General features: G+C 54.8%; 56 protein-coding genes (2 of these 56 running past the window's edge). 31 read left to right on the top strand and 25 right to left on the bottom strand.

Going from position 1 to position 57671, the window contains the following annotated elements; all coding sequences use genetic code 11:
- On the bottom strand, positions 1 to 181 hold the 5' end (the start) of the coding sequence (locus ED901_RS02140; protein ID WP_122094509.1) for an ABC transporter substrate-binding protein. 893 nt of this gene lie to the left of the window's left edge; 181 of the gene's 1074 nt are visible here — the first part of the coding sequence; it begins with the start codon at positions 179 to 181; the stop codon falls past the left edge of the window.
- Between the two features lie 211 nt (positions 182 to 392).
- On the opposite strand from ED901_RS02140, the gene ugpB reads away from it, so the two are divergent.
- From ugpB to ED901_RS02120, 4 genes are all read left to right on the top strand, one after another.
- On the top strand, positions 393 to 1718 hold the full coding sequence (ugpB, locus tag ED901_RS02135) for a sn-glycerol-3-phosphate ABC transporter substrate-binding protein UgpB (RefSeq protein ID WP_122094507.1): 1326 nt from the start codon (positions 393 to 395) through the stop codon (positions 1716 to 1718).
- A gap of 32 nt (positions 1719 to 1750) precedes the next feature.
- On the top strand, positions 1751 to 2584 hold the full coding sequence (locus ED901_RS02130; RefSeq protein ID WP_122094505.1) for a glycerophosphodiester phosphodiesterase family protein: 834 nt from the start codon (positions 1751 to 1753) through the stop codon (positions 2582 to 2584).
- Complete coding sequence (locus ED901_RS02125) at positions 2581 to 3378, top strand: inositol monophosphatase family protein (RefSeq protein WP_122094503.1); 798 nt, start codon at positions 2581 to 2583, stop codon at positions 3376 to 3378. Before ED901_RS02130 ends, ED901_RS02125 begins: the two co-directional genes overlap by 4 nt.
- A gap of 235 nt (positions 3379 to 3613) precedes the next feature.
- On the top strand, positions 3614 to 5176 hold the full coding sequence (locus tag ED901_RS02120) for a methyl-accepting chemotaxis protein (RefSeq protein WP_122094501.1): 1563 nt from the start codon (positions 3614 to 3616) through the stop codon (positions 5174 to 5176).
- A gap of 12 nt (positions 5177 to 5188) precedes the next feature.
- On the opposite strand, the gene ED901_RS02115 is transcribed toward ED901_RS02120, so the two are convergent.
- On the bottom strand, positions 5189 to 7282 hold the full coding sequence (locus ED901_RS02115) for a bifunctional diguanylate cyclase/phosphodiesterase (RefSeq protein ID WP_122094499.1): 2094 nt from the start codon (positions 7280 to 7282) through the stop codon (positions 5189 to 5191).
- 269 nt (positions 7283 to 7551) lie between these two features.
- On the opposite strand from ED901_RS02115, the gene ED901_RS02110 reads away from it, so the two are divergent.
- The gene (locus ED901_RS02110) at positions 7552 to 8220 is read left to right on the top strand and encodes a glutathione S-transferase (RefSeq protein WP_122094497.1); all 669 of its coding nucleotides are present in this window, start codon (positions 7552 to 7554) and stop codon (positions 8218 to 8220) included.
- Between the two features lie 382 nt (positions 8221 to 8602).
- On the opposite strand, the gene ED901_RS25015 is transcribed toward ED901_RS02110, so the two are convergent.
- Positions 8603 to 8752, bottom strand: coding sequence for a hypothetical protein (locus tag ED901_RS25015; RefSeq protein WP_162997802.1), 150 nt, complete (start codon positions 8750 to 8752; stop codon positions 8603 to 8605).
- Between the two features lie 14 nt (positions 8753 to 8766).
- Here ED901_RS25015 and ED901_RS02105 point away from each other — a divergent pair, with 14 nt between their 5' ends.
- Both ED901_RS02105 and ED901_RS02100 read left to right on the top strand, forming a co-directional pair.
- The gene (locus ED901_RS02105; RefSeq protein WP_056776138.1) at positions 8767 to 10134 is read left to right on the top strand and encodes an NCS2 family permease; all 1368 of its coding nucleotides are present in this window, start codon (positions 8767 to 8769) and stop codon (positions 10132 to 10134) included.
- A 313-nt stretch (positions 10135 to 10447) separates the two neighbouring features.
- Positions 10448 to 12097, top strand: coding sequence for a Na+/H+ antiporter (locus ED901_RS02100; protein ID WP_056776139.1), 1650 nt, complete (start codon positions 10448 to 10450; stop codon positions 12095 to 12097).
- Between the two features lie 72 nt (positions 12098 to 12169).
- Here the strand turns inward: ED901_RS02100 and ED901_RS02095 are convergent, their stop codons facing one another.
- Positions 12170 to 13048 (bottom strand): LysR family transcriptional regulator, encoded by an 879-nt coding sequence (locus ED901_RS02095; RefSeq protein ID WP_122094612.1) that lies wholly within the window; start codon positions 13046 to 13048, stop codon positions 12170 to 12172.
- A gap of 113 nt (positions 13049 to 13161) precedes the next feature.
- Between ED901_RS02095 and ED901_RS02090 the strand changes: the two genes are divergently transcribed.
- Both ED901_RS02090 and ED901_RS02085 read left to right on the top strand, forming a co-directional pair.
- Positions 13162 to 13584 (top strand): CidA/LrgA family protein, encoded by a 423-nt coding sequence (locus ED901_RS02090; protein WP_056777182.1) that lies wholly within the window; start codon positions 13162 to 13164, stop codon positions 13582 to 13584.
- Entirely contained in the window at positions 13577 to 14266 is a 690-nt protein-coding gene (locus ED901_RS02085; protein ID WP_122094496.1) for an LrgB family protein, read from the top strand. Before ED901_RS02090 ends, ED901_RS02085 begins: the two co-directional genes overlap by 8 nt.
- Positions 14267 to 14997: 731 nt before the next feature.
- On the opposite strand, the gene ED901_RS02080 is transcribed toward ED901_RS02085, so the two are convergent.
- The 17 genes from ED901_RS02080 to msrP all read right to left on the bottom strand — a co-directional run bounded on the left by ED901_RS02080 (position 14998) and on the right by msrP (position 30447).
- Positions 14998 to 15759 carry an amino acid ABC transporter ATP-binding protein gene (locus tag ED901_RS02080; protein WP_056776143.1) on the bottom strand — a complete coding sequence of 254 codons (762 nt, stop codon included), beginning with the start codon at positions 15757 to 15759 and terminating at the stop codon, positions 14998 to 15000.
- A gap of 8 nt (positions 15760 to 15767) precedes the next feature.
- Positions 15768 to 16877, bottom strand: a complete 1110-nt coding sequence (locus ED901_RS02075; RefSeq protein ID WP_371414273.1) for an amino acid ABC transporter permease — start codon at positions 16875 to 16877, stop codon at positions 15768 to 15770.
- 9 nt (positions 16878 to 16886) lie between these two features.
- Complete coding sequence (locus ED901_RS02070; RefSeq protein WP_056776147.1) at positions 16887 to 18065, bottom strand: amino acid ABC transporter permease; 1179 nt, start codon at positions 18063 to 18065, stop codon at positions 16887 to 16889.
- A 110-nt stretch (positions 18066 to 18175) separates the two neighbouring features.
- On the bottom strand, positions 18176 to 19201 hold the full coding sequence (locus ED901_RS02065) for an amino acid ABC transporter substrate-binding protein (RefSeq protein WP_056776148.1): 1026 nt from the start codon (positions 19199 to 19201) through the stop codon (positions 18176 to 18178).
- A gap of 443 nt (positions 19202 to 19644) precedes the next feature.
- Positions 19645 to 19830 carry a hypothetical protein gene (locus ED901_RS02060; protein WP_056776150.1) on the bottom strand — a complete coding sequence of 62 codons (186 nt, stop codon included), beginning with the start codon at positions 19828 to 19830 and terminating at the stop codon, positions 19645 to 19647.
- Positions 19831 to 19921: 91 nt separating this feature from the next.
- Positions 19922 to 20842, bottom strand: a complete 921-nt coding sequence (lpxP, locus tag ED901_RS02055; protein WP_056776152.1) for a kdo(2)-lipid IV(A) palmitoleoyltransferase — start codon at positions 20840 to 20842, stop codon at positions 19922 to 19924.
- A 425-nt stretch (positions 20843 to 21267) separates the two neighbouring features.
- Entirely contained in the window at positions 21268 to 21696 is a 429-nt protein-coding gene (locus ED901_RS02050) for a DoxX family protein (RefSeq protein WP_056776155.1), read from the bottom strand.
- Positions 21697 to 21899: 203 nt separating this feature from the next.
- Entirely contained in the window at positions 21900 to 22196 is a 297-nt protein-coding gene (gene fis, locus ED901_RS02045; protein WP_004097144.1) for a DNA-binding transcriptional regulator Fis, read from the bottom strand.
- 21 nt (positions 22197 to 22217) lie between these two features.
- Positions 22218 to 23183 (bottom strand): tRNA dihydrouridine synthase DusB, encoded by a 966-nt coding sequence (gene dusB, locus ED901_RS02040; RefSeq protein WP_112168396.1) that lies wholly within the window; start codon positions 23181 to 23183, stop codon positions 22218 to 22220.
- Positions 23184 to 23585: 402 nt separating this feature from the next.
- Positions 23586 to 24470, bottom strand: coding sequence for a 50S ribosomal protein L11 methyltransferase (prmA, locus tag ED901_RS02035; protein ID WP_122094494.1), 885 nt, complete (start codon positions 24468 to 24470; stop codon positions 23586 to 23588).
- A 43-nt stretch (positions 24471 to 24513) separates the two neighbouring features.
- Positions 24514 to 25959 carry a sodium/pantothenate symporter gene (gene panF / locus ED901_RS02030; RefSeq protein WP_056776162.1) on the bottom strand — a complete coding sequence of 482 codons (1446 nt, stop codon included), beginning with the start codon at positions 25957 to 25959 and terminating at the stop codon, positions 24514 to 24516.
- The gene (locus ED901_RS02025; protein ID WP_122094492.1) at positions 25949 to 26197 is read right to left on the bottom strand and encodes a YhdT family protein; all 249 of its coding nucleotides are present in this window, start codon (positions 26195 to 26197) and stop codon (positions 25949 to 25951) included. The genes panF and ED901_RS02025 overlap by 11 nt, the downstream gene beginning before the upstream one ends.
- 75 nt (positions 26198 to 26272) lie before the next feature.
- Positions 26273 to 27622: an acetyl-CoA carboxylase biotin carboxylase subunit gene (gene accC, locus ED901_RS02020; RefSeq protein WP_056776169.1), complete on the bottom strand. Its 1350-nt coding sequence runs from the start codon at positions 27620 to 27622 to the stop codon at positions 26273 to 26275.
- A gap of 11 nt (positions 27623 to 27633) precedes the next feature.
- A complete protein-coding gene (gene accB / locus ED901_RS02015; protein ID WP_056776171.1) occupies positions 27634 to 28098 on the bottom strand; it encodes an acetyl-CoA carboxylase biotin carboxyl carrier protein in 465 nt (154 codons plus the stop codon).
- A gap of 32 nt (positions 28099 to 28130) precedes the next feature.
- A complete protein-coding gene (gene aroQ, locus ED901_RS02010) occupies positions 28131 to 28583 on the bottom strand; it encodes a type II 3-dehydroquinate dehydratase (RefSeq protein ID WP_122094490.1) in 453 nt (150 codons plus the stop codon).
- 241 nt (positions 28584 to 28824) lie between these two features.
- Complete coding sequence (msrQ, locus tag ED901_RS02005) at positions 28825 to 29427, bottom strand: protein-methionine-sulfoxide reductase heme-binding subunit MsrQ (protein ID WP_122094488.1); 603 nt, start codon at positions 29425 to 29427, stop codon at positions 28825 to 28827.
- An 18-nt stretch (positions 29428 to 29445) separates the two neighbouring features.
- The gene (gene msrP, locus ED901_RS02000; RefSeq protein WP_122094486.1) at positions 29446 to 30447 is read right to left on the bottom strand and encodes a protein-methionine-sulfoxide reductase catalytic subunit MsrP; all 1002 of its coding nucleotides are present in this window, start codon (positions 30445 to 30447) and stop codon (positions 29446 to 29448) included.
- A gap of 283 nt (positions 30448 to 30730) precedes the next feature.
- On the opposite strand from msrP, the gene csrD reads away from it, so the two are divergent.
- From csrD to tldD, 8 genes are all read left to right on the top strand, one after another.
- Positions 30731 to 32665 (top strand): RNase E specificity factor CsrD, encoded by a 1935-nt coding sequence (csrD, locus tag ED901_RS01995; RefSeq protein WP_122094484.1) that lies wholly within the window; start codon positions 30731 to 30733, stop codon positions 32663 to 32665.
- Positions 32666 to 33020: 355 nt separating this feature from the next.
- Entirely contained in the window at positions 33021 to 34064 is a 1044-nt protein-coding gene (gene mreB / locus ED901_RS01990) for a rod shape-determining protein MreB (protein WP_013577291.1), read from the top strand.
- 268 nt (positions 34065 to 34332) lie between these two features.
- The gene (gene mreC, locus ED901_RS01985) at positions 34333 to 35340 is read left to right on the top strand and encodes a rod shape-determining protein MreC (protein ID WP_122094482.1); all 1008 of its coding nucleotides are present in this window, start codon (positions 34333 to 34335) and stop codon (positions 35338 to 35340) included.
- A complete protein-coding gene (gene mreD, locus ED901_RS01980) occupies positions 35337 to 35825 on the top strand; it encodes a rod shape-determining protein MreD (protein ID WP_056776185.1) in 489 nt (162 codons plus the stop codon). Before mreC ends, mreD begins: the two co-directional genes overlap by 4 nt.
- A 7-nt stretch (positions 35826 to 35832) precedes the next feature.
- Positions 35833 to 36426: a nucleoside triphosphate pyrophosphatase gene (locus tag ED901_RS01975; protein ID WP_122094480.1), complete on the top strand. Its 594-nt coding sequence runs from the start codon at positions 35833 to 35835 to the stop codon at positions 36424 to 36426.
- Positions 36416 to 37885 (top strand): ribonuclease G, encoded by a 1470-nt coding sequence (gene rng, locus ED901_RS01970; protein WP_056776189.1) that lies wholly within the window; start codon positions 36416 to 36418, stop codon positions 37883 to 37885. Before ED901_RS01975 ends, rng begins: the two co-directional genes overlap by 11 nt.
- Positions 37886 to 37982: 97 nt before the next feature.
- Positions 37983 to 41813 carry an AsmA2 domain-containing protein YhdP gene (yhdP, locus tag ED901_RS01965; RefSeq protein WP_122094478.1) on the top strand — a complete coding sequence of 1277 codons (3831 nt, stop codon included), beginning with the start codon at positions 37983 to 37985 and terminating at the stop codon, positions 41811 to 41813.
- A 142-nt stretch (positions 41814 to 41955) separates the two neighbouring features.
- A complete protein-coding gene (tldD, locus tag ED901_RS01960; protein ID WP_056776193.1) occupies positions 41956 to 43401 on the top strand; it encodes a metalloprotease TldD in 1446 nt (481 codons plus the stop codon).
- 33 nt (positions 43402 to 43434) lie between these two features.
- Here tldD and aaeR read toward each other — a convergent pair whose 3' ends face one another.
- A complete protein-coding gene (aaeR, locus tag ED901_RS01955) occupies positions 43435 to 44373 on the bottom strand; it encodes an HTH-type transcriptional activator AaeR (protein ID WP_056776195.1) in 939 nt (312 codons plus the stop codon).
- A 282-nt stretch (positions 44374 to 44655) separates the two neighbouring features.
- Between aaeR and aaeX the strand changes: the two genes are divergently transcribed.
- From aaeX to aaeB, 3 genes are read left to right on the top strand one after another with little or no spacing between them, the layout of a single operon-like run.
- Complete coding sequence (aaeX, locus tag ED901_RS01950; protein WP_015698919.1) at positions 44656 to 44859, top strand: p-hydroxybenzoic acid efflux pump operon protein AaeX; 204 nt, start codon at positions 44656 to 44658, stop codon at positions 44857 to 44859.
- A 7-nt stretch (positions 44860 to 44866) separates the two neighbouring features.
- Entirely contained in the window at positions 44867 to 45802 is a 936-nt protein-coding gene (gene aaeA, locus ED901_RS01945; RefSeq protein WP_122094476.1) for a p-hydroxybenzoic acid efflux pump subunit AaeA, read from the top strand.
- 9 nt (positions 45803 to 45811) lie between these two features.
- The gene (aaeB, locus tag ED901_RS01940) at positions 45812 to 47770 is read left to right on the top strand and encodes a p-hydroxybenzoic acid efflux pump subunit AaeB (RefSeq protein ID WP_122094474.1); all 1959 of its coding nucleotides are present in this window, start codon (positions 45812 to 45814) and stop codon (positions 47768 to 47770) included.
- 60 nt (positions 47771 to 47830) lie between these two features.
- On the opposite strand, the gene ED901_RS01935 is transcribed toward aaeB, so the two are convergent.
- A complete protein-coding gene (locus ED901_RS01935; RefSeq protein WP_122094472.1) occupies positions 47831 to 48424 on the bottom strand; it encodes a sugar O-acetyltransferase in 594 nt (197 codons plus the stop codon).
- A 184-nt stretch (positions 48425 to 48608) separates the two neighbouring features.
- Between ED901_RS01935 and ED901_RS01930 the strand changes: the two genes are divergently transcribed.
- The 3 genes from ED901_RS01930 (at position 48609) to ED901_RS01920 (ending at position 50912) form a co-directional block, all read left to right on the top strand.
- Positions 48609 to 50069: an NAD-dependent succinate-semialdehyde dehydrogenase gene (locus tag ED901_RS01930; protein WP_056776205.1), complete on the top strand. Its 1461-nt coding sequence runs from the start codon at positions 48609 to 48611 to the stop codon at positions 50067 to 50069.
- Between the two features lie 94 nt (positions 50070 to 50163).
- A complete protein-coding gene (locus ED901_RS01925) occupies positions 50164 to 50613 on the top strand; it encodes a ribonuclease domain-containing protein (protein WP_122094470.1) in 450 nt (149 codons plus the stop codon).
- Between the two features lie 5 nt (positions 50614 to 50618).
- Positions 50619 to 50912, top strand: coding sequence for a barstar family protein (locus ED901_RS01920; RefSeq protein WP_056776209.1), 294 nt, complete (start codon positions 50619 to 50621; stop codon positions 50910 to 50912).
- A 36-nt stretch (positions 50913 to 50948) separates the two neighbouring features.
- Here ED901_RS01920 and yjgA read toward each other — a convergent pair whose 3' ends face one another.
- Complete coding sequence (gene yjgA, locus ED901_RS01915; protein ID WP_056776213.1) at positions 50949 to 51500, bottom strand: ribosome biogenesis factor YjgA; 552 nt, start codon at positions 51498 to 51500, stop codon at positions 50949 to 50951.
- Positions 51501 to 51717: 217 nt separating this feature from the next.
- Here yjgA and pmbA point away from each other — a divergent pair, with 217 nt between their 5' ends.
- Positions 51718 to 53058, top strand: a complete 1341-nt coding sequence (pmbA, locus tag ED901_RS01910; RefSeq protein ID WP_122094468.1) for a metalloprotease PmbA — start codon at positions 51718 to 51720, stop codon at positions 53056 to 53058.
- 147 nt (positions 53059 to 53205) lie between these two features.
- Complete coding sequence (gene cybC / locus ED901_RS01905; RefSeq protein ID WP_056776218.1) at positions 53206 to 53592, top strand: cytochrome b562; 387 nt, start codon at positions 53206 to 53208, stop codon at positions 53590 to 53592.
- 628 nt (positions 53593 to 54220) lie between these two features.
- On the opposite strand, the gene rnk is transcribed toward cybC, so the two are convergent.
- Positions 54221 to 54631 (bottom strand): nucleoside diphosphate kinase regulator, encoded by a 411-nt coding sequence (rnk, locus tag ED901_RS01900; RefSeq protein WP_056776220.1) that lies wholly within the window; start codon positions 54629 to 54631, stop codon positions 54221 to 54223.
- A 398-nt stretch (positions 54632 to 55029) separates the two neighbouring features.
- Here rnk and ED901_RS01895 point away from each other — a divergent pair, with 398 nt between their 5' ends.
- From ED901_RS01895 to ED901_RS01870, 6 genes are all read left to right on the top strand, one after another.
- Complete coding sequence (locus ED901_RS01895; protein ID WP_122094466.1) at positions 55030 to 55380, top strand: PRD domain-containing protein; 351 nt, start codon at positions 55030 to 55032, stop codon at positions 55378 to 55380.
- Positions 55381 to 55428: 48 nt separating this feature from the next.
- The gene (locus tag ED901_RS01890; RefSeq protein WP_122094464.1) at positions 55429 to 55794 is read left to right on the top strand and encodes an SFCGS family glycine-rich protein; all 366 of its coding nucleotides are present in this window, start codon (positions 55429 to 55431) and stop codon (positions 55792 to 55794) included.
- A complete protein-coding gene (locus tag ED901_RS01885; protein ID WP_047605601.1) occupies positions 55794 to 56093 on the top strand; it encodes a DUF4312 family protein in 300 nt (99 codons plus the stop codon). Before ED901_RS01890 ends, ED901_RS01885 begins: the two co-directional genes overlap by 1 nt.
- Before the next feature lie 32 nt (positions 56094 to 56125).
- The gene (locus ED901_RS01880) at positions 56126 to 56902 is read left to right on the top strand and encodes a DUF4311 domain-containing protein (RefSeq protein WP_056776226.1); all 777 of its coding nucleotides are present in this window, start codon (positions 56126 to 56128) and stop codon (positions 56900 to 56902) included.
- Between the two features lie 12 nt (positions 56903 to 56914).
- On the top strand, positions 56915 to 57562 hold the full coding sequence (locus tag ED901_RS01875; RefSeq protein ID WP_056776229.1) for a DUF4310 family protein: 648 nt from the start codon (positions 56915 to 56917) through the stop codon (positions 57560 to 57562).
- Between the two features lie 80 nt (positions 57563 to 57642).
- Positions 57643 to 57671, top strand: the start of a protein-coding gene (locus ED901_RS01870; RefSeq protein ID WP_122094462.1) for an amidohydrolase/deacetylase family metallohydrolase. It continues 1105 nt past the right edge of the window; 29 of the gene's 1134 nt are visible here — the first part of the coding sequence; its start codon is at positions 57643 to 57645; its stop codon lies beyond the right edge, outside the window.

Raw genomic sequence — 57671 nt, 5'->3', positions numbered from 1 at the left:
TGGCGTCGAGCTGTACCAGCAGATTCAGGGTCTGATGTTGCAGCACCACCACGCGATCAACCTTGTCAGGCAGGGTCACCTGCCGGCCCAGCTGGTCGGTTATCAGGCGGGAAGCAAAAGCGGAAGGGACGGAAAAGCTCAGAACAAGTCCGAGAAGGACGGTGGATGAACATGAACGCACGGCGGGATCCTCTGATTTCGTTATGCATAGGATTATATAGCGTTAAGGGCGAGATGAATATGACCGGCGACAATCCCGCGTCGGGCAACGGTTTTTGGCTGAGCTCATGCGGGGCATGTCACCGTTTGTTCATGATTTCCTCCCTGAATTGTCATACACGCGTGCCAAGGTTACCGCCGGATAATTGTTAAGCTTTTCAACCGGAGCGATCATGAAAAACCCTGTAATGCGCGCCACGCTGATGAGTGCGCTGGCGGTAATGGCCTTTGGCGCACAGGCGCAAACGACGCTGACTTTCTGGCATTCCATGGACGGTGATTTAGGTAAAGAGGTCAGCGCGCTGGCTGACCGTTTTAACCAAACTCATCCGCAATACCGCGTGGTGCCGGTCTACAAAGGCAATTATGAGCTGGGGCTGGCCGCAGGCGTCTCGGCGTACCGCAACGGTAACGCGCCGGATATTTTGCAGGTGTATGAAGTGGGCACGCCGAACATGATGGCCAGCAACGCCGTGGTGCCTGTGGCGCAGGTGTTTAAGGATGCGGGCATCCCTAACGACGAAAGCGCCTTTGTGCCTTCCGTGGCGGCCTATTACAGCGACAGCAAAACCGGGCATCTGATCTCGCAGCCGTTCAACAGCTCGACGCCGGTGCTGTATTACAACAAAGACGCGTTTAAAAAAGCCGGGCTGGATCCCGACGAGCCGCCAAAAACCTGGAATGCGCTGGCGGCGGACGCCGCGGCACTGCGCGCGGCGGGCATGACATGTGGTTACACCAATGCCGGTCAGCAGGGTTGGATCCAGATCGAAGGCTTCAGCGCATGGAACGGTTTACCGGTGGCGACGCGCAACAACGGCTTCGACGGTACCGATGCCGTGCTCAACTTTAACGGCCCGTTGCAGACGGCACACATTACGCAGCTCAATGAGATGCACAAGAAAGGGGATTTCTCGTTCTATGGCCGTAACGACGATGCCACCACCAAATTCTACAGCGGTGATTGCGGCATCCTGACCACCTCGTCGGGCTCGCTGAACAGGATCCGTCAGTACGCAAAATTCGATGTGGGCGTCGGCATGATGCCTTATCAGGATGGCGCGCCGGGCGCACCGCAAAATGCCTTTATCGGCGGCGCGAGTCTGTGGGTATTCAAAGGCAAAACGCCGGAAACCTACAAGGGCGTGGCTGAGTTCCTGCACTTCCTGGTTGAGCCGGACATCGCCGCCGAATGGCATCAGAAAACCGGTTATCTGCCGATCACCAACGCAGCCTACACGCTGACCCGCGAACAAGGTTTTTATCAGACCCATCCGGGGGCCGATATCGCGATGAAACAGATGATCAACAAGCCGCCGCTGCCGTTCACCAAAGGGCTGCGGCTGGGCAATATGTCTCAGGTGCGCACCATCATGGACGAGGAGCTGGAGAAAGTCTGGAACGGTCAGGAAACCTCTAAAGCCTCGCTCGATAACATGGTGACCCGCGGAAATCTGCTGCTGCGCCGGTTCGAAACGTCGATTGCAGCCAAACAATAGCCGGTGATTTTTTCCCGATGTCAGGAGTGATGATGAAAGCGTTAACCCGATCTTTGATTTCTCCGGAGAACCCGGATGTACTGGTTATTGCCCACCGTGGCGTATGGCAAACTACCCCCGAAAATTCACTTGCTGCGCTGCATGAGGCGATTCATCAGGGCGCAGATATTATCGAGATTGACGCGCAAACCACCGCCGATTCGCAGGTGGTGGTGATCCACGATGCGCATCTTGACCGTACCTGTGATTATCAGGGCGAGGTGGCGACCATGTCGCTGGCAGCCGTTCGCCGCGCGAGGCTGAAGGCCGCTGACGGACGCGAAGGCATGGTGCTCACCAGCGAACGCGTTCCTTTGCTGGAAGAGTTACTCGAAGAAGCCCGCGGGCGCATCGTGGTGAATGTGGACATCAAGTATGCGCGGGATTTCGACCGCATCGTGGCGCTGATCCTCAGCATGAACATGGCCGACGGCGTGCTGCTTAAAAGCAAAATCGATCTGAAAACCCAGCGTTTTCCGCTGAAAGTGACCGATGCGCGTATCCCTTATATGCCGATCATGCACGCCCGTCCGGGCAAGTTTTCGGACGATTTGCGCAAAATCGCGCAGTTCGGTGCGCAGATGATTGAACTGAACTTTACCGATCTGGCCGACGTGATCGCCGCCCGTGAGCAACTTAAACGCCTCGGCGTCCGGTTGTGGGTCAATACGCTGGATGTCTCCCATTCGCTGGATTACTGTGACAGCCGCGCTGCGGTGGATCCCGACGGTGTATGGGGTGTGCTGGTGGATGCCGGCGTCCGGGCGTTTCAGACCGACCATGTCGGGCAACTGGTGCGCTGGCTTAAAAACAGAGGTAACCAATGACGATCACGCTTTCCGCCAAACTGGCGATTGCCAGCTCTATTGCCGCTCAGGCTGCCGAACTGGCGCTGGGTTTTTTCAACCGTCGCGACAGCATTGAAGTCAGCAGCAAGCGCCCGCAGGATTTCGTTTCAGAAGCCGATGTGGCAGTGGAGCAGTTTATCCGTGCGCAGCTGGCACAGCATTTTCCGCAGGATGCGATCATCGGTGAAGAGATGGGTGGCGTGCTGACGGACGCCGCCTGCTGGGTGATTGACCCTATCGACGGCACGTCGAATTTCCTGCGCGGTTCGCCGCTGTGGGGCGTCTCGCTCGGGCTGGTGGAAAACAAAAAACCGACCCTCGGCGTGATTGCGCTGCCGGTGCTCAACGATCTGTTTGCCGCAGAATCGGGTAAAGGTCTGTTCCTTAACGGCAAGCGCTTTCAACGTGACGACCGCTTTGGGGATGTGCAGATTGTGTCGCTCGGCGACAGCTCCGATGACAAGCTGGATGAAGCCTCGGCGTTTTATCGCGGCCTGCGGGCCGCTGAGTGGTCAGTACATTGTTACCGCTGTACCACGATCGGCATGGTGTTCGCCGCCAAAGGCATTATCGACGGGCACCTGCAACGTCGCACCACGCTGTGGGATATCGCGGGAGGCGTTGTGCTGTGTCAGGAAGCCGGGCTGGATACCGTTGTCCATTTCGCCGGTACGGCCGGAAATGAAAACTACCGGCACATGTCGGTCGCCACCGGCACGCCGTCACTGATGGCCGCCGTTGAGCCGCTGTGGCCGGATTTTGCGCCACGTTAACGCCTCCTTGCCCACCAACTCGCTGCTCCCGGCCATTTCGGGAGCCTGGCGGGAAATGCGGGCGGCATCCTGTTTTTTCCTGCCTGAAGTAACATCCTGAATTCTTCAGGTAACCCTCTGATTACACGATAAAGAACAGCATTTAACAAAATGAAATATTGTTTCATTTCACCATAAAGTTCCTCAGGGTTATGCCGTTATCTCTGACTCCTGTCACTCACTTTGCTGTGTCCTGATGAATAAATTAACCCAACTTTCCGTGCTTGCCCGCCTGATGGGGGCGTTTGCCCTTGTTCTTTCCCTGATGCTGATTTTGGCCGCGACCTCTGCCTGGCAGCTGAAAAATATTAATCAGCAGATTGAAGATTACCGTGCGTACCGGCTGCCGGGCGTTCAGTACCCGCTGGTGATGCGCGGCACGCTGGCCGAGCTGCGTCTGCAACAAGTGCAATACATCGCTTCACCGCAGGGCGCGCCGCGCGACGGTCACCGGGTGGAAATCATGCAGGCGGTGGCTAACTTTAAAGCCGCGGAACATGCCTATCAGAATCTGAACAGCGGCGGCAGCCAGTCGGCGCTGTTTAAGCAAATCGTCGATAACTTTCAGCGCTTTTCGCTGGCGAACGATCAGGTCATTGAAGCGATGGATCGCAATGATGTGGCGCAGGCCACGCAAATCAGCGGCGATAACTCACGAAAATACCGCACACAGCTGATGGCCGATCTCGCCACGCTGGTTAAAGACGAAGTCAGCAACAGTGAGCACGCGGCGGCACAGGCGCGCAGCCATTACCACTCTGCCAGCGTGCTGTTCCTGGTGCTGGTGGTGTTTGCGCTGCTGCTGTCCGTGGCGATGGCGCTCTTGCTGGCGCGAAATCTCAACCGGCAGCTGGGCGGCGAACCGGCGTACGCGGCGGCGATCATGCAGGAGATTGCGGCGGGAAATCTGTCGACGGAGATCGTCCTGCGGCCCGGCGACAGCGGCAGTTTACTGGCGTCGCTGAGCCGCATGAATCAGCAACTGAACCAGACAATCCATCAGATCATGAACGGCAGCGAGTCCATCAATCATGCCGCCAGCGAGATTGCGCAGGGCAACATTGATTTATCGCAGCGAACCGAAGAGCAGGCGGCCTCACTGGTGCAGACCAGCGCCAACATGCAAAACCTGACCACCACCGTCAGCCAGAATGCGGAGAACGCCCGCGAGGCCAGCCAGCTGGCACACGCGACGTCAGAAACCGCCTCGCAGGGCGGGTCGATCGTCAGCGGCATGCAACTGCACATGCGGGATGTTTCCGGCAGTTCAAAAGAAATCATCAATATTATCAGCGTGATAGAAGGTATTGCCTTCCAGACCAATCTCCTCGCGCTGAATGCGGCGGTAGAAGCGGCACGCGCCGGCACACAGGGCAAAGGTTTTGCGGTGGTGGCCAGCGAAGTGCGCGTTCTGGCGCAGAAAAGCGGGCAGGCGGCGAAAGAAATTAAAAATCTGATCCACGGCACCGTCTCTAAAATTGCCGAAGGTTCGCAGCAGGCTGACCGCGCGAGTCAGGCGATGAACGACATCGTGAATTCAGTGAATAAGGTGGCGGGAATTGTCAGTGAAATTTCGACTGCCAGCACCGAGCAGCATACCGGCATTCATGAGGTGGGCATTGCGGTGGATCAGATGGACCGGGTGACGCAGCAAAACGCCGCGCTGGTGGAGCAGGCCGCCGCGGCGGCGCAATCGCTGACGGAGCAGAGTGTCGAGTTGCGCAATGCCGTGCGGTTCTTCCGCACGGCTGCGGTCTGATGTCAGCCGCTGTCAGGGCTGTTGCGTGATGGTGAGCTGAGGTTCCCAGGCCGAATCCGGGTGCCGGGCGATTTGCTCCGGGGTCATTGGCCGCCCGAGCAGATAGCCCTGCAAGGTGTCACACCCCAGCTGGGTGAGGAAATCCTGTTGCTGGGTGGTTTCCACGCCTTCGGCCACCACCTTCAGATTCAGCGTCTGGCCGAGGGCAATAATGGCAGACACGATGCTGGCATCTTCGCTTCCGGCGATCAGATCGTTGATAAATGCGCCGTCGATTTTCAGCTCGCTGGCGGGTAAACGCTTGAGATAGAGCAGGCTGGAGTAGCCGGTGCCGAAATCATCAATCGAGGCTTTGACACCGTATTTTGTCAGACGCTCGAGTATCGCCACGCTGACGTCCGGGTTGCGCATCGCGGTGGTTTCGGTGACTTCCAGCGTCAGCATTTCCGGCGGAATGTGGTGGCGTTCAACGGTATCGATGACCATTTCCACCAGATTCGCCTGCTCGAATTGCAGCGCGGAAAGGTTTACCGCCACCGTCCAGGTGGTGTGCCCGGCGATGTGCCATTCACGTAACTGGCGGCAGGCTTCATTCAACACCCATTCGCCGATAGGAATGATCAGACCGGTTTTCTCCGCCAGTGGCAGGAACACGTCCGGGCTGAGGGTTTTACCTTCGCGCTCCCAGCGCAGCAGGGCTTCAAAGCCGCTGACCGGCCCGTAAGGCGCGATAAATTTCGGCTGATAATGCAGACGTAATTCGTGATGCTCGATCGCCAGACGCAAATCGTTAAGCATCTGCAACTGATTTTGCGCATTGGCGTTCATTGAAGGCTGGAAGAAACTGTGGCCGTTGCGGCCGGAGTTTTTGGTGTGATACATCGCCGCATCGGCGTTAAGCATCAGTTCGCGTTCGTTCTCGCCGTCGCCAGGATACACGGCAATACCAATACTGGCGGATACCAGCAGTTCGTAACGCGAAACGTGGAACGGGCGGGCAATCAGGTGCACCAGTTTATCCGCCAGCTGTGAGGCATCGGTCGGCTCGGTGATTTCTGTCAGCAGGACAAACTCATCGCCGCCCAGCCGTGCCAGCGTATCCGACGCGCGTAAATGCGACAGCAGCCGCTCGGTCACCGACACCAGCAGCTGATCGCCAATGTGATGGCCAAAAGCGTCATTGACCGCCTTGAACCCGTCGAGATCGATAAACAACACCGCAAATTCGGATTCTCCCCGCGTGGCTTTCTGCACGGCCTGACCGAGACGATCTTCCAGCAGCAGACGGTTGGGCAACTTGGTCAGGTTGTCATGCAGGGCTAACTGGGTCAGCTCGCGATTGGCCTGCGCCAGGGAAGACGCGAGCACCGACGTGCGCGCCTGCATACGGCCATCGAGCACCGAGATAATCAGCGTAATCGCCAGGATCGCCAGCGTCACCACAATGACCAGCAGCGCCAGCCAGTTGTTATCCACGCCGCTGTTAGCGGCCATGCTGTGGCTCATCGGCGGGAACGTGGCGGCGGCCATGCCGGTGTAATGCATGCCGACAATGGCGGTGCCCATGATCACGGCGGCGCTGATGCGCAACAGACGCACGTTAGGCGACTGCTGACGTAAATGGAAGGCCATCCACAGCGCCGCACCCGACGCCACCACGGCCACCAGTACGGACACCATCACCCACGGCACGCTGTAGATAACAGGCGGCATCATGCGCATCGCGGCCATGCCGGTGTAATGCATCGCGGCAATCCCGCCGCCCATCAGCAGTGAACCGGCCAATAAACGCATCATCGGTAACTGCGGCAGGCACACCAGCCACAGCGCAAAGGCGGAGGAAATAATGGCGATAAGCATGGAGAGTAAGGTGATCAGCGGGTCATAACCCATTGATACCGTTGAGTTGAATGCCAGCATTCCGATGAAATGCATCGACCAGACGCCGATCCCCATGGCGATTGCGCCACCGGTTAACCAGAGACGGGAGGCCTTTCCCTGAGTGGTCGCGACCCGCCCGGCCATATCCAGCGCGGTATAAGAGGCAAGCATTGCAACAATGAATGAAAACATCACCAGCACATTGTTGTAATTACTGGAAAACATGTAAGGCTCCACACAAGCAGGGGTCAATGAGACGGGCTGTTTTTATATTCGGCGTTAATCGCATCACGAGTTATTAAAGGCGAATGAAGTCACGAAAATCTGTTTTCGCGTAATTAAGATTAATCTGTAAGTGGTTTTAATCAAATAAAAAAAACGCATGCAAAATTACACCTGATGAATGCAAGGTTTTTTTAAAGCGTGATAAACAGAGAACCAAAGTCTTGTCTATAGTTAACAAATAATTAAACGTCACGGGATGGAACAGATTCATGATTAAAGTACATCATTTAGATAATTCACGTTCACAGCGAATTTTGTGGATGCTTGAAGAAGTGAGCGTCCCTTATGAAATTCAGCGTTATCAGCGGGATAAATCGACCATGCTGGCGCCCGCGTCTTTGAAGAAAGTGCATCCTTTGGGAAAAGCGCCGGTGCTGGAAGATAACGGGCTGATCCTTGCCGAGTCCGGCGCCATCATTGAATACTTACAGGAAACCTATGACGCCGAAGGGGTGCTGAAGCCATCGGCTCTGGCCGAGCGTCAGCAGTACCGTTACTGGATGCATTACGCCGAAGGATCACTGATGCCGCTGCTGGTCATGAAACTGATTTTCGGGCGCTTAGGCAAACCGCCGATGCCGTGGTTGATCCGTCCGATTGCCGGTGCCATCGGGCAGGGCGTGCAGAAAAATTACATCGATAAACAGCTGACCACCCACATGGATTTCCTCGAGCAGCATCTGGCCGTCCACCCTTATTTCGCCGGTTATCAGTTCAGCGCGGCTGACATCCAGATGAGTTTCCCGGTAGAAGCCATTAATGCGCGCGCAGGGTTGGGAAAATATCCCCGTCTTAATGCCTGGTTATCCAATGTCACGGCGCGACCGGCTTATCAGAAAGCCCTGGAAAATGGAGGGCCATTCACCATAATGCGTTAAGTTTATTTCAGGCTGAGGTGTCTTTGTGCCGCGTTGTTTTTATTTTCCGGGCGTTCGTGCGTGACATATTTATGTGATGAACGCCTTTAAATAAATAACCCTTAATAACTGTCATGATATTTTATTTTCAACGTTTGCCCGCCCGTTCCTGATTTATCTCCTGTGTTTCAGTGCTGATTTTTATTTCTGACGCCGCCACGTTTTTCACCCGCCGTCCCCGCCTTTTTTGCGTTGCTGTCATCGCGTGCGCAACCGATATCGTTCAGCAAACCGCCATCGGGACAAATTTGCAGCAAATTCGCGTTTTTCTTGACCGGACAACGGTAAATTGTCGGCAAACAGAGTTGAAAAGAGGGTATAAGAGGCCGGATAATCGTTTGCGCTAAATTTTAGTCCCGCCATACGCGATGTGAGTTAAACGTTTGCCCTGCACACGTGACGCCGGTTTTGCCGGTATTTCGTGCATCAGGTAAGGAAGCGAACGTGAAGAAACGGTTTCATAATGACCACGCAGGCTAATCAGTAAAGACATCCAGAGGATTTTCCATGTCGAGTCAACAACCTCAAACGGGCCGCGCTGTTGCGCCAAAGGGCCCGCTTGATGCTTATTTCAAAATCAGTGCGCGTGGCAGCCATGTGCGTCAGGAAGTGATCGCCGGGTTAACGACGTTCCTGGCGATGGTGTATTCGGTGATTGTGGTGCCGTCAATGCTCGGCAAAGCGGGCTTCTCTCCGAGCGCGGTGTTTGTCGCGACCTGTCTGGTGGCCGGTTTCGGTTCCCTGCTGATGGGGCTGTGGGCAAATCTGCCGCTGGCGATTGGTTGCGCCATTTCTCTGACGGCGTTTACCGCGTTCAGTCTGGTACTTGGTCAGCATATCAGCGTACCGGTTGCGCTGGGTGCGGTGTTCCTGATGGGCGTGTTGTTCACGATTATCTCGGTCACCGGGATCCGTTCGTGGATTTTGCGCAACCTGCCCATGGGCGTTGCGCACGGTACCGGCATCGGCATTGGTTTATTCCTGCTGCTGATTGCGGCTAACGGTGTCGGTCTGGTGGTCAAAAACCCGCTGGACGGTTTGCCTGTTGCGCTCGGCGCGTTCACGTCGTTCCCGGTGGTGATGACGTTGCTCGGTCTGGCGGTGATTTTTGGTCTGGAGAAGCTGCGCGTTCCGGGCGGTATTCTTCTGGTGATTATCCTGATTTCCGTTATCGGTCTGATTTTCGATCCGGCAGTGAAATATCAGGGGCTGTTCGCGATGCCTTCTCTGGCGGGCGCGGATGGCAAATCTGTCATTTTCGATCTCGACATTATGGGCGCACTGAAAGCGGCGGTATTGCCAAGCGTTCTGGCGCTGGTGATGACGGCGGTGTTTGACGCCACCGGTACCATCCGTGCGGTGGCCGGTCAGGCGAATCTGCTGGATGAAAAAGGCCAGATCATCAGCGGCGGTAAAGCCCTGACGGCTGACTCCGTGAGCAGTATTTTTGCCTCGCTGGTCGGTGCATCGCCTGCGGCGGTGTATATCGAATCAGCAGCGGGTACGGCGGCAGGCGGTAAAACCGGCCTGACGGCCACGGTCGTCGGCGTGCTCTTCCTGCTGATGTTGTTCCTGTCTCCGCTTTCTTATCTGGTGCCGGCTTACGCCACCGCCCCTGCGCTGATGTATGTCGGTCTGCTGATGCTGAGCAACGTAAACAAACTGGATTTCAACGACTTCGTTGATGCCATGGCGGGGCTGCTGTGTGCGGTGTTTATCGTGCTGACCTGCAACATCGTCACCGGCATCATGCTCGGTTTCAGCTCGCTGGTGATTGGCCGTATTTTCTCCGGCGAATGGCGCAAACTGAACGCGGGCACGGTGATTATCGCCGTGGCGCTGGTGGTGTTTTATGCGGGCGGATGGGCGATTTGATGCCAGGCCGACCGGAAAATTTCGGTTTCTCACGTGCGGTAATCGCTTAACGCGCTGCGCCGAAACCGCCCAAAGGAGGAAAGTGCTTTTCCTCCTTTGGATCCCTCCTCGCTTTTTCAACAAGCGCTCCGCTCGCTGGATCTTAAATTCAGGGGCCGATTGTCTTTTATCTTTCCCGCGACCACGACCTGGGTTTAAAAACGGGTTTAAGCACGCTCTGATTTAAAAATACGTTTTTTTTGATCTACTATTCCCCCTGTATGTGTCAGACCCCGTCTGATTGAAATCATAAAAACAAGAGTCTAAGGAAAGCATGGAAATATTCTTTACCATTCTGATTTTGATTCTGGTGGTGTCGCTCTCCGGTGTCGTTACCAGAATGTTGCCGTTTCAGGTTCCTCTTCCATTAATGCAGATTGCCGTCGGTGCCTTGCTGGCCTGGCCGAATTTTGGTTTGCACGTGGATTTCGACCCCGAGCTGTTTCTCGTCCTCTTTATTCCACCCCTGCTTTTTGCCGATGGCTGGAAAACCCCGACCCGTGAATTCCTCCACCACGGGCGCGAAATACTTGGGCTGGCGCTGGTGCTGGTGTTACTCACCGTCGTCGGCATTGGCTACCTGATTTATATGATGGTGCCGGATATCCCGCTGGTCGCGGCGTTTGCGCTGGCTGCGGTGCTTTCCCCGACCGATGCCGTGGCGTTGGGCGGTATCGTCGGCAAGGGCCGTATTCCGAAGTCGATCATGAGCGTGCTGGAAGGTGAGGCGCTGATGAATGATGCGTCCGGTCTGGTGTCGTTGAAGTTCGCTATCGCCGTGGCGATGGGCACGATGATCTTTACCGTCGGCGGTGCCAGCGTTGAGTTCCTGAAAGTCGCCATTGGCGGCCTGATGGCCGGTGTCGCGGTCACCTGGCTGTACAGTAAATCACTGCGCATCATGAGCCGCTGGAGTGGTGATGATCCGGCGACGCAAATCGTTTTCCTGCTGTTGCTGCCGTTCGCCTCGTATCTGATCGCAGAACACATTGGTGTGTCAGGCATTCTGGCCGCCGTCGCCGCCGGTATGACCATCAGCCAGTCCGGGATTATCCGTAATGCGCCGCTGGCGATGCGTCTGCGCGCCAACAGCGTCTGGGCGATGCTTGAGTTTGTGTTCAACGGCATGGTGTTCATCATGCTGGGCCTGCAATTACCGGGCATTCTGGAAAATTCTATCGATCAGGCGACGCACGATCCGTCCATCGTGACCTGGCATCTGTTTGCTGACGTTGGGATTATCTATTTTGCGCTGCTGATCCTGCGTTTCGTCTGGCTGTGGGTGATGAAGAATTTCAGCAACCGTTTCCTGAAAAAGAAACCGCTGCTGTTTGGCAGCTACAGTACGCGTGAGCTGTGGGTGGCGTCGTTTGCCGGTGTGCGCGGGGCGATTACGCTGGCCGGTGTGCTGTCAATTCCGCTGTTCCTGGCCGATGGCTCGGCGTTCCCGTCGCGTTATCAGCTGGTGTTCCTGGCGACCGGCGTCATTCTGTTCTCGCTGATTGCGGGCGTGATTGCGTTGCCGTTCCTGCTGAAAGGCGTCGTGGTGGCCGATGGCTCGACCTACCGTGAAGAAGAGCGCATGGCGAAATCCATCGCAGCGGAAGTGGCGATCGAAAGTCTGCACAAGATGGAAGAACGTCTGGCGGCGGATACCGAAGAGAACATCGATGAACAGACGCTGAAGGAAATCAGTTCGCGGGTGATCGGGACATTGCGGCGAAGAACGGCCAACCGTGATGATATGGAAACCGCGCTGAAGCTGGAAAACCTTGAGCGTCGCTTCCGTCTGACCGCGCTGCGTGCTGAACGCGGTGAGCTTTATCATCTGCGCGCCACGCAGAAAATCAGTAATGAGACGCTGCAAAAACTGCTGCATGATCTCGATTTACTTGAGGCGCTTCTGGTCGAAAAAGAGGTGTAGTTTCGGTCAGAAATGAAAAAAACCGCGTGCGCTGAAAGGGGCACGCGGTTTTTTATTGCCTGCTATTTCCCGCTATTTCCAGTGATCGCGGCACAGCGTGATCCACGCCTGCGCGCTGTGAGAAAGATAGCTGCCGTCATGCCAGATGAGCCCCAGTTGCCACGGCATCAGGGGCGCCAGCGGCAGCCATATCAGCGCGTTTTTATCCAGCCGCTGGCAGATGGGTTCCGGCAGGATCGCCACGCCCATGCCGGTTTGTACCATTGCGGCCAGGAAATCCCATTGTCCGCTGCGGGCAGCAATTTTCGGGATGAAACCCTGCGCGGTGAAGGCGTCCATCAGCTGGCGGTACAGGGCAAAATCTTCGTTGTAAATCAGGATGCTTTCATCTGCCAGCTCACTGAGGGCAATATGGGTACGGTTCTCCCAGTGCGCCGTGCGCGGCACCACCACGCAGAGCGGATGGCTGAACAGCAGCAGTGAAGCGATGGAGGGCACGGCGTCGGCGGGCAGGGCGGTGAGCGCCAGATCCAGCTCACCGGAGATCACCGCCTGTTGCACCGTCAGGCCGCCGAACTCGGAGATGATCAGTTCAATGCCCGGATACTGCTGGCGGAAGGTGCCGATCAGCGGGGCGATTTGTGTGCCGACCATGGGCGGAATGCCCAGGCGCAAATGGCCGGATTTCAGCGAGTTAATGTCTTCGAGTTCCGCTTCCAGCTGACGGAATTCTTCGAGGATATTCAGCCCGCGCTGATACAACGCCTGGCCGCTGTCAGTCAGGCGTAAACGCCGTCCTTCGCGGACAATCAGCGTGCATTCCAGCTCTTCCTCCAGATGACGCAACATTTTGCTGATGGTCGGCTGGGTGACGAACAGCTTCTCTGCCGCGCGGGTGAAGCTCTGCTGGCGAACCACTTCGACGAAATAACGTAGCGTACGGACGTCCATCATTGAGTATTCCGGTTTGGAATCATTTTTATGATTTTAATTCATTTCTTTACCGGTTTCCTGCCAGCGTATACTTCATTTCTTCCCTTTTTTCGCCTTCCGAGGTCTTTCCCATGTTGCTGGCGTTGCGCACTAAAGCGCCGTCCCTGCTGACCCGCTGTCAAATCCCCGTTCAGGTGGTGTTGTACGCGGTGTTATTTGTGATCGCCGATCGTCTCGTTACCGCGCTGCACCTGCCGCTGCCCGCCAATATTGTCGGGATGCTGATGCTTTTATTGCTGATTATGTTTCGCGTATTGCCCCTGAACTGGGTGAAAGCCGGTTCCCGCTGGCTGCTGGCGGAGATGCTGCTGTTTTTCGTGCCCGCCGTGGTGGCGGTGGTGAACTACGCGCAGCTGCTGATGATCGAAGGCTGGAAAATCTTTCTGGTGATTGGTGTCAGCACGGTACTGACGCTTGCCGCAACGGCATTAGTGGTAGACCGGGTTTACCGGCTGGAACAACGTCTGGCGGCGAGGAAGGCACCCCGTGACTGATCTGCTCATCAGCATAATCTGTTTTGTCATCACGCTCGGGCTGTATTACGCCAACAAAAAACTCTATCGCCAGCGCCGCACGTTGCTGCTGATGCCGCTGGTGTTCACGCCGATTGTGCTGGTGGTTCTGCTGGTTATCACGCACACGTCGTATCAGGATTACATCGGCGAAACCCACTGGCTGCTGTGGCTGCTCGGGCCTTCGACCATCGCGTTTGCGGTGCCGGTTTACGAGAATATGGAGGTGATCCGCCGCCACTGGATGTCGCTGAGCGCGGGCGTGCTGACGGCTATCGTCGTCGCCGTCAGCAGTTCCGTCTGGCTGGCGCGGATGCTGACATTGCCGGAAGAGATCCAGCGCAGTCTGGCGGTACGTTCCATCACCACGCCGTTCGCGCTGGCGGCGGCGAAGCAAATGGGCGGTCAGCCGGATCTGGTGGCGCTGTTTGTGGTGATCACCGGCGTATTTGGTATGGCAGTGGGCGATATGTTGTTTTTGCGTCTGGCGGTGAAAAGCGGTCTGGCGAAAGGTGCCGGGTTTGGCGCGGCTTCCCACGGTGCCGGTACGGCCAGAGCGTATGAGCTGGGTGCCGAAGAGGGCGTTGTGGCGAGTCTGGTGATGATGCTGGCGGGTGTGGTGACGGTGGTGATGGCGCCGGTGATTGGGGGAGTGATGTGGTGATGATCTTTTGAAAAAGATCTGAAACTTTCAGTCTAAGGTCAAAACCTTGGGTTGCCACCCAAACTGGCCTTAAGAGGCGCCTGTCGCCGCGCCTCTTAAGAATCTCCGGCTCTTAAACTGCGCGCTCCGCTCGCAAGCTATGTTTCAGGTACCGCAGCGATAGCCGCAAAACCTTGGGTTGCCACCCAAACTGGCCTTAAGAGGCGCCTATCGCCGCGCCTCTTAAGAATCTCCGGCTCTTTAACTGCGCGCTCCGCTCGCGGGCTATGTTTCAGCTGCCCCGGCGATAGCCGCAAAATCCCGCCGCTGCGCGGTGCCCTCCCGTCGGGTTACAACCCGCGCAAAAACACGCGCGGTTTTCCACCTCTCCCTCCGGCGTGATTTTTGAAAGCGGCTTCAGACCCATACTTCGCAACCTCGCTCTGTTCTTTTAAAAAATCCTGAGGGCGATTCAGACATCTTGCTGAACGGAGCGGCTTCGAGACGTATGGCTCGAAGACCGAGAGAAGGGACCGCGCAGCGGCAAGATGTCCAGCCTGTCGCAGCGGTTTCTGAAACATAGCCTGAGAGCGATAGCGCGTGTTGAAAAAGCGAGGGGAAATCCAAAAGGGGAAAAGCACTTTCCCCTTTTGGGCGGTTTCGGCGCAGTGCGATAAGTGATCACCGCCATTGAGAAACCGAAACTTTTACAATCCTGTTGTTAAACGGCGCGCGTAAACACCGCCCAGTGTTTAATGAATCACCTGTGACAGAAACTCTCTTGTCCTCGCCGATTTCGGATTCGCAAAGAACTCCAGCGGCGGGGCTTCTTCCACGATCTCTCCGCGATCCATAAAGATCACCCGGTCCGCCACGGTGCGGGCAAAGCCCATTTCATGTGTCACACACAACATGGTCATCCCTTCTTCCGCCAGCCCGATCATGGTGTCTAACACTTCTTTCACCATTTCCGGATCCAGCGCGGAGGTCGGTTCGTCGAAGAGCATGATTTTTGGCTTCATGCACAGCGAACGGGCGATGGCCACACGCTGTTGCTGTCCGCCGGAAAGCTGCCCCGGAAATTTGTTGGCGTGCTCGGCGATACGCACCCGTTTGAGGTAATGCATCGCCAGCTCTTCCGCTTCTTTCTTCGGCATCTTGCGCACCCAGCATGGCGCCAGGGTGCAGTTTTGCAACACGGTCAGATGCGGGAACAGATTAAAATGCTGGAACACCATGCCGACTTCGGTGCGCACCCGTTCGATGTTACGCAAATCATCGTTCAGCTCGGTGCCGTCCACCACAATGCGCCCTTGCTGATGCTCTTCCAGATGGTTGATGCAACGGATGGTGGTCGATTTCCCGGAACCGGAAGGGCCGCACAGCACGATGCGTTCGCGCGGTTTGACGCTCAGATTAATGTCTTTCAAAACGTGGAACTGTCCGTACCACTTATTCACGTTTTCCAGCGTGATCATCATATTTTGTTGTTCAGTGACGTGATGGTCGCTCATGGTTTACCTCAGTGTGCGGAACGTCCGGTGTGAAAGCGTTTTTCCAGATGCTGGCTATAACGCGACATGCTAAAACAGAAAATCCAGTAAACGGCGGCGGCGAAGACGTAGCCTTCGGTCGACATGCCGAGCCACTCGGGATCGACGGTGGCTTGCTGTACGCTGCTGAACAAATCAAACAGGCCGATGATGATCACCAGACTGGTGTCTTTAAACAGCGCGATGATGGTGTTGACCAGACCCGGTATCACCATTTTCAACGCCTGCGGCAGAATGACTAATCCCTGCGTTCTCCAGTAGCCGAGCGCCAGCGATTCCGCGGCTTCGGTCTGGCCTTTCGGCAGCGCCTGCAGGCCACCGCGCACCACTTCCGCCACATACGCCGACTGAAACAGCACCACACCCACCAGCGCACGCACCAGTTTGTCGATACTCGTCCCTTCGGTCATAAACAGCGGCAGCATCACCGAGGACATAAACAGCACGGTGATAAGCGGCACGCCGCGCCAGAATTCGATGAAGATGACCGAGAGGATCCGCACGACAGGCAGACGCGAACGTCGCGCCAGCGCCAGCAAAATGCCCAGCGGTAATGCCCCGGCAATGCCCACTGCGGCGATGATAAGCGTCAGCGTCAGGCCGCCCCACTGGCGGGTTTCAACGCGGGTCAGGCCAAAGAATCCGCCGTACAGCATGAACCAGGTGAAGATCGGGAACAGCACCATCCACACTGCGATGTAACGCCCGCGGCGTGGTGTGGCTTTGAAGAAGATCGGTGCCAGCGTCAGCAACCCGACAATCAGCGTGAGGTTAATGCGCCAGCGCTGATCAAACGGATACAGGCCATACATAAACTGGCCGAAACGGGCATGGATAAACACCCAGCAGGCACCGGCTTTGGTGCAGTCTGTGCGCGCCGTGCCAACCCAGTTGGCCTGGAAAATAACCCAGTTCAACATCGGAGGGATCACCAGCCACATCAGCCATAAACAAAACAGCGTCAGCAGGCTGTTAAACCAGCTGGAGAACAGATTTTTACGCGCCCACAGCACGGCCGTTCCGACTGGCGTACCGGGCTTCACGGCTCTGACTCCCGGAGGAAGTGTTGTCATCGTCATGGTTTTCCCTTAACGCTCGACCAGCGCGATGCGCCGGTTGTAAATGTTCATCAAAAACGAGATCAGCAGGCTGATGATCAGGTAAACCGACATGGTGATGGCAATGGTTTCAATCGCCTGACCGGTCTGGTTCAGCACGGTACCTGCGAACAGCGACACCATATCCGGGTAGCCAATCGCGGCGGCCAGAGAGGAGTTTTTGACGATATTCAGATACTGGCTGGTCAGCGGCGGAATAATCACCCGCATCGCCTGCGGTAAAATTACCTGACGCAGGGTAACCGGATTCGGCAGCCCGAGTGAGCGCGCTGCCTCATGCTGGCCGTGCGAAACCGACTGAATCCCGGAGCGGATCACTTCGGCGATAAACGTGGAGGTGTACACCGACAGCGCCAGCGTTAACGCCGCCAGTTCCGGGATCAGCACCATGCCGCCCCGGAAGTTGAACCCGCGCAGTGCAGGCACATCCCAGTGAACGGCAGGCCCGAAAATCAGGTGCGCCAGCGCAGGGAAAACCACCAGCATCAGGATTGCCCACGGCCAGATACGCCAGACGCGCCCGGTGTGGATCTGCCGAAAATGGTTGTAACGCCTGAGGGCAAAAATTCCGAACACCGCCAGCAGCAGGGCGATAAAACCGGCCAGACTGCCCGGCGATAACTCCGGTGACGGCAGGTACAAACCACGGTTGCTGACGAATGCCAGATCAAATGCGTTGAGGCTTTGACGCGGGCCAGGCAGGTTACGCAGGACGGCGAAGTACCAGAAGAAGATTTGCAGCAGGGGAGGAATGTTACGGAATATCTCGATGTAGACCGTCGAGACTTTACGGATCAGCCAGTTATCAGAGAGACGGCCTAATCCGATAATAAACCCGATAATCGATGCGAACACGATACACAGCGCAGAAACCAGCAGGGTGTTGAGCAGGCCGATAACGAAAACGCGGGCGTAGGTGTCGCCTTCCTGGTAGTCAATAAGATGCTGAACAATGCCGAAACCGGCACCTTTTTCAAGAAATGCAAATCCCGAGGTGATCCCTCGTGTAGTCAGATTGGTAATGGTGTTGTGGAGCAGGTAACCGAGACAGGCTACCAGCAACACCACCGCGAAAATTTGGTAAATCCAGGCTCGTACGGCTGGATTGGTCAGCGAGAACGAACCTTTTCCGGTTGGGCGTTGCGACATAGTGGATGGCCTTTAGCAATCTATCACCGGGAAGTGATGCACCGGGGAACGGCCGGTGCATCAACATCCTTAAGCACTTTATTATTCAAACACGTTGGTGATGAAGGGTATTAACGGACCGGTGGTGCGTACTGGATGCCGCCTTTATTCCACAATGCGTTCTGACCACGTTTGATTTTCAGCTCACTGCCCTGACCGACGTTGCGTTCAAAGCTTTCGCCGTAGTTACCGACTTGTTTGACGATTTTGACGACCCAGTCGTTAGGCACTTTCAGATCTGCACCGTAAGTCCCGGTTTTACCGAGCAGGTTGCTCATGTCCGGCGTGGTCGGGTTAGCGGCCAGCTGCTCAACGTTGGCAGATGTCACGCCCATCTCTTCGGCATTCAGCATGGCGAACAGGGACCAGCGCACCACGGCCAGCCAGTCTTCATCACCACGGCGAACAACCGGGCCCAGAGGTTCTTTAGAAATCACTTCCGGCAGCACGATGAACTCATCCGGTTTACCCAGTTTGATGCGCAGTGCGTAGAGCTGAGACTGGTCAGAGGCCAGGGTGTCGCAGCGGCCTGAGTCCAGCGCTTTGGCACTTTCATCAGAGCGGTCGAAGGTGACCGGGGTGTAAGTCATTTTGTTGGCTTTGAAGTAGTCAGCCACGTTCAGCTCAGTATCGGTACCGGCTTGCAGACATACCGTCGCGCCATCGAGTTCTTTCGCGCTTTTCAGGCCCGCTTTCTGATGTGTCAGGAAGCCGATGCCGTCGTAGTAGTTGACGCCCGCGAAGATCATCCCCATGCCCGCGTCGCGGGAAGAGGTCCAGGTGGTGTTACGGGACAAGATATCCACTTCGCCAGATTGCAGGGCGGTAAAACGCTCTTTCGCGGTCAGCGGGGTGTATTTCACTTTCTCAGCATCGCCAAACACGGCAGCGGCCACTGCGCGGCAGACGTCAACGTCAAGACCGGTGAATTTGCCTTTGGAATCCGCGTAGGAGAAACCCGGCAAACCATCACTGATGCCGCATTGAACAAAACCTTTCTTTTTGACGGCATCCAGAGTGGTACCTGCATGAGCCTGACCAGCCAGTGTCACGAAGCTTGCTGCGGCAATCAGCGTAGAGAGCAATATTTTTTTCATTAAGCGTCCTGTGAGACAAAACTGAGAATTATTATTGTGTGAGTGCCTGAGCACCCTGTCTGTTTTGGGGCGTCGCCCTCTGCTCCTGTCATTGCAAAGGGAGTGCCAACATCGAAAAAACGTCCAACAATCTAGTCACAGTAGGGAAATGCTCAGTAACATTGATGGGCGTTATGAAATGTATTGCCCTGTTTCAGTGCGCGGTCAATGTGACTGCCGTAAAACAGTGCGGATAATTTCAATACTGGAGTGGAGAGCACAGAATGCTAACCCGCTTTGTTTCGTTTCCGGAGGAAAGAGAACAGGCAGATGTCGGCAGAGTGGATTTCGCGCAGGGGATTGATCAAGGCGGGGAAGTGTTGTGACAGTTGGCAGTTTAGCCACTGCATCACGCGGCAATAAAAAACCCGCACGAAGCGGGTTTTGCAGGCAAACCGGACAGGTTATTCAGGCTGGTTTTTGCTGCCCGCAATCAGTTTACGCGCGGCAGCGATCTGGTCGTTGTCCGGTGTTTTAGGTTTGGCTTTGTTGAGCGCGGTACTGAGGCTGGAGCGCCCCCAGAGATCAAAACTGTCGTCATCTTTGAGGTGATCAAAGATGGAAGGGGCTGCGTCTGGTTTTTTCGCCATGAGGAATACCGCTCTCTTATTGGATGTTGTTCAGTTCAGTCGTCAATGAAAAAGCCCGACGCGGTGGCATCGGGCTTGATGTGATATCAGGCTATCGGTAAAGCGACGGCGTGCCCGCCGGGCGGGTTTTGAAGCGGCGATGCAGCCACAAATACTGATCGGGCGCCCGCATGATTTCTGTTTCGATGACGCGGTTCATGTAAGCCGCCGCGGCCATTTCATCGTCAATCGGGTAATCCTGCAATGCCGGTTGAATCACCAGATCATAACCTTTCGCGGCCGGTTTACGCACCAGCACCACGGTGACCAGTGCCGGTTTAGCCAGTCTTGCCAGCATGTAGGTTCCGCTGGTGGTTGCGGCTTCATCGACGGCAAACAGCGGCGCAAAAACGCTGCCGCGCGGGCCGTAATCCTGATCTGGTGCAAACCAGACGGCTTCGCCCTTTTTCAGCGCATGAACCATGCCGCGTAAATCTTTGCGATCCAGCATCGCTTTGTTAGAACGCATGCGACCCCAGGTCTGCACAAATTCCATCGCTTTGTTGTTGTGCGGTCGGTACATCGCCATCATCGGCTGACATAATCCCATCGCGCGGCCACCGAGTTCCAGTGACATAAAATGCACGCCGATGACCAGCACACCCTGATTATTTTCCTGCGCTTTTTTAAGGTTATGCAGGCCGCTGACGTCGAACCAGCGTTTGACCCGGGCGTCTGACCAGAACCAGGCCATGCCGGTTTCCAGTAAGCCCATGCCAAGAGATTCAAAGTTACTGACGATCCGGGCTTCAACCTGTTCAGACGAGAGATCAGGGAAACACAGCTGTAAATTGCGGCGGGTTATCGACACACGGCGTTTCAGGAAACGCATGGACGTGCGGCCAAGCCAGACACCTAAACGGTACAACACCGGATAAGGAAGCTGAACCAGAAGGAACAGAACGCCGAGACCGAACCAGGTCAGCCAGTAGCGGGGATGTAAAAATGAAGCGCGAAATCGTGGAGATGTCATAAATGCCTAATCATCTGCATAAAGAAACCGGGGTAACGCGTGAGTAAAAAGTTCGGCGCGGTACGGATTATCCTGCAAATAGTGGGACAACACGTGTCTGAAAATGTTTAAAAAAACGACGCCCGTTGACGCATTTTTTACACTAACAGACAGTACATTTTTTTAGAGGACGGGATCGCGATGCTGAGTGCTGTCCGTAGGCGATGAGCGGGGCGAATACGACTCTGATGGAAAGTATAACATGTTCTCTGGCGGTTCCGGAGAGGGTAATTGTCCGATAAACAGGCAAATCGACGTCCTTTTTTAGACGTTTTAAACAACTGATGTAAAACAATACGAATGGCGGTTTTTCACCTCTGAGTACAGGCTCAACACCGCCAGGCTTGAACGGCATACTTCGGTGAAAAAGTATGCCGGAAACGTTTTCAGCGGTAGAGCGGATTGCTCATTACCGAGTAACGGCCACTGCCGTAAAGTGCGATAACGAGGGCGGCCATAAAGTAGTAAACAATATCTTCAATCGCCCAGGCACCGACCGGCGTCAGCGCGAAGGTGTGGTGCACACCCACCATCAGCCAGGCGACCACCATGGTTGCCGCCGCCGACAGCGCAGCGAGACGGGTGAAGATGCCGAGGATCATCATGATCGGGGCAATCACTTCGCCAATGATCACGCCGTAGGCAACAAAGGCGGGAATACCATAACCCGCCAGCATGCCCTGAATGCCACCCAGACCGTCGTGCAACTTATGCCAGCCGTGAAAAATCAGCAGGCCGTAGGTGATACGTAACAGCAAAATGGCCAGATCCGGCTTGTTCAGCGCGGCGGTAAAACGCATATAAAGTTGCTTCATTGTTGCCACTCCCCAGAGACATTTTTTTGTTCCTCTAAAGTAATTCCTAATGGCGGAATGAATGAGAGAATTATTCTCATTTGGCTTGATCTGGGTTAGGTTTTGAGCAGATTTACAGGAAGGTGTGTTGCCGGATTGCACATAAACAAAAAAGGCGCTCTCCTTGCGGAAAAGCGCCTTTTCAAGACAATGACTGATTAGTATCAGTTCATGCCGTATTTTTTCAGTTTCTTACGCAGCGTACCGCGGTTGATACCCATCATCAGGGCCGCACGAGTCTGGTTGCCACGGGTGTACTGCATCACCATGTCCAACAGTGGCTGTTCAACTTCAGCCAATACCAACTCATACAGGTCATTCACGTCCTGACCATTCAATTGAGCGAAATAGCCCTTAAGTGCTTGTTTTACCGAGTCACGCAGAGGCTTTTGAGTCACCTGATCTTGTGAGTTTACGGTAGAAACGGTCAGTACGTCAGAATTCACGCGTTGTTCGAACATAGTTCTGTCAGCTCTTTTTTGTTACGCAAGATTTTCGAAATATGCTTCCAACGCCTCCAGCTGTTCGCTGGCATCCTCTATGGCGTTGAAGGAGCGCCGAAACTGGTCACTCGGGGCATGTTCCTGGAGATACCATGAAACATGCTTACGGGCGATACGGAATCCCTTGCCTTGACCGTAAAAGTCGTGCAATTCCCGTACGTGCCCTATTAACAAGCGCTGTACCTCACCCAAAGGCGGTGGCGGTAACAGTTCCCCTGTGTCCAGATAGTGCTGGATTTCCCGGAAGATCCAGGGTCTCCCCTGAGCGGCACGTCCTATCATCAGAGCATCAGCTCCGGTGTAGTCGAGCACCGCTCTGGCTTTATGCGGGTCAGTTATGTCGCCATTCGCGATAATCGGAATGGAAACACTCTGCTTAACTGTCCGAATACTGTCGTACTCTGCATCTCCATTGAAGAGACAGGCACGGGTTCGGCCATGAATAGTCAGGGCCTGAATTCCACAGTCTTCAGCCAATTGGGCAATTTGTACACAGTTACGGTGTTCCGGTGCCCAACCAGTACGAATTTTCAACGTGACTGGCACATCTACCGCGTTTACGACGGCAGTGAGGATCTGTTTGACCAAATCCGGATACTGCAAGAGCGCAGATCCTGCCAGTTTGCGGTTCACTTTCTTGGCCGGGCAGCCCATATTGATGTCAATGATCTGCGCACCGCTCGCCACATTAATTCGGGCGGCAGCCGCCATATCTTCGGGATCACAACCGGCAATTTGCACGGCTCGGATACCCGGTTCATCGTTATGCACCATACGCAATCGGGACTTGTCCGTCCGCCACACCTCCGGATTGGAGGAGAGCATTTCGGATACAGCCATCCCAGCACCCATCGCATGACATAAGGCACGAAACGGTCGGTCTGTTATACCGGCCATAGGGGCCGCAATCAGGCAATTTGTAAGCTGGTGGTGTCCGATGCGCATAGACTTAGAATGACCATACTGATGTCCGCAAGGGCGCGTATATTACGCATTTTTGATGTGAGATGAAAGGCCAAACTTTGAGCGATTTGATAAGAAAATGCCTAACCGCGATGAATATGAAGGGTGGCGAGGTTTTTTATTGTGTATTTACATCAGGTTAAGTCATTTTGGTTAAATTGTGCGCTTGAATAAATTCCTAATTTCTCTCTAAATCAGCCCGTTATAGCAGGTGATTCTAAGGGCTTGATCGTCGTTTTAAGCATCAACAACCACAAAATTCCGTGATTCAGATCGCCTGATGGTCAGAAAATGACTCTTTTTTGGAAAGAAAAAATGACAGAGGCGAGACGTGCGGAGCAAACCCGCGCTTTCTGCATAATCAGAAAGCGCGGGTAATGCTTATCAGGCTTTTTTAACACCCGTAATGCGGCACCATTCTTCTTTCTCGGCGACCGGATCCAGTTCGAACAGGTCCTGGTACGCATCGGCCACGCTTTGCGCCTGGCTCGCCAGAATGCCGGACAACCCGAGATGCCCCCCCGCGACCGGCAGCACACTGATCAGCGGTGCCAGTTCACGCAGCGGGCCTGCAAGGATGTTAGCGACCACGACGTCGGCAGACAGGTTCTCGGGCTGGTCTTTTGGCAGATACAGCGACAGACGCTCTGAGACGCCGTTACGTTCGGCGTTATCACGGCTGGCCTGAATCGCCTGCGGGTCGATGTCGATGCCGACCACGTGTTTCGCACCCAGCTTCAGCGCGGCGATCGCCAGAATGCCGGAGCCGCAACCAAAGTCGATCACGGTTTTGTCGGTCAGATCGAGGCTGTCGAGCCATTGCAGGCACATGGCGGTGGTCGGGTGGGTGCCGGTTCCAAATGCCAGACCCGGATCCAGCATCACGTTGACGGCGGTGGGATCCGGCACATCGCGCCAGCTCGGGCAAATCCACAGACGCTCGCCAAAACGCATCGGGTGGAAGTTATCCATCCATTCGCGTTCCCAGTCTTTGTCTTCCAGCTGTTCGATTTTGTGCACGAAACCTTTGCCCAGCAGCGGTTCGTTCTCCAGCATCGCCACCACGTCTTCCATGTTGGTTTCTGCGTCATACAGGCCGATAGCGTCGGTATCGCCCCACAGCAGGGTTTCGCCCGGCAGGGGTTCAAACACCGGATTATCATGGGTATCAAGGAACGTGACAGACACTGCACCACTTTCGATAAGCGCGTCGCTCAGCGTTTCCGCATCATTACCGGTGGTGTTAATTTTCAATTGGATCCAAGGCATAGCGATTCTCTTCTTAGCAATCTGTTAAATCAGTGCCGCCCGGTCAGGACGGCTTGAGTTCGGTTTCGCGTGGCTGTACGCCAAATTTATTGCCGATGTAAAACGCCAGCAGGCTCAGCGACAGCGACGGCACAATCGGATGCAGACCCGCAATGTGCAGGTCGATACTGGCAAGCAGGGTATAACAAACGGCGCCAACAATCATTGAGCTCAGTGCGCCGGTGGCGTTCGCCCGCTCCCAGTAAAGGCCGAGCACCAGCGGCCACAGGAATACGGCTTCCAGCCCGCCGAAGGCCAGCAGGTTAAGCCAGATGATCATTTCCGGTGGACGCCAGGCGGCCAGAACCACCAGTAAACCGAGAATAAACGTTGCCCAGCTCGAGAAGCGCTTTAACCGTCGCTCATTGGTGATTTGCTCCGGCCTGACGCCGAGATACAGATCTTTAACGATAGTCGCCGAGGACTGTAAAAGCTGGGCGTTGATGGTCGACATAATGGCGGCCATCGGGGCAGCCAGGAAAATCCCGGCAGCGTAAGGCGGCAGCACGGTGATCATCAGAGTCGGGATCACCTGATCCGGAATTTTTAAATCCGGCAGGACGGCGCGGCCGAGCGCACCGGCCAGATGCATACCGAGCATCAGCACGGCGACCACAATGGTGCCGAGTACGATACCGCGGTGGACGGCTTTGCTGTCTTTATAAGAGATGCAGCGCACGGCAGTGTGCGGCAGACCAATGACCCCAAAGCACACTAAAATCCAGAATGACGCCATAAACGGCAGAGAAAGCACATCATCTCCTCCGTGAACAGACACCAGTTTCGGGTCGATCTGTTGCAGTTTATCGACCGCACTGTGCAGGCCGCCGGCAGCATGGATCACCGCGACCAGCAGCAAAATGGTGCCCAGCAGCATCACCAGCCCCTGCATCGCATCGTTGAGTACGCTGGCACGAAAACCGCCAAATGACGTGTAGAGCGCGATACTGATGCCGAAAATCAGCAAGCCGGTGTCGTAAGGAATACCGGCCGCCGTTTCCAGCAGACGCGCACCGCCGATGAATTGCACGGTCATTGCACCGAGGAACGCCACCAGCAGGCTGAGGCTCGCCAGCCAGACCAGCAGACGGCTCTGGTAGCGTGCAAACAGCATGTCGTTGAGCGTCACGGCGTTGTAACGTCGTGCCAGAATAGCGAATTTTTTACCTAACACGCCGAGCGAAAGCCAGACCGCCGGCAGCTGGATCATCGCCAGCAACACCCAGCCGAGGCCGAATTTGTACGCCGCGCCGGGACCGCCGATAAACGAACTGGCGCTGATGTACGTGGCGGTGAGGGTCATCGCCAGAACGAAACCGCCCATCGAACGGTTACCGAGGAAATACTCGGTCAGGAAGCTGCCTTGCTGGCGGCGCGTATAGGCGTATACCGAAAGCCCGAAGACCAGCAGCAGATAGGCGATCAGCGGTAATAAAACTTCAGTCTGCATGGTGATCCTCCAGCGGAATATCGCGGTAAATCACGCGAACCATCAGCCAGCTCAACAGGATAAAAATCAGCGGGACCAGAAGGCAGGCCATTTCAAACCAGTGCGGAAGACCGGTGATGCCCTGTTTGTCATCAGGAATATAGGCGGCAAAACTCCACGCCAGCAGATAAGCAATCGTCAGCCCGAATGCCCAGCGGGCTTCCCGGTTGGCTTGCAGAAAACGTTTATCAGATCTCATTTTCTTCTCCCCCCAAACGTAAAAAAGGCCGGAATATCCGGCCTTGATAAAAGAGTACGCAACGGTACGGTCTTTTTATTTTTCCTGCAAACCGAGTTTTTTCTCCAGATAGTGGATGTTGGTTCCACCGTGCTGGAAGTTCTCGTCGTCCATAATACGCATTTGCAGTTCAATGTTGGTTTTGATGCCGTCGATGATCAGCTCTGCCAGTGCATTTTTCATGCGGGCAATGGCCACTTCACGGGTTTCACCGTAAGTGATCAGTTTACCGATCATGGAATCGTAGTACGGAGGCACAGTGTAGCCTGCGTAAATGTGCGATTCCCAACGAACACCGAAGCCGCCAGGTGCGTGGAAGCGGGTGATTTTGCCTGGGCTTGGCAGGAAGGTGTTTGGATCTTCCGCGTTAATACGGCATTCCACCGCATGGCCTTTGACTTTCACTTCGCTTTGTTTGATCGACAGTGGCTGGCCGGACGCAATGCGCAGCTGCTCTTTGATCAAATCCACACCGGTGATCATCTCGGTAACCGGATGCTCAACCTGGATACGGGTGTTCATTTCGATGAAGAAGAACTCGCCGTTTTCGTACAGGAACTCGAAAGTACCCGCGCCACGGTAGCCAATATCCACACAGGCTTTTGAACAACGTTCGCCGATGAAACGACGCAGTTCTTCAGTGATGCCTGGTGCTGGCGCTTCTTCAACGACTTTCTGGTGACGACGCTGCATGGAGCAGTCACGTTCAGCCAGATAGACCGCATTGCCCTGACCATCGGCCAGTACCTGAATTTCCACGTGACGTGGATTTTCGAGGTATTTCTCCATGTACACCATGTCGTTGTTGAAAGCCGCTTTGGCTTCAGCACGGGTCATGTTGATGGACTGCTCGAGATCTTTGTCGCTGCGCACAACGCGCATACCACGACCACCGCCGCCGCCAGAGGCTTTGATGATGACCGGATAGCCGATGCGTTTTGCGAAGCCACGGTTTTGATCCATGTCGTCGCCCAGCGGGCCATCGGAGCCAGGTACACAAGGTACGCCTGCCGCTTTCATGGCATGGATTGCAGAAACTTTGTCGCCCATCAGGCGGATAGTTTCGGCTTTCGGGCCAATGAAGATGAAGCCGGAACGTTCAACCTGCTCGGCGAAATCTGCGTTTTCGGACAAGAAACCGTAGCCAGGGTGGATAGCCACCGCGCCAGTGATTTCCGCCGCAGCGATGATTGCCGGGATGTTCAGATAGCTTTTTACTGAAGGTGCCGGGCCGATACAGACGGTTTCGTCTGCCAGCAGCACGTGTTTCAGGTCACGGTCAGCGGTGGAGTGCACAGCAACGGTTTTGATGCCCATTTCTTTACAGGCACGCAAAATGCGCAGAGCGATCTCGCCGCGGTTCGCGATAACAATTTTATCTACCATGGTACGCCTCGTTATTCGATGACGACCAGCGGCTCGTCGAATTCAACCGGTTGGCCGCTTTCTACCAGAATTGCTTTAACAACGCCGGATTTGTCTGCTTCGATTTGGTTCATCATTTTCATCGCTTCAACGATACACAGGGTATCGCCGGCGTTCACTTTCTGACCCACTTCGATGAAGGCTTTCGCGTCCGGGCTTGGCGTGCGGTAGAAGGTACCTACCATCGGGGAGCGAACGATGTGACCACTGATTGCAGCCGGAGCAGCGGCTTCAGCAGGTGCAGCTGGAGCAACCGCAGCAGCCAGACCTGGCTGCTGTTGAACAGGCATAGCATAAGCCTGTTGCATCATAGGATAAGCCTGCGCAGGTGCAGCACGGCTGATACGAACTGACTCTTCACCTTCAGAAATTTCCAGTTCAGAAATACCTGATTCTTCAACCAGTTCGATCAGTTTTTTAATTTTACGAATATCCATGGGTGTGATTCCGTACTCTTTTTGCGTAGAAATTAGTGGGTTTTAGACAAGCGATTAACCGCTGCCTGTAAAGCAAAGTGGTAGCCGTCTGCGCCAAGTCCGCAGATGACACCCACTGCGATGTCGGAAAGATAGGAATGATGCCGGAAAGCTTCGCGCGCATGTACATTCGACAGATGGATCTCGATAAACGGAATCGACACCCCCAGTAATGCATCGCGTAGTGCCACGCTGGTATGGGTAAAGGCCGCGGGATTGATCAAAATAAAATCGACGTTTCCGCGTGCCTGATGAATGCGTTCAATCAGGACATGTTCTGCATTGGATTGCAGATGGCTCAGTGCCACATCAGCGGCAGCAGCCTGCGTTTCCAAACCTTTAACAATATCGTTGAGCGTGGTGTGTCCGTACGTGTCAGGCTCACGGGTCCCTAACAAATTCAGGTTAGGACCGTTCAGTAGCAAAATGTCAAACTTATGCGCCATTGTGAGCCTATCTCCGGCAATTAGACAAAGATTGTAGAAAATACCCTGATGTCACCGATTTGTCACCTGTTTCGCGGCAAATCGTCCCGTCTCCTCAACATGAGGTCGGGCATTATAATGATATCGTGGCAATTAGCAGCTAAATACTGGTCTTATCAGCGAAGATAATCAACCCTCGTCCGGTAGCAGAGCGTTGATTTTCAGAAATTATGAGGGGCAGAACCCAGAAAAGTTCCACGGCTTATCGCAGCCACTGGCGGAATTTTTTGTAACGCAGGGCCAGCAGGATGGCGGCGATCGTCGCGTAGATCACCGGTTGCGGAGATAGCACTTTCACCGACCATAGGTAGTGGATCGGTGCAAGAATGGCGATCAGATAGATAAAGTTGTGCAACTTCTGCCATGCAGCGCCCAGTTTTCGTTGTGCCCACAGCGACGAGGTGCAGGCCAGCGCCAGCAGAAGGATCCAACTGATGATACCGAGAGTGAGATAGGGCCGGGAAATCAGTTCACTGCCCAGCAGGCGGATATTGTTGACGCCAAGTTCGAGGAACGAATAACTCAGAAGATGCAGCGTGCCCCAGGCAAAACACCACAAACCGAGCAGACGGCGGGTGCGGATCAGCAAGGGTTGTTTGCCGTAACGCGCAACCGGGGTGACCAGCAGGGTGACCAGTAAAAATTTCAGCGTCATCCTGCCGGTAAAGTGCTGTATATCTTTCGCCGGATCGGCGCTGAACCAGCCCTGATCGACAGAAAGCAGCAGCCAGAGGAAAGGCAGAATGGCAGCAAGATAGATAATCACCTTCAGCCAGGTAATATTGGCGGGGGACAAACGGCGCATCGTGGCGTTTCCTCTTCCTTAATAGAACTTACGTAAATCCATGCCGTGATACATCGAGGCAACCTGTTCCGCATAACCGTTAAACAGCAGGGTCGGCTGACGTTGCACGTCGAGTAATCCGCCTGAGCCAATAAAGCGTTCCGTGGCCTGCGACCAGCGCGGATGGTCAACGTGCGGGTTCACGTTGGCGTAAAAACCGTATTCGTTGTTGGCAATCTGATTCCACGTCGTTGGCGGTTCATCTTTAGTGAACTTGATATTCACGATCGATTTGATGCCTTTAAAGCCATACTTCCACGGCACGGTCAGGCGGATAGGTGCGCCGTTTTGCGGCGGCAGCGCTTTGCCGTAAACGCCGACGGTCAGCATCGTCAGCGGATTCATCGCTTCATCTATCCGCAATCCTTCCACGTAAGGATAATCCAGCCCGCCGCCGATAAACCGGTCTTTCTGGCCTGGCATATGTTCCGGATCATACAGCGTCGTGAACGCCACATAGCGCGCATTGCTGGTCGGTTCGGCGAGTTTGAGAATATGACTGAGCTGGAAACCGATCCACGGCACCACCATCGACCAGGCTTCGACGCAGCGCATGCGGTAGATACGTTGCTCCAAAGGGAAGCGCTTCATGATGTCGTCCATATCCAGCGTGATCGGCTTACCCACTTCACCATCAATTTTGATTTTCCACGGCGAAGTCACCAGTTGTCCGGCGTTCGCGGCAGGGTCGGCTTTATCCAGCCCGAATTCGTAGAAATTATTGTAGCCGGTCACTTTATCTTCCGGCGTCAGCGGCAAATCGTTCTGATAAGCCGCGGGTTTAGTGAAATCCAGCGGTTTACCTGAAGGAGCGGGCGGGCGATCGTGGCCTTTAAACCAGGAAAGAATGTCGGCGTTTGCATTCTGTGGCAACGCCAGTGCCGCTGCGCCGAGCCCCAGCGCCTGCAACACTCTGCGGCGGTCGTGAAACAGGCTTTCTGGCGTGACATCTGCTTCAGTAAGTTTGCGGGGCTTGTGCATGGCAGTCTCCGTTTTCCGACATCATTCGTATTCATGTTTTTTTATGATTATGCAGACAGCATGGCGTGAATCTCATTGTTTTGCGAGTCATGCCAGGAAAATACTGAGTTCTCAAAATGGCGGCTGGAACATAAGAATTCTGAATTAATGGTTTTTTGAATTGCTATGCTATGAATGTATGCAAAAACCTGTCGGGCTTACTGGGGTAAGATAGCGGGTTCATTCTGGGCAGACGAAGCACAGAGCTCTGCTTTCCATTCACCGCAGCGAGTAAGGCACAGGGATGCGATTTACGACCAGACTTTCAGCACTGATTTCGATGTTAGTTGCGCTGGCAATGTTGCTCATGTTGTTGGGCGTGACCTTCAGTTTCATTTATCTCAACAAGCAAAATACCGAACAACATCTTCAGGCGCTGGTCACGACTTATGATCAGGCGTTGCTCAGACAGTCTCCGGAGCAGGCCGAGCGCTGGCTGCCGCAGGCCATGCGTATGCTGGATGTGACTGATATTGAAGTGAAACTCAACAATTCCACCGTCTATGAATACCACGAGCGCCCTGATTTACATCGGTCGTGGGACAGCGCAATGCCAGAATACAACACCGCCATTTACCCCCTCATGCAGCATACGGATATGACGCTGTACGTCTCTTATATCGATCCGGTCAGCAGCTATATCCGCTCTATGCGTTCAACGCTGACGATCAGCGTCGCCATCCTGATTATGCTGGGCATGTTGTTGCTCAGTTTCCGCTGGCTGCGTCAGGAAACCGACGGCGTTGAAAAACTCGAAGACCGCGCGGTGCGGATTTTACGCGGCGAACGTGAAGGGCTGACCAGCCACCTGGGCGAGTGGCCGCACTCCGCCAGCAGCGCGATTAATCTTCTGCTGACCGATCTGAACGAAGCCCGCGAACAGCGCAGCCGCGTCGATACTCTGATCCGCGCCTACGCCCAGCAGGATTCACAAACCGGCCTCAGTAACCGGTTATTTTTTGATAATCAGTTGGCGACTCATCTGGAAGAAGAGGGTGCGCACGGCGTGATTATGATGCTGCGCCTGCCTGATTTTGACCTGATGCGCGAAACCCACGGACAGACGATGGTGGATGAGTTCCGCTCTGCCATGGTGAATCTGCTTTCAACCTTTGTCATGCGGCATGTTGATGCGTTACTGGCGCGCTATTTCCACAGCGATTTTGCCGTGCTGTTGCCACACCGGACGCTGAAAGAGGCAGAAGTGATGGCGGCACAGTTGGTTAACGCGCTTGGTGTTCTCCCTGCGTCCTCGCAAATTGACCGCGACGCCCTGATGTACATCGGCATCAGCGCGTATCGCTTCGGGCAGACGCCCGATCAGGTTATGGATATGGTGCAGCAGGCGACGCGACACGCTGCGTTTCAGGGCAGCAACAGCTGGTTTATTTACGACAACAATGTGCCGGAGAAAGGGCGTGGAAGCGTGCGCTGGCGCACATTGCTCGAAAATACGCTGGCGCGCGGTGGCCCGCGCTTATACCAAAAACCGGCTTTTAGCCGGCAGGGCAAACTCGATCATCGTGAAATACAGCGGCGTGTGTTTGATGGCGAGCATGAATTGCTGGCCGCGGAGTTTATCCCGCTGGTGGTGCAGTTCGGGCTTTCGCAGAGCTACGATCGCATTATGATAAGTCAGATTATTCCGTTACTTAACCGCTGGCCGGATGAAACGTTGGCATTTCACGTGACGGTTGATTCATTATTACAGCGCTCTTTTGTAGGCTGGCTGCGCGATACGCTGCTGCAGTGCGAAAGAAAACACCGAAATCGGATTTTGATTGAACTTGCAGAGGCAGATCTCTGTCAACATACCGATCGCCTGCGTCCCGCGATTCGTTTATTGCAGGGTTTAGGATGTCGTCTGGCGGTTACACAGGCCGGACTGACGGTCGTCAGTACCTCTTATCTCAAGACCTTCCCGGTCGAAAGAGTCAAACTTCACCCGGGGCTGGTGCGCGACATTGATAAAAGGATTGAAAATCAGCTTTTTGTACAAAGCCTGCTGAGTGCATGTGAAGGCACTCAGGCACTGGTCTTTGCCTCTGGCGTGCGAACAAAAGAGGAGTGGTCGATCCTGCTGAGCAAGGGGATCCACGGCGGCCAGGGTGATTTTTTTGCCGTACCGGAGCAGGTTGAACCAGCCGGTAAAAAATATTCACACAACAGCGACGTTTAAGTGACCGTAAAGGGATTATTTAACGTAGAATGACCCAGCTTTCGACCGACTCCCTTGCCTGGCATACGGTGCTTATCATCTGGCCGCGGGTTGACGGAGATTCACGGTGAAAGTGTAAGAATTTATGTGCGGTGTTGCTACTTCGCCTGGGTATCTGCCCGAGGTAAACCGAGCCTGCGATACAGAATTATATCGCAGTGCCATCAGCCTCAAAAAGTAACAGCAAGTAAATGGCGACATCGCGGACAATTTTCACGTAAGCAGGACGTTTTTGCGCCTTGTCGCTGCTTCGCGTGGTTGGTAAAGTAGGCGGATTTTATTTTCCGCCCCCAGCTAGCAGGATTATCCTTTCGTTATGTTTAAGAAATTTCGTGGCATGTTTTCCAACGACTTGTCCATCGACCTGGGTACCGCCAATACCCTTATCTATGTAAAAGGACAAGGCATCGTGCTGAATGAGCCATCAGTTGTGGCTATTCGTCAGGATCGTGCTGGTTCACCTAAAAGTGTTGCTGCTGTAGGGCACGACGCTAAACAGATGCTGGGTCGTACTCCCGGCAATATCGCAGCGATTCGTCCAATGAAAGACGGCGTTATTGCCGACTTCTTCGTGACTGAGAAAATGCTGCAACACTTCATTAAGCAAGTTCACAGCAACAGCTTCATGCGCCCAAGTCCGCGCGTGCTGGTTTGTGTGCCGGTCGGCGCAACGCAAGTTGAACGCCGTGCTATTCGTGAATCCGCACAAGGTGCTGGTGCGCGTGAAGTGTTCCTGATTGAAGAACCGATGGCTGCGGCGATCGGCGCAGGTCTGCCTGTTTCTGAAGCGACCGGCTCAATGGTTGTGGATATCGGCGGTGGTACCACCGAAGTGGCGGTTATCTCCCTGAACGGCGTCGTGTATTCCTCTTCTGTACGTATCGGTGGTGACCGCTTCGATGAAGCTATCATTAACTACGTACGTCGTAACTACGGTTCCCTGATTGGTGAAGCGACGGCGGAACGCATTAAACACAGCATCGGCTCGGCGTATCCGGGTGATGAAGTGCACGAAATCGAAGTGCGTGGCCGTAACCTGGCAGAAGGCGTTCCGCGTGGTTTCACGCTGAACTCCAACGAAATCCTGGAAGCGTTGCAAGAGCCGCTGACCGGTATCGTGAGTGCGGTGATGGTTGCGCTGGAACAGTGTCCGCCAGAACTGGCTTCCGACATCTCCGAGCGTGGCATGGTGCTGACCGGCGGTGGCGCATTACTGCGTAACCTCGATCGTCTGCTGATGGAAGAAACCGGTATTCCGGTGGTTGTCGCAGAAGATCCGCTGACCTGCGTTGCTCGCGGCGGCGGTAAAGCATTAGAAATGATCGACATGCACGGCGGCGACTTATTCAGCGAAGAGTAATCTCAGCGACGATTTATTTGATGACGGAATGACGGATTTCTTCCTTTATTCCTCTCAAAAAGTGGTCTGCCGGGAAGGTGGTTGTCCGTCAGGTAAAACCTGCAACGTGAAGTGTGCAGTGTTCAATGTGGATCCGCGCAAACACTGGCTGAGCGTCAAAGCTCTGCCGGTGTTTTGGCTATCCCATGAGATTGCCACCTTTTCTCTCAGGGGAAGTTCTGACTTCGACTGACTGAAACCTTCTGTTGCCGAGGAACTCGCATATTTTATGAAGCCAATTTTTAGCAGGGGTCCTTCCCTGCAACTGCGACTTTTTTTGGCTATTCTTACGGCCATTATCCTGATTGTTGCCGACAGTAAAATAGGTACGTTTGTTAAAATCCGCACCTATATGGATACTGCCGTCAGTCCCTTCTATTTTTTGTCAAATGCCCCGCGTGAATTCTTAGATCAGGTTTCCTCGACGTTTGCGACGCGCGGCCAGCTTGAACTGGAAAACCGTGCTTTGCGTCAGGAATTGTTGCTGAAAAACAGCGATCTGATGCTGCTTGGCCAATACAAACAAGAGAATGCCCGTCTGCGTGAACTGCTGGGTTCGCCGTTGCGTCAGGACGAGCACAAAATGGTGACGCAGGTTCTGTCCACCAGCAATGATCCTTACAGTGATCAGGTGGTGATCGACAAAGGCAGCAACAATGGCGTGTACATCGGGCAGCCGGTCATCAGCGATAAAGGCGTTGTCGGCCAGGTCGTTGCCGTTGCCGCACTGACCAGCCGCGTTCTGCTGATTTGTGACGCTTCCCATGCGTTGCCGATTCAGGTGCTGCGCAATGACATTCGCGTCATTGCTGCGGGCAGCGGTTGTGCTGACGATCTGCAACTGGAACATCTGCCAAGCAATACCGACATTCGTGTTGGCGACGTGCTGGTGACGTCCGGTCTGGGCGGTCGTTTCCCGGAAGGCTATCCGGTTGGCGTCGTGTCTTCGGTTAAAGTCGATAATCAGCGCGCGTATACCGTCATTCAGGCGCGCCCGACGGCAGGTCTGCAACGTCTGCGTTATCTGCTGTTGTTATGGGGTTCTGATCGCAATGGCGAGCATCCGTTACCGCCTGATGAAGTTCATCGCGTTGCCAATGAACGCCTGATGCAAATGATGCCTCAGGTATTGCCACCACCGGGTGATATGGGTCCTCCGGCGCCGCTTCCGGCACCTGCAACAGGCACTGTGACCACACCAGTCAGCACCACGCCTGTGCAGGGAGCACGGCAATGAACAGTTACCGGAGCCACGGACGCTGGATTATTTGGCTATCCTTTGTCATAGCCATGTTGTTGCAGGTCATGCCGTGGCCTGAACAAATCTATATGTTCCGGCCCTCCTGGCTGTTGCTGATCCTGATCTACTGGGTGATGGCTTTACCGCATCGCGTCAACGTTGGCACCGGTTTTATTGTCGGTTTCATCATGGATTTGATCCTCGGTTCCACGCTGGGCATTCGTGCGCTGGCGTTTGCCATCACCGCCTATGTGGTCGCGTTCAAATTCCAGTTGTTCCGCAATCTGGCACTCTGGCAGCAAGCGCTGATTGTCATGGTGCTGTCGCTGGCGGTGGACGTCATGGTGTTCTGGGGACAATTTATGGTGGTCAACGTGTCGTTCCGCCCCGAAGTTTTCTGGAGCAGCGTAGTTGACGGCATTTTGTGGCCGTGGCTGTTCCTGCTGATGCGCAAAATTCGCCGTCAGTTTGCTGTTCAATGAGGATGTTATGACCGCACTTTATCTCGCTTCCGGTTCGCCACGCCGTCGTGAATTGCTGGCCTTACTGGATCTGCCCTTTGAGCGTCTGATCACCGACGTAGCGGAAGAACGCCAGCAGGATGAGGCACCCGACGCTTACGTTTTGCGTCTGGCGAAAGATAAAGCGCGGGCCGGTGTGGCGGTTGCAGATGAGGATCTTCCTGTTCTGGGCGCCGACACTATTGTGGTTCTCGACGGTAAAGTGTTGGAAAAGCCGCGCGACGAATCGCAAGCCGCTGTTATGCTTACTGCATTGTCTGGCAGACAACATCAGGTGATGACCGCCGTCGCTTTTGCTGACCGGCGTGATTGCCTCAGTACGTTGGTTGTGACCGATGTCACCTTCCGTTCACTATCCGCCGATGACATTGCACACTATATTCTGAGCGGTGAGCCCATGGATAAAGCGGGCGCTTACGGTATTCAGGGAAAGGGCGGTTGTTTCGTCCGTGAAATTCGCGGCAGTTACTATGCAGTCGTGGGGCTTCCTCTGGTGGAAACTCAGGAACTGCTCAATGAATTTGCTGCCTTACGCGAGCTTAGGAGAAAACATGACAGCTGAATTACTGGTCAATGTCACCCCGTCCGAGACACGCGTGGCTTACATCGACGGTGGCATTCTGCAGGAAATCCATATTGAGCGCGAAACCAAGCGCGGGATTGCCGGCAATATTTATAAAGGACGTATCAGCCGCGTTTTGCCTGGAATGCAGGCGGCTTTTGTTGATATCGGCCTTGAAAAAGCAGCGTTTTTACACGCTTCAGACATCATGCCGCATACCGAATGCGTTGCCCGTGATGAGCAGAAAAATTTCAATGTGCGTGACATCGCAGAGCTGGTGCATCAGGGCCAGGATCTGATGGTGCAGGTGGTGAAAGATCCCCTCGGCACCAAAGGCGCGCGTCTGACTACCGACATCACGTTGCCTTCACGTTATCTGGTGTTTATGCCCGGAGCATCGCACGTTGGCGTCTCACAACGTATAGAAAGCGAAGCGGAACGCGATCGTCTCAAGCGCATCGTCTCTGAATATTGTGACGAGCACGGCGGCTACATTATCCGTACGGCGGCCGAAGGCGTGGGCGAAGAAGAACTTAAGCAGGATGCGGCTTATCTCAAGCGCCTGTGGACGAAGGTGATGGAGCGCAAACGTCGCAACAAAACCAAATACAAGCTGTATGGCGAACTGGCGCTGGCGCACCGTGTCCTGCGTGATTTTGCCGGTGAAGCGCTGGATCGTATTCGTGTCGATTCCCGCCTGACCTATGAATTGCTGGTCGAATTCACCAGCGAATACATGCCGGAAATGACCAGCAAGCTGGAACATTACAACGGCAAGCAGCCTATTTTCGATCTGTTCGATGTGGAAAATGAGATCCAGCGCGCCCTCGAGCGCAAGGTGGAACTTAAGTCTGGCGGCTACCTGATTATCGATCAGACTGAAGCCATGACGACGGTGGATATCAACACCGGCGCGTTTGTTGGCCATCGCAATCTGGAAGACACCATTTTCAACACCAATACCGAAGCGACACAGGCGATTGCCCGTCAGCTGCGGTTACGTAATCTGGGCGGCATTATCATCATCGACTTTATTGATATGTCGAATGAGGATCACCGTCGTCGCGTGTTGCACAGCCTTGAGCAGGCGTTGTCGAAAGACCGTGTGAAAACCGGTATTCACGGCTTCTCCGCACTGGGACTGGTGGAAATGACCCGCAAACGCACCCGCGAAAGCGTCGAGCATGTTCTTTGCAGCGATTGCCCGACCTGTCATGCGCGCGGCACGGTGAAAACCGTCGAAACGGTTTGCTATGAAATATTGCGTGAAATCGTGCGCGTGCATCATGCGTATGATTCTGACCGCTTCCTGGTCTACGCCTCTGCGGCAGTGGGCGAAGCGCTGAAGGGCGAGGAATCCCATGCACTGGCTGAAGTCGAAATTTTCGTTGGCAAACAGGTCAAAGTGCAGGTGGAGCCGCTCTACAGTCAGGAGCAGTTCGACGTCGTGATGATGTGATCTGAGCCAACGTGCCAGACGCATCAAGAAGTTACAGGTTTCCATTGCCGTCTGTACGGGAGCGAACCCGCATGGAATGGAAAACAAGGAGAGAAGTTTGAGGCGACTGCCCGGTATTTTATTAACCACCAGCGCAACCCTTGTCGTGATAGTGGCTTTGGTGATCAGTGGCTTACGTCTGGCGTTGCCTCAGTTGAGCCGTTTCCAGAACCAGCTGGTCGCGAAAGTCGAATCTGCGACGGGCGTGCCGATCGAACTGTCACAGATCAGTGCCAGCTGGAAAACCTTTGGCCCGATCATGGAGGTCCGGGGCCTGCAGGTGACGTTGCCGGATTCCACCCTGAAGGTTCAGCGCATCACCCTGGCGCTGGATGTCTGGCAGTCGATGCTGCATCTGCGCTGGCAGTTCCGCGATCTCACTTTCTACAACATGCAGTTGGATCTGAACAGCACGCTGGGCGGAGACAACAATCAGGGCAATGGCCTCAAGCCAAACCGCATCAGCGATATTTTCCTTAAGCAGGTCGATCACTTCGATTTGCGCGACAGCCGTATTTCCTTCCTGACACCGTCCGGCCCGCGCGCCGAATTCGACATCCCGCAGCTGACCTGGCTCAACACCCATAACCGCCACCGCGCGGAAGGCCAGCTGAGTCTGTCGAGTTTCAACGGTCAGCATGGTGTGGTGCAGGTGCGTATGGATCTCAATGATTCCAACGGGTTGCTCAACAACGGCAAGATTTACCTGCAAGCTGATGATATCGATATGAAGCCGTGGTTCAGCCGCTGGCTGCGCAGCAACACCGGCCTTGAGAGTGCCAATTTCAGTCTGGCGGCCTGGCTTACCGTGCGTAACGGCGATGTGTATGCCGGTGATGCGCTGCTGAAAACCGGTTCTGCAACCTGGAAAACCGGCGATGACGAACATCGTCTGGACGTAAATAACCTGACGCTGCACGGCAATCGTCAGGGGAATGGCTGGCAGCTTGGTACGAAGCAACTGAACATCAAAACGGACGGCGTGGCCTGGCCAAAAGGCACTCTGGACGCGTTGTACCTGCCGGAAAACAACGAATTCCTGGGGCCCTCGCAGGGCGAAGAGTTGCGTATCCGGGGTACCCATTTGCAACTGGAACGCCTTGGTCCGGTGATACCGACCTTCTCATTCCTGACGCCTGCTCTGCTCGAACGCTGGCAGGATCTGAAACCGTCGGGCAAGGTCGACAGCCTGGCGCTGGATATTCCTCTCAAACAACCCGAGCACACCCGCTTTATTGCTAACTGGCACGATGTCAGCTGGCAGCGTTGGGAATTATTGCCGGGCATCAATCATTTCAATGGCAGCCTGAAAGGCAGCGTCGCCGGCGGCCAGCTGAACGTCAAATTACAAGACAGCCAGTTGCCTTACGGTGAGATGTTCCGCGCGCCGCTGAACGTCAGTGCCGCAACCGGCTCATTCAACTGGACCAACGATAAAGACGGCTGGGCATTGTCCGGTAAAGACGTGGATGTCAAAGCAGACGCGCTGTGGGCGAAGGGCGACTTCCACTACAACCAGCCTGCGAACGGCGAGCCGTGGCTGAATATTCTGGCCGGTATTCGCCTGTACGACGCCGGTCAGGCGTGGCGTTACTTCCCCGAAAAGCTGATGGGCAAACATCTGGTGGATTATCTCACCGGCGCGATCCAGGCCGGGCAGGTGGATAACGCCACGCTGACCTTCAACGGTAATCCGCATCACTTCCCGTTCAAAAATAACGAAGGGCAGTTCCAGGTGTGGGTGCCGTTGCGCCACTCCACCTTCCAGTTCCAGCCTGAATGGCCCGCGCTGACCGATCTGGATATCGATCTCGATTTTCTGAACGACGGTTTGTTCATGAAAGCCGCGCACACAAAATTGGGCAACGTAGATGGCAACAACGTCGTCGCCAATATCCCGGATTACCTGAAAGAAAAACTGTTTGTCGATTCTGATCTGCGCGGTTCCGGCAAAGATATCGGTGATTATTTCATGAACACGCCGCTGCACGACTCCCTGGGCAGCGCTTTGCAGGAGCTGCAAATCAGCGGCGAAGTGAATGGTCGCTTACATCTGGATATTCCGCTCGACGGCGAACTGGTTCGTGCTACCGGTGGCGTGACGCTCAAAGATAACAGCCTGCTGATCAAACCGCTGGAAAGCACCATCAGCCACCTCAGCGGGGAGTTCAGTTATGACAATGGAAATCTGCAAAGCAACAGAATGACCGGCAACTGGTTCGGGCAACCGATCAACGTGATGTTCAGTACGCAGGAGCTGGCAGACGACTTTAAGATTCAGGTGGGTCTGGATGCGAACTGGCAGTTGTCGAAGTTGCCAGGGTTGCCTGCGGTGGCCGCCAGCAAAATTTCCGGCGGTACGCCGTGGAAGGCTGACGTCAATATTGCCCTGCCGCACAAAGGCACGCCGAATTATACCGTTGATGTGAATGCCGATCTGAAAGATGTAAGCAGTCACTTACCGGATCCTCTCGCTAAGAAAGCTGGCCATTCGTTGCCGCTGCTGGTGAAGGTGAAAGGCGATTTGCACAGCTTCAATCTTGAAGGCGTGCTGGCCGGGAAAGATCATTTCAACAGCCGCTGGCTGCTGGGTAAACAGCTCAAACTGGACCGCGCCTCCTGGCAGGCGAACACCAAAAAAACACCGGCGTTGCCGCAAGACAGCAGCCTGACGCTTAACCTTCCGGCGCTGGACGGCGAAAGCTGGCTCGGACTCTTGTCGCCGGAGAAAGCGACGCAGGGCAGCGGCAGCAGTAAAATGGCCGGCTTCAGCTTCCCACATGAAATTATCCTCACCACGCCGGCGCTGACGCTGGGCGGACAGGTGTGGAATGACCTGACGCTGCGATCAACGCAGGGGCATCAGGGGCTGGCGATTGCCGCCAAAGGCAAAGAGATCGACGGCACGCTGAACATGAATGACACCGGCCCGTGGCTGGCAAACCTGCGCTACCTGTATTTCAATCCGCAATGGACGGTGGCAGACGTGTCGGAAAGCGGTAAAGCGGCGTCGAATCCAGCGGGCAATGACAAAATTTCCTTCGCCAGCTGGCCTGCGGTGCAACTGCGCTGCGAAGCCTGCTGGTTCCTCGGCCAGAATTTCCGCAAGGTGAACGCCGATGTGACCCCGCAGGGCGATCAGTTAATGCTGCGCAACGGCCTGATCGACACCGGTGTTGCACGACTGGACGTACAGGGCGACTGGAAGCAGAACGATCAGGGCGAGAATACCGGCCTGAAAGGTAAACTGAGTGGTAAAAATATCGATCAGGCGATGTCATTCTTCGGTGTCACCACACCGCTGAAAGGCGCGCCTTTTGATGTGAATTTTGATCTGCACTGGAAATCTGTCCCCTGGAAACCGGATGTCAGCACGCTCAACGGCACGCTGAAAAACGAGCTCGGTAAAGGTGAAATCGCCGACGTTGGCGGTGGTCGCGCCGGGCAGTTACTGCGTCTGGTTAGCTTCGATGCGTTGCTGCGTAAGTTGCGCCTCGATTTCAGCGACACCTTCGGTCAGGGCTTCTATTTTGACTCGATCAAATCGACCGCCTGGATAAAAGACGGCACGCTGCATACCGATGATCTGCTGGTTGACGGGCTGGCGGCGGATATCGCCATCACCGGTAAGGTCAACTTTGTGAGTCAGAAACTGGATTTGGAAGCGGTCATCGCGCCGGAAATTTCAGCCACCGTCGGCGTGGCAACGGCGTTTGTGATAAACCCTGTGGTCGGCGTGGCCGTGTTTGCAGCCAGTAAAGTGCTGGCACCGCTGTGGAATAAGATTTCGCTGATCCGCTATCAGATCACCGGCACCATCGCGGAGCCGCGTATCAATGAAATTCTGCGTAAACCCGTCACCGCGCCGAAGGCTGCTGCCGCGCAGTAATCCCATTCAGGATGGCGGCAGGCAACCTTGTCCGGGCTGTGTTAGGCTGTTAATAACCTTGTAACAATGGATTGTCCGGCGCACTGAGCGACGCATTACGCTTCAGTCCGCCGGATTTTCGTCTAAAAGAGAGTGAACATCTATGAGTCTGGCCTTAGTCAGTGAGCAGTTACTAACTGCCAATAATCTGAGTCATCAGGATCTGTTTTCCGTTTTGGGCCAGTTGTCAGAACGTCGCCTCGATTACGCCGATCTCTTTTTCCAGTCCAGCTTCCATGAAGCCTGGGTAATCGAAGACAGCATCATCAAAGACGGTTCTTACAATATCGATCAGGGCGTGGGCGTGCGTGCCATCAGCGGCGAGAAGACCGGTTTCGCTTATGCCGACCAGATCACCCTCAATGCCTTAAATCAAAGCGCCACCGCCGCGCGCAGCATTGTCCGCGAACAGGGCAATGGCAAAACGCGCACGCTGGGCGAAGTGGCCTACCCGCCCCTGTACTCCGCGCTGGATCCGCTGCAAAGCCTGCCGCGTGAAGCGAAAATTGAGCTTTTACATCGCGTGGACAAAATCGCCCGCGCTGCGGATAAACGTGTGCAGGAAGTCAGCGCCAGCATTACCGGTGTGTATGAAACGGTGCTGGTGGCCGCCACTGACGGTACGCTGGCGGCAGATATCCGTCCGCTGGTTCGCCTGTCCGTAAGCGTGCTGGTCGAGCAGGATGGCCGCCGTGAACGCGGCTCCAGCGGCGGCGGTGCGCGCGTCGGTTATGATTATTTCCTCGAAACAGTTAACGGTGAAGTGCGCGCCGAAGCGTTCGCGCGCGACGCAGTGCGTATGGCATTGCTCAATCTGACCGCCGTCGCCGCCCCTGCGGGTGGGATGCCGGTGGTTCTGGGCGCAGGCTGGCCGGGCGTGCTGTTGCACGAAGCGGTCGGACACGGCCTGGAAGGTGATTTCAACCGTCGCGGAACGTCCGTCTTTAGCGGTCAGATGGGGAAACTGGTGGCGTCCGAACTGTGTACCGTCGTCGATGACGGTACTATGCACGGCCTGCGCGGTTCACTGGCGATTGACGATGAAGGCGTGCCGGGCCAGTACAACGTGTTGATCGAAAACGGCGTGCTGAAAGGTTACATGCAGGACAAACTGAATGCGCGCCTGATGGGCGTAGCGCCGACCGGTAATGGCCGTCGTGAGTCGTATGCGCACCTGCCGATGCCACGCATGACCAACACCTACATGCTGGCGGGAAAATCTACGCCGGAAGAGATTATCAGCAGCGTCGAATACGGCCTGTATGCGCCGAACTTCGGCGGCGGTCAGGTGGATATCACGTCCGGCAAGTTCGTGTTCTCAACATCCGAAGCGTATCTGATTGAAAACGGTCGCATCACTAAACCGGTGAAAGGCGCGACGCTGATCGGGTCGGGTATCGAAGCGATGCAGCAGATTTCCATGGTAGGTAACGATCTGGCGCTCGATAAAGGCGTCGGTGTGTGCGGCAAAGAAGGCCAGAGCCTGCCGGTCGGGGTCGGTCAGCCAACCCTGAAACTGGATAATCTGACAGTGGGCGGTACCGCTTAAGTTTTGTTTTAGCCTCCCCTGATCAGGGGAGGTTTACCCCCACGTCGTTCCCTTTTTCCCCTGCCTGTAGCCCTGATACACCTTACTGACCTGTTTAAAGTAATCCGTCAGATAGTTAATGCATACCTGCACTTTCAGCGGCAGTTTGTCTTTTTCGGTATACAGCGCGTAAACCGGGCGAGGATCTGACTGGTAGCTGCGGAACAAGATCTCCACTTCCCCGGCATTGATTTCTTCGATGATCCACATCAGCGGCACATAAGCGATACCCACCCCGGCTTTCAGCCAGCGGATCATCGTTTGCGAATCATTGGTGACGAAACGCCCCTGCGGATTGATCCGGGTGGTAATGCCCTCGGGCGCGATCAGTTCAAACTCACTGTCGGGGCGCACGCTGTATTCCAGCCATGAGAAATTCACCATATCCGCCGGTTTTTCCGGCGTACCGTGCTGGGCCAGATAGCTGCGCGCGGCACACACGACCATGGGCATCGAGCCGAGTTTTGTGGAGAACAGGCTGGAATCCTGCAACGCCCCGACGCGGATCACCAGGTCTAAGCCGTCGGCGATCAGATCCGGCGCCGGAATGCCGGTGACCAGATTCACGGTCAGGCCGGGATATTCACTGAGCATCTCGGCAGTCATGGCAGCAAGAACATTTTGTGCCATTGTCGATGAGCTGCCGATGCGCAACGTGCCGGTGGGTGTGTTGTTGAAGGCGTATAATTGCTCATGCACTTCGCGCACGTCTTGCAGCATTTTCCGGCAGCCCTGATAGTAAATCTTTCCGGCTTCAGTCAGACCAATGCTGCGTGTGCTTCGGTTTAGCAATTTGATTTGTAAGTCATTTTCAAGTTTTGAAATCGTCTGGCTGATGGCGGAAACGCTCATGTCGAGACGTCGTGCCGCCGCGGTAAATGAGCCGCTTTCAACCACCTGGGCGAAAATTGACATACGTTTTAATCGGTCCATTGTTAACTCTGGCTTAAAAGTGATTTAGATCACATAACGTTGATCACTTGATAATAAGCAGGCTAATATACTCTCCCGGGCGATAACCCTCAGGTCGCATTTTCCTGACGGCTTACCTTCGCACACTTCCCTGGCAACCCCACAGTTTTCGTCGTCACTTCCCGTGAAGATTTATCTCCGGGTTTGTGAGCTGTTGCCTAAAATAATGAATAATGTGTGCGCGGGACTCACCACACCTTTTTCTGGTCATACTGCCCGTCGTCATAATGTAAGGAATTTTTGATGAGTTTGCTTCCGGTAATGGTGATTTTCGGATTGTCGTTTCCCCCGGTGTTTTTTGAAATACTGCTGGCGCTGGTCGTGTTTTTCCTGCTGCGACGCGTCTTGCAGCCCACTGGGATCTACGACTTTGTCTGGCACCCGGCGTTGTTCAACACAGCATTGTATTGCTGTCTTTTCTACCTGATCTCCTGCATGTTCGTCTGAGGGCGTTGTGAAAAATTTCTCTATAAAAATAATACGTTATGCAATTACGCTGATCCTTGTCGTTCTGGCTGTCATCGCTATTTTCAAAGCCTGGGCGTTCTACACGGAATCACCGTGGACCCGTGATGCCAAATTTACCGCCGACGTCGTCTCTATCGCGCCCGACGTGACCGGCCTGATTACCGATGTCCCGATCACGGACAACCAGCTGGTGAAGAAGGGGCAAATCCTGTTCAAAATCGACCAGCCGCGTTATCAGCAGGCGCTGGACGAAGCGAGCGCTGACGTGGCTTATTATCAGGCACTGGCCGCCGAGAAAAGACGCGAAGCCGGACGCCGCGTGAAACTGGGCGTGCAGGCGATGTCGCAGGAAGAGATAGATCAGGCGAATAACGTTCTGCAAACCGCCCAGCATCAGCTGGCGAAGGCTCAGGCAGCACGTGATCTGGCGGTGCTCGATTTACAGCGCACCGTGGTGGTGGCTCCGGCAGATGGCTGGGTGACTAACCTTACCGTGCATCCGGGGAACTACATTAACCGTGGTTCTACGGCCGTGGCGTTAGTGAAGAAAAACTCCTTCTACATTCTGGCTTATCTGGAAGAAACCAAACTGTCCGGCCTGAGCAAGGGCGATCGCGTGGAAATTACGCCGCTCGGCAGCAACCGCATCATGCACGGCAGGGTCGACAGCGTGGCAGCAGCGGTCACCAACAGCTCTTCTTCTGCGGCGACTAACGGTCTGGCGACCATCGACAGTAATCTCGAATGGGTGCGTCTGGCGCAGCGCGTGCCGGTGAAAATCGTGCTTGATGATGCCGACCAGCAACATCCGTACCCGGCCGGGACAACGGCGACCGTTGTGATCACCGGCAGCCACGACCGTCAGCAGAATGAAGGTTCTCCGTTCCGCCGTCTGTTACATCGCCTGAGAGAGTTTGGCTAAGGCCGGAAAATGAATAGTGTACTTATCCCACGCGTGCGTTTTGCATTTAAGCTGACGTTCGCGATCCTCGGCGCGCTGGTGCTCGGGTTCTATCTGCAACTCGAAACCCCGCGCTGGTCGGCCATGACCGCCGCCATCGTGACCTCCGGCCCGGCGCTGGCCGCCGGCGGTGAGCCGTTCGCCGGGGCAATCCGCCACCGTGGTTTTCTGCGGGTGATCGGCACCTTTATCGGCTGTATCGCGGCGCTGGTGATTGTGATTGCCACGGCGCGCGCGCCGGTAGTGATGCTGTTGTTGTGCTGTATCTGGGCGGGTGTCTGCACCTGGTGGTCATCGCTGGTGCGCATCGAGAACTCTTATGCGCTGGGGCTTGCGGGTTATACCGCACTGATTATCGTCGTGACTTCCGCATCGGCGCCGTTGCAAACGCCGCAGTTTGCGGTGGAGCGGTGCAGTGAAATCGTCCTTGGGATTTGTTGCGCTATCGTCGCTGACTTACTGTTTTCTCCCCGTTCTATCAAAAAAGATATCGACCGCGCCGTCAGCCAGCTGATGCTCGATCAGTTCGCGCTGATGCGGATTTGCGTGAACAACGCGTCGAAAGAAGACATTGATAAATCGTGGAATAATCTGGTGAAGAGCACCACGGCGCTGAACGGTATGCGCAGCAGCCTGATGATGGAGTCGTCACGCTGGCAGCGCTGCAACCGGCGTCTGAAAGCGCTGCACAGCACGTCGCTGAGCATGATCACTCAGGCCTGCGAAACCTATCTGATCCTGCAAGGCACGCCGGAACGGTTATCGCCGGAACTGAAAATGATGTTCGATGAACCGGCGGAGACGGTGGCAGATGTTCACCGCCGGATGAAACAATTACGGCAGGCCATCACCGGCTCGCACAGCGATAACGTCCTGATGACCCTGAGCGCCTGGACCGGTGCAGGCACCCGCGCGCTGTTGCTGATGAAAGGCATCCAGACCAACAGCAGTATCAGCACCATTGAAAGCGGCGTGCTCGATGGCGAAGTGGTGGTGCGCCCTGTGTCGGCAGAGCGCCATCATGCGATGATCAACGGTCTGCGAACGTTCACTGCCACCGCTATCGGCTGCCTGATGTGGCTGTGGACCGGCTGGACCTCGGCCAGCGGCTGCGTGATTATCATCGCCGTCGTGACCTCGCTGGCGATGCGTACTCCTAACCCAAAAGGGATGGCGATGGACTTCATCGTCGGTATGCTGCTGGCTATTCCGGTGGGTTCGATGATGTTTATGCTGATCATGCCCGCCACGCAGCAAAGTTTGTTCCTGCTGTGTCTGATGCTGGGGATTTTCACCTTCTTCATCGGTATCGAAGTGACCAAGCGCCGCCTCGGTATGCTCGGGTTGCTGGCGGGCACCATCAATATTCTGGTGCTCAGTAACCCCATGAAATTTAACGTTACTGCGTTTCTGGATAGCGCGATGGGGCAGGCCATTGGGACGGTGATTGCGATGGTGGTGTTGCTGATTATTCGCGATAAATCGCGCGAAAAAACGGGCCGTACCTTGCTCAACCGCTTCATGAGCAGCGCGGTGTCGGCACTGACCACCAAGGCTTATCGCCGCCGCGAAAACCATCTTCCGGCGCTCTATCATCAGCTCAACCAGCTGCTGGTGATGTTCCCGAATGACATCGGTAAATACCGTCTGGCGCTGATGCTGATTATCGCGCATCAGCGGATGAAGATGGCGGAAGTGCCAGTGAACGATGAACTGTCGGCATTCCATAAGAAAATCCGTAATACGGCAGACCACGTGGTGTCGTCATCGGGTGAAGGGAAACGGACGTACTATTATCAGCGTCTGCTGAAAGAGCTGGGCGAGTATCAGGAAAAACTGGTCGAGTACGATGCGCCGCTTAAAGTCACCGAACCGGTTCGTCGCCTGACTGACATGCTGCACCGCTATCAGCATTCATTCCTGGCATAAGCCGATAGTTACCGGCGTAAAAACCACAGGGCCGATGCGGTAACGCACCGGCCTTTTTTATTAATCACGTTCTGCGGTCACAAAGGCGTGGCGATCTTGCGGGCTGATGGCACGCATCACGCGACAAGGCACGCCCGCCGCGACCACGTTGGCAGGAATGGATTTCGTGACCACGCTGCCCGCCCCAATCACGCTGTTACGGCCAATCGTCACACCCGGATTCACTATCACCCCCGCGCCCAGCCAGACGTTGTCTTCAATAACGATCGGCTTCGAGAACTGTTGCCCGGTGATGCGGATGTCCGGGTCGATCGGGTGCCCGGCGGTGGCGAGCGTCACGTTCGGCGCGAACATCACGTTATCGCCGATGGTCACGGTGGCGTCATCCACCAGGGTCAGATTGAAGTTGGCGTAGAAGTTTTTACCGATGTGAGTGTGTGTGCCGTAAGCAACGCGCAACGGCGGCTCAACCCAGCCGTTCTCGCCCAGGCTGCCCATGATGTCTTTGAGCATCCGCTGGCGTGTCTCTTCTTCTGACGGGCGGGTGAGATTGTAATCGTACACCCGCTCCTTTCCCGCGCGGCGCTCCTCCGGCAAGCCTTCGCCCATGTCCGTATACAGCTCACCGATGTTCATTTTTATGCGTGTCGACATCCCTTTTTCCTTAATCAATGGGTGATTCATCACGCAGTTTACTGACCGGCTATGACGTTGTGAACGTGTGACATTCGACTTTGCGACCTGTGTCTCTCAGTGCTGTCTGAGAGACGCTTCTTCTTAAGCCGCTATACTTATTGCTATTCACTGCTTTAAACGGCGCACATCAGGAGGATTTACCATGTCTGCCCAATACCAAAAACTGTCCAAACATCCTTTATTTAAGACCGGCTATTTCACCGGCGGGAAATGGCACGAGGCGAAAACGACGTTTGATGTGCGGGATCCGGCGACGGGAGAGATCGTCGCCAAAGTGGCGAAAGCCGGAAAAGCGGAAACCGAAGCAGCGATCAAGGCCGCCAGCGAGGCTTTCCCTGCGTGGAGAAAAACCACGGCCAAAGCGCGTTCTGAAATTTTGTACCGCTGGTATCAGCTGATGCTGGAGAACAAACAGTTTCTCGGCGAGCTGATGGTGGCGGAGCAGGGTAAGCCGCTGAAAGAGGCGCTGGGCGAAGTCGATTACGCCGCCAGCTATCTGCAGTGGTTCAGTGAGGAAGCCAAGCGCGCCAACGGCGAAATCATCCCTCCGGCGAAATCCGGTTCACGTATTCTGGCAACCCGCGAACCGGTCGGCGTGGTGGCGGCGATCACCCCGTGGAATTTCCCGCTGGCAATGCTGACCCGCAAACTCGGCCCTGCGCTGGCAGCAGGGTGTACCGGTCTTATCAAACCGGCCAATAACACGCCGCTCTCGGCCTTCGCCCTGCTGCAACTGGCGAAAGACGCCGGTGTACCGGACGGCGTGATCAACGGCGTGGCCGGTGATACTCATGCCATCAGCGATGCGATCATGGCCAGTGACAAAGTGCGCAAAGTCTCCTTTACCGGTTCGACGGAAGTGGGCAAAACGCTGGTGCGCAACAGCGCCGATACGATGAAAAAAGTGTCGATGGAACTGGGCGGTAACGCGCCTTATATCGTGTTTGACGACGCCGATCTCGAGGCTGCCGTGAAAGGGGCCGTCACCTGTAAATTCCGAAACACCGGGCAGGTATGCGTTTGTATCAACCGCATCTATGTGCAGGACGGCGTTTACGATGCTTTCGTGACGCGTCTGGTGGAAGAAGTCCGCAAACTGAAGGTCGGCAACGGCATGGACGACGGCGTTATCGTCGGGCCGCTTATAGACATCAAAGGGCTGGAGAAAGTGGAAGACCACGTTAAAGATGCGCTGGAGAAGGGCGGGCGTCTGATGGAAGGCGGCGGGCGTCATAAACTCGGCGGTAACTTCTTCCAGCCGACGGTGATTGCTGATGCCAACGACGACATGAAAGTGGCGCAGGAAGAAACCTTCGGCCCGCTTGCGGCCTGTTTCCGTTTCAAAACGGAAGAAGAAGTGATTAAGCGCGCCAACGACACGCCTTTCGGGCTGGCGGCGTACTTCTACAGCCAGAATCTGCAACGTATTTTCCGCGTCGCGGACGCCATTGAAAGCGGCATGATTGGCGTGAATGAATGCGCGATTTCCAACGAAGCGGCACCGTTTGGCGGCGTGAAAGAATCCGGGCTGGGACGTGAAGGATCGGTGCTGGGGCTGGAAGAGTATTTGCAGGTGAAAACGTTACATTTAGGAAATCTATAAGTCGTCTTTTCAGAAAGACGCTTTTAGTTAACAATAATCAGTAGCAAACAAAGGGCCGGAAACGGTGCTTTCCGGCAAAGCACAAAGGACGTCAATGAAGGTATTTAACGGGCTGCGTTCGCGCACGCTGATGATGGTGGCGGCGGTGATGCTTGGGCTGTCGGGCATGGCCGGGCAGGCTGTCGCAAAATCGACATACAATCAGGGCACAATCGTGTCAGGCACCGACGAGAAAACGGTGGTCAGCTATGTGCGTCAACACCAGCGTCTGCCGGACAATTACATCACCAAGAAAAAAGCCCGCGAAGCCGGCTGGGATGCGCGTGCCGGGAATTTATGCGATGTGCTGCCGGGCAAAGCCATTGGCGGCGACCGTTTCTCTAACCGGGAAGGGCGTTTACCGGCAGCCAGCAAACGGGTGTGGCGTGAGGCGGATATCAACTATCGCTGCGGACGTCGTGGCGCTGACCGGCTGCTGTTTGCCAGCGACGGTCTGATTTATGTCAGCCGCGACCATTATCAACATTTTGTTCGGGTGGAGTAATGTCGATGAAAAAAGTGAGCTTCGATTTTAATCACATCCCGGATTTACCCGCATTCTATCGCGAGTTTGTCCGTCAGTTTTCCCTGACCGACAGCTTCGGCGCGAATCTGGATGCACTATGGGATGAAGTAACGGGCGGGATCGCACTGCCGGTTGAAGTGGATTTCATCAACCTGAATGCCAGCCGTAAACGGCGGTTCGGTGCACTGATTTTGCTGTTTGAAGAGGCGGAAGAAGAGCTGGAAGGTGAGCTGCGGCTGAATCAGGTCGATAAACCGGTTGCGAAAGCCAAAGTCTGAAAAGAAAAACCCGCCATCAAAGCGGGTTTTTGTTTTTTATTCCTGGCCTTCAGCCAGTTCGCGCAGATACTGGAAAATCTGGCGGTAAGATTTCGGCGGCTTGTTGGTCGCTTTCTCTTTTTGCGCATTGCGGATGAGGGCGCGCAGTTGCTGACGGTCAGCGGTCGGGTATAAATCCAGCACCGTTGGCACCGCATCATCACCTTCTTCGACCAGACGGTCACGCAGCATTTCCAGTTTATGGAACAGCGAAACCTGCTGGTTGTGGCGGTTTTTCAGTTTATCCAGCGCAGTTTCAATCGGTTCAACGTCGCGCGAGCGCAGCATTTTACCGATCAGCTGAAGCTGGCGGCGACGGCCTTCTTTCTTGATCTTCTGCGCTAAATCGATAGCGGCGCGCAGATCTTCGTCCAGTGGCAGTTTATCGAGGGAGTTTTTACCCAGATCCACCATTTCTGCACCGAGATCTTTCAGCGCCTCGGCGTCACGTTTGATTTCACTTTTACTGACCCAGATGATCTCATCATCTTCATCGTTCTCATTATTCTCGGGAACGTCATCGAGCCAGTCGTCAATTTTCTTTGTCATGGGCGCTTCCTCTTAACGAGGTAATCCTGTCAGTTTGATTGTGCTTTATTGCTTCGGCGGCATTATGCCACAGAGATGGCTATTCTGTTGCAACTTCGGTCTGATCAACGCCGCACGCAATGCGAAATTATGGCGAGTCTCTGTTAGACTCAAAAGTATAAGTTTCTCTGTCTCAGTGTAGAACAATCCCTTTTATCTCATAAGCGATGGCATGCCGATGAACGTAGTGAATCAAGTTGCGCAGCAGCGTAAAACTCTCGAACAAGCCGTATCTCAGGCTCTGGAACTGGCAAAAGCGGGTTCAGATGCTGCAGAAGTGGCGGTCAGTAAAACCACCGGTATCGGCGTCAGTACACGTTTTGGTGAAGTCGAGAACGTTGAGTTCAACAGCGACGGCGCATTGGGCATCACCGTTTATTATCAGAACCGTAAAGGCAGCGCGTCTTCTACCGATCTCAGCCCGGACGCTATTTCCCGCACCGTGCAGGCCGCGCTGGATATCGCCCGTTACACGTCGCCGGATCCGTTCGCAGGCGTGGCCGACAAAGAGATGCTGGCGTTTGATGCGCCGGATCTGGATTTATTCCACCCGGAAGAGCTGGATCCCGATCGCAGTATCGAACTGGCAGCCCGTGCAGAACAGGCCGCGCTGAAAGCCGACAAACGCATCACCAATACCGAAGGCGGCAGTTTCAACAGCCATTACGGCATCCGCGTATTCGGCAACAGCCATGGCATGTTGCAGAGTTACTGCTCGACACGTCATTCGATTTCCGCGTCAGTGATTGCTGAACACGAAGGCGACATGGAACGCGATTACGCCTATTCCATTGCCCGCAAAATGAGTGACCTGAAAGATCCGGAATGGGTCGGTGCGGAGTGCGCTCGCCGCACGCTTTCGCGTCTGGCACCGCGTAAATTACCCACCATGCATGCGCCGGTGCTGTTCGCCTCCGAAGTGGCGACCGGTCTGTTCGGCCATCTTGTGGGCGCCATCAGCGGCGGCAGCATTTACCGTAAATCGTCCTTCCTGCTCGACAGCCTGGGTGAGCAGATCCTGCCAGAGTGGCTGACGATTGAAGAGCATCCGCATCTGTTGCAGGGCCTGGCATCCACGCCGTTCGACAGTGAAGGTGTGCGCACGCAGCGTCGCGATATCGTCAAAGACGGCGTACTGCAAACCTGGCTGATGACCTGTTATTCCGCCCGCAAGCTTGGCCTGCAAACCACCGGCCACGCAGGCGGCATCCACAACTGGCGCATTGCCGGGCAGGGTGATGACTTCGCCGGTATGTTGCGTAAGCTCGACAAAGGTCTGGTCGTCACAGAGCTGATGGGCCAGGGCGTCAGCGGCGTCACCGGTGACTATTCGCGCGGTGCAGCCGGTTTCTGGGTCGAGAACGGTGAGATTCAATATCCGGTGAGCGAAATCACCATTGCCGGCAATCTGAAAGACATGTGGCGCAATATGGTCGCCATCGGCAGCGATATCGAAACCCGCAGCAATATCCAGTGTGGTTCCGTGCTGTTACCGGCAATGAAAATCGCCGGCGAATAACCCTCCCCACAGCAGCGGTCGCCCGGCCGCTGCCTCAATTCTTTACAAAAAATTCATCCCGTTTTCCTCTCTCTCAGCCTATTTTTATAAAGCCTTACAAGCAATGTCGTTTTATTAAACAAATAAATAACAATAGAGAGAAAGATCATGCGTAAACAACTGATGGCGTTAGCGGTGTTAGCCATGCTGGGAAGCAGCACGGCAGCTCTGGCAGCAGATTTAGAAACGGACATGGACACGATTGCCGATAACTACGGCAAAGTGCTGAAAACCAACGATCAGGCCGAACTGACCACGGGGCTGGCAAACATGAAAGCGGCTGCCGAAGACGCAAAAAAAGCCACGCCGCCGAAACTGAAAGGCAAAGCGCCGGACAGCCCGGAAATGCAGGATTACCACAAAGGCATGGATACGCTGATCGGCCAGATTGATAAGGCATCTGAACTGGCGAAAGCCGGTAAAGTGGATGAAGCCAAGAAAGAAGCGGAAGGGTTTAAAGCGACCCGGAACGAGAATCACAAGAAGTTTAAATAGGCAGATGGCCGCTACTCAACGGTTTACAGCGGTGAAAATTTCGGTTTCTCAATCGCGGTGATCACACGGCCACTTGCGCCGAAACCGACCAAAGAGGGCTAAGACGAGCCCTCTTTGGGATCTCCACGTCGTAAACTGCGCGCTCCGCTTCAGGTATCACAGCGACAGGCTGGAAATCTTGCCGCTACGCGGTGCCTTCTCCCGGGTTTCGAGCCTCTGGTCTCGAACCTCTCGCTCAGCAAGATCCCTGAATCGCCCGCACGATCTTAAATTCAAATTCAAATTCAAATTCAAAACCGATCTGCTTTTGATTGAGAGGCTGCAGCCGCTTTCAAAAATCACGCCGAAGGGAGCGGTGGAAAACCGCGCGTCTGTATGCGCGGGTTGTAACCCGACCGGAGGGCACCGCGCAGCGGCGGGATTTTGCGGCGATCACTGCGGCACCTGAAACATAGCCAGCGAGCGAAGCGCGTGTTGAAAAAGCGGGGAGAGATCCAAGAGAGGGAAAGCACTTCCCTCTCTTGGTCGGTTTCGGCGCTGCGAGTTAAGCGATCACCGCACGTGAGAAACCGAAACTTTCACAGTATTCATTGAGGCCGAGATGGCAGCGGCTTCTGCAAAAAAAACCTTAACTTCTCAGTTCCCCTGCCGCTTCCGGCTGAAACAACAACTCCAGCACTTCGATGCGGCTGTTCTCGCCATTGGGCATTTCCCACGTGATGCTTCCGCCGACGCGCAGGCCGAGCAGCGCAGCGCCCAGCGGAGCCATCACCGACAACTGTTCGTTGCTGTCTTTCAGCGCCGCCGGATACACCAGCGTGCGGATGTGTTCTTCGCCGTCTTTACCTTCTGTAAAGCGCACCTTACTGTTCATCGTGACCACGTCGGCAGGGATTTGCTCGGGCGGCAAAATCTCAGCGCGATCCAACTCTTCATTCAGGGCGTCGGCGACCGGGCTGCTGGCAAACGCAGGTTGTGCCAGCAGTGTGTCCAGGCGTTCTGCGTCAAGTTCATTGATGATCAGTGTCGGTTTACTCATAACATTCTCCATGGTTCCTTTTGCATCACCCGCTTCATGCGAGTGGGGTGCCGGTCGGCAAAAAATAACACCCCCGCGGGTGAGCGCAGGGGTGTCGGTGATTTGCATGTGTTCTTTGATACTAGGCACTCTTCAGCAGAAATGAAAGCGCTGTGAGGGAATTAATCCGCATTGCGAAAATTCCGATTACCAGTGAAATACGCTGCTACACCCTGCAATATTCAGTGATATGACGACTTAACTTTTCGTTTTGCGAATTGGATCCGCTCAGGGCACCGTATTTCCACTTCGAACTGGAAAAAGACCCTCTACACAGGAAATCTGTGCGGGGTTAGGGTAAAGACAGAAGAAATAAACGGCTGAAATAGTGAGTCAGGCAAGGAGAGAGGTAAACGCGAGTGAATAACGCAAGCGCATCTGTGAAGGGAACCGGGCGGATTGAATTGAAAGATGCTGCGGCGAAAACAGAGCAAGTTTTAAAAGATATTCAGAGGATGCAAAGTGCGAAGAATATCTACACCACAGATGTTCAGTTGCAGATGTTAACGTCACACGTGAAAGCTATGGTATTACGCTCAATTACCGGTGAACCGTTACCTGACGTTGAAAAAGAGTTATTTGATGAAATCTCTGCCGAGTCCATGCAAATGGCAGAAGAGGTCGTCAGCGAGTTCGGAAATTTACCGATTGAGGAAGCCTATTTGCTCTCGGTGCATTTTGAAGTCGCAAGAGACAACGAGCCGAAATAATATTTTTACTGAACGTTAAGCGAATTAATTAATCCGGAGAAGTGAATTATGGGACAAGTATTAGTTGTGATCGGCGACCGTTTAGGTAAAGGCCAGAAAGTGGCGGCAGGCGTGGAAGCGGCTGGCGGAAGAGCCATTGTTGTCCCAGGCATGGCAGCAGATATGAAACTCGGCGACGTGATGAAAGCAGAAGGGGCCAGCTTAGGTATTTCTTTCTGCGGCAGTGGCGGCGCAGGTGCGATTACCGCACAAAACAAATACGGATATAAAGCCAAATACGGGATGCGCTCAGTGGATGAAGGTGTCACGGCAATTAACGAAGGCTGTTTAGTATTAGGGTTCGGATTTATAGATAAAGAAGAGCTGGGTCAGCGTCTGGTTGAAGCTTATAACAAGAAGTATGGTCAGGCGTAATGAAGCAACAATTAACCACGACAGTTCGGGTTGAAGGAAAGGGCGAAAATAAGGCTGCCGCCTTTTCTTCCGCGCTGAGTCAGGTTCAGAGAACGGTTCTCAAATCTTCGGCGAATAATGTCTTGCTGCGCATTGAACCGCAGGACGTCAAGGTAATAAAAGCAGAAGAGTCCGTTAAAAGAGAAAAGTTTCTGTTCTTTTTTCTGGCCAGGGAAAGAAAGAGTTATTACGTGGCGTTAGACATTACCGTCAACCTGACTGTTATTAATACGGAACAGGTAGTTTTTGTCACGAAATAAAAACGTTAGCTATAAATGACAAGGATATACTGATGTTTTTAATTATTTTATTTAAGTCGCTTATTATCGGCGGACTGGTTGGCGTGGGCGTAGGTGCGGGTGCCGCACGTATGTTCCATGCGCCTACCGTGCAAGGGATGGGGGCTTTTCGTACGCTTGGGGAATTAAACTCCTGCGAAGGCGATCCGGCTTCGCATTTCTCATTTGGTCTGGGCTTCTTCTTTAACGCCTGGGCATCTTCCGTTGCGGCAGGTTCTTTCACACAGGACGTTGACCACCGCATCATTCCTCACTGGGCGACCGCGGCGCTGATGTTCAAAAACCGCAATGTTGCTGAAACCATGCATGACCCACGCAAGATGGCGATTGCCGGCGGCATCATCGGCATGATTGTGGTGGCCTTCCTCAACACCACCGCGTCCGCCGTTCCTCCGGCGTTGCAGGTCACGGCAATTAAAGTGCTGGTGCCTGCGGCAAACCTGCTGGTGAACACTGTCATGCCGGTGATTTTCTGGCTGGCGGCGATTGATGCAGGGCGTCGTTCCGGTTTCTGGGCCACCATTTTTGGCGGTCTGGCGCAGATGATCATGGGTAACGCCGTACCGGGTCTGGTGCTGGGTATCCTCATCGGTAAAGGCGTTGAAGAAAGCGGCTGGAACCACGTCACCAAAGTGATGATGGCGGCGATTATCGCGCTGTTCGTCCTCAGCGGTTTCTTCCGTGGTTTCGACGTCAAACTGTTGCAGTCATTCATGCTGGACGTCCCGACATGGCTGAACGGCATTCACAACTCACTCAGCGGTAAGTAAGGGAGCATGACAATGGAAGAACAAGCCAAACGTGGTTTCTGGTACGCCGAGTGGTCGTTCCCGATTTTTGTCGGACTGCTGTCCTCGGGCGTTTTCGCCGGGACACACATGTATTACCTGTACGGCATCGGCGCGTTTAACGAAGTGGCGTTTGTATCGATGTTGCGTTCCGGTATGGACACCGGCGTGTACGGCGCAGTGGCGGCCTTCGGTGCCAGCTTCCTGTTTGCCCGCATCATTGAAGGGTCACTGGTCGGTATTCTTGATATCGGCGGCGCCATCCAGACCGGTATCGGCCTGGGCGTTCCGGCGATGCTGCTGGGTGCCGGGTTTGTCTTCCCGGTGGCGAACTTCGCGGCTTCGCTGGTGACCGGTCTGATCCTCGGTTTAGCCGTCGGTTACATCATCATTCTGGCGCGTAAATTCACCATCAATCAGAGCAATTCGACCTACGGCGCTGACGTGATGATGGGCGCGGGTAATGCTTCCGGCCGCTTCCTCGGGCCGTTGATTATCCTGTCAGCCATGGCGGCCTCGATTCCAATCGGTCTGGGATCATTGCTCGGCGCACTGGGTTTCTATCTGTGGCAGAAGCCAATCACCGGTGGCGCGATCCTCGGTGCCATGATCCTGGGCGCAATCTTCCCGGTTTCATTGTAAGAACGGCAGCATAGAAGCAAATCAGCAGTAAAGCGGGCGTCGGGAACACTCCTGACGCCCGGCATTATGGAGAACGTCGTATGTATGACTTAATCATCCGCCAGGCATT

Source organism: Rahnella sp. Larv3_ips (assembly GCF_003697865.1).
In the GTDB taxonomy this organism is placed as follows: Bacteria; Pseudomonadota; Gammaproteobacteria; order Enterobacterales; family Enterobacteriaceae; genus Rahnella; species Rahnella rivi.
The sequence above is the reverse complement of the archived record's forward strand: the minus strand, read 5'-3'. Positions and strand labels throughout refer to the sequence as shown.

Coding starts and splice junctions, on each gene's coding strand:
- ED901_RS01885 (WP_047605601.1), top strand. CDS start 55,794: ATGAAGCAACAATTAACCACGACAGTTCGGGTTGAAGGAAAGGGCGAA.
- ED901_RS01890 (WP_122094464.1), top strand. CDS start 55,429: ATGGGACAAGTATTAGTTGTGATCGGCGACCGTTTAGGTAAAGGCCAG.
- tldD (WP_056776193.1), top strand. CDS start 41,956: ATGAGTCTGGCCTTAGTCAGTGAGCAGTTACTAACTGCCAATAATCTG.
- aaeR (WP_056776195.1), bottom strand. CDS start 44,373: ATGGACCGATTAAAACGTATGTCAATTTTCGCCCAGGTGGTTGAAAGC.
- aaeX (WP_015698919.1), top strand. CDS start 44,656: ATGAGTTTGCTTCCGGTAATGGTGATTTTCGGATTGTCGTTTCCCCCG.
- ED901_RS02100 (WP_056776139.1), top strand. CDS start 10,448: ATGGAAATATTCTTTACCATTCTGATTTTGATTCTGGTGGTGTCGCTC.
- ED901_RS02070 (WP_056776147.1), bottom strand. CDS start 18,065: ATGTCGCAACGCCCAACCGGAAAAGGTTCGTTCTCGCTGACCAATCCA.
- mreC (WP_122094482.1), top strand. CDS start 34,333: ATGAAGCCAATTTTTAGCAGGGGTCCTTCCCTGCAACTGCGACTTTTT.
- ED901_RS01875 (WP_056776229.1), top strand. CDS start 56,915: ATGGAAGAACAAGCCAAACGTGGTTTCTGGTACGCCGAGTGGTCGTTC.
- ED901_RS01930 (WP_056776205.1), top strand. CDS start 48,609: ATGTCTGCCCAATACCAAAAACTGTCCAAACATCCTTTATTTAAGACC.
- msrP (WP_122094486.1), bottom strand. CDS start 30,447: ATGCACAAGCCCCGCAAACTTACTGAAGCAGATGTCACGCCAGAAAGC.
- ED901_RS01920 (WP_056776209.1), top strand. CDS start 50,619: ATGAAAAAAGTGAGCTTCGATTTTAATCACATCCCGGATTTACCCGCA.
- ED901_RS02080 (WP_056776143.1), bottom strand. CDS start 15,759: ATGAGCGACCATCACGTCACTGAACAACAAAATATGATGATCACGCTG.
- ED901_RS01975 (WP_122094480.1), top strand. CDS start 35,833: ATGACCGCACTTTATCTCGCTTCCGGTTCGCCACGCCGTCGTGAATTG.
- ED901_RS02105 (WP_056776138.1), top strand. CDS start 8,767: ATGTCGAGTCAACAACCTCAAACGGGCCGCGCTGTTGCGCCAAAGGGC.
- ED901_RS01935 (WP_122094472.1), bottom strand. CDS start 48,424: ATGTCGACACGCATAAAAATGAACATCGGTGAGCTGTATACGGACATG.
- rnk (WP_056776220.1), bottom strand. CDS start 54,631: ATGAGTAAACCGACACTGATCATCAATGAACTTGACGCAGAACGCCTG.
- ugpB (WP_122094507.1), top strand. CDS start 393: ATGAAAAACCCTGTAATGCGCGCCACGCTGATGAGTGCGCTGGCGGTA.
- ED901_RS02065 (WP_056776148.1), bottom strand. CDS start 19,201: ATGAAAAAAATATTGCTCTCTACGCTGATTGCCGCAGCAAGCTTCGTG.
- panF (WP_056776162.1), bottom strand. CDS start 25,959: ATGCAGACTGAAGTTTTATTACCGCTGATCGCCTATCTGCTGCTGGTC.
- rng (WP_056776189.1), top strand. CDS start 36,416: ATGACAGCTGAATTACTGGTCAATGTCACCCCGTCCGAGACACGCGTG.
- fis (WP_004097144.1), bottom strand. CDS start 22,196: ATGTTCGAACAACGCGTGAATTCTGACGTACTGACCGTTTCTACCGTA.
- cybC (WP_056776218.1), top strand. CDS start 53,206: ATGCGTAAACAACTGATGGCGTTAGCGGTGTTAGCCATGCTGGGAAGC.
- ED901_RS02115 (WP_122094499.1), bottom strand. CDS start 7,282: ATGTTTTCCAGTAATTACAACAATGTGCTGGTGATGTTTTCATTCATT.
- ED901_RS02060 (WP_056776150.1), bottom strand. CDS start 19,830: ATGGCGAAAAAACCAGACGCAGCCCCTTCCATCTTTGATCACCTCAAA.
- accC (WP_056776169.1), bottom strand. CDS start 27,622: ATGGTAGATAAAATTGTTATCGCGAACCGCGGCGAGATCGCTCTGCGC.
- ED901_RS02095 (WP_122094612.1), bottom strand. CDS start 13,048: ATGGACGTCCGTACGCTACGTTATTTCGTCGAAGTGGTTCGCCAGCAG.
- mreB (WP_013577291.1), top strand. CDS start 33,021: ATGTTTAAGAAATTTCGTGGCATGTTTTCCAACGACTTGTCCATCGAC.
- ED901_RS02025 (WP_122094492.1), bottom strand. CDS start 26,197: ATGAGATCTGATAAACGTTTTCTGCAAGCCAACCGGGAAGCCCGCTGG.
- accB (WP_056776171.1), bottom strand. CDS start 28,098: ATGGATATTCGTAAAATTAAAAAACTGATCGAACTGGTTGAAGAATCA.
- pmbA (WP_122094468.1), top strand. CDS start 51,718: ATGAACGTAGTGAATCAAGTTGCGCAGCAGCGTAAAACTCTCGAACAA.
- ED901_RS02110 (WP_122094497.1), top strand. CDS start 7,552: ATGATTAAAGTACATCATTTAGATAATTCACGTTCACAGCGAATTTTG.
- ED901_RS02050 (WP_056776155.1), bottom strand. CDS start 21,696: ATGAAGCAACTTTATATGCGTTTTACCGCCGCGCTGAACAAGCCGGAT.
- ED901_RS02075 (WP_371414273.1), bottom strand. CDS start 16,877: ATGACGATGACAACACTTCCTCCGGGAGTCAGAGCCGTGAAGCCCGGT.
- ED901_RS25015 (WP_162997802.1), bottom strand. CDS start 8,752: ATGTCTTTACTGATTAGCCTGCGTGGTCATTATGAAACCGTTTCTTCA.
- ED901_RS01925 (WP_122094470.1), top strand. CDS start 50,164: ATGAAGGTATTTAACGGGCTGCGTTCGCGCACGCTGATGATGGTGGCG.
- dusB (WP_112168396.1), bottom strand. CDS start 23,183: ATGCGCATCGGACACCACCAGCTTACAAATTGCCTGATTGCGGCCCCT.
- ED901_RS01880 (WP_056776226.1), top strand. CDS start 56,126: ATGTTTTTAATTATTTTATTTAAGTCGCTTATTATCGGCGGACTGGTT.
- ED901_RS02120 (WP_122094501.1), top strand. CDS start 3,614: ATGAATAAATTAACCCAACTTTCCGTGCTTGCCCGCCTGATGGGGGCG.
- aaeB (WP_122094474.1), top strand. CDS start 45,812: ATGAATAGTGTACTTATCCCACGCGTGCGTTTTGCATTTAAGCTGACG.
- prmA (WP_122094494.1), bottom strand. CDS start 24,470: ATGCCTTGGATCCAATTGAAAATTAACACCACCGGTAATGATGCGGAA.
- lpxP (WP_056776152.1), bottom strand. CDS start 20,842: ATGACATCTCCACGATTTCGCGCTTCATTTTTACATCCCCGCTACTGG.
- yjgA (WP_056776213.1), bottom strand. CDS start 51,500: ATGACAAAGAAAATTGACGACTGGCTCGATGACGTTCCCGAGAATAAT.
- csrD (WP_122094484.1), top strand. CDS start 30,731: ATGCGATTTACGACCAGACTTTCAGCACTGATTTCGATGTTAGTTGCG.
- ED901_RS02090 (WP_056777182.1), top strand. CDS start 13,162: ATGTTGCTGGCGTTGCGCACTAAAGCGCCGTCCCTGCTGACCCGCTGT.
- mreD (WP_056776185.1), top strand. CDS start 35,337: ATGAACAGTTACCGGAGCCACGGACGCTGGATTATTTGGCTATCCTTT.
- ED901_RS02130 (WP_122094505.1), top strand. CDS start 1,751: ATGAAAGCGTTAACCCGATCTTTGATTTCTCCGGAGAACCCGGATGTA.
- msrQ (WP_122094488.1), bottom strand. CDS start 29,427: ATGCGCCGTTTGTCCCCCGCCAATATTACCTGGCTGAAGGTGATTATC.
- aroQ (WP_122094490.1), bottom strand. CDS start 28,583: ATGGCGCATAAGTTTGACATTTTGCTACTGAACGGTCCTAACCTGAAT.
- ED901_RS02125 (WP_122094503.1), top strand. CDS start 2,581: ATGACGATCACGCTTTCCGCCAAACTGGCGATTGCCAGCTCTATTGCC.